Below are 57,671 nucleotides of genomic sequence, written 5' to 3' on the forward strand. Positions count from 1 at the left end.
GGAAGATTTCGATCTCATGACACTGTGTCCTTTTGAAATTTGCGCTGCAATTCTTTCTCAACTTCTTTGGCGCGCCAGATATTATTTAGGGCGTTAACCATCGCTGTGGCAGAAGACTCGATGATATCAGTCGCTAGACCAACGCCATGAAATTTACGGTCGTTGTAGTTCACTACTATATCTACTTGACCTAGCGCATTCTCTCCATGGCCTTTCGCAGTCAACTTGTAGTTGATCAAATCAGCTTCAAAACCTGTGATACGAGTAATAGTTTGATAAAGCGCGTCAACCGGGCCATTGCCAGTAGCAGCGTCTGATTTAATATTACCACCACAGTACAATTGCACCGATGCAGTCGCCGTTACGCTAGAACCGGTATGTACGTTGAACTCGTTCAGCTGGAAATATTCTGGTTCTTCATTTTGTTTATTAATAAAGGCTAGTGCTTCCAAGTCATAATCAAATATTTGGCCTTTCTTATCGGCTAACTTTAGGAAAGCGTCATACAGTAAGTCTAAATTGTAATCACTTTTTTTATAGCCCATTTCTTCCATACGATATTTCACCGCTGCACGGCCAGAACGAGAGGTTAAGTTCAAATGTATTGTGTGCAGGCCGATAGACTCCGGTGTTAGAATTTCGTAGTTTTCGCGGTTTTTCAACACGCCGTCTTGATGGATGCCTGATGAGTGCGTAAAGGCATTGGAACCAACTACGGCTTTATTCGCTGGGATTGGCATATTACAAATCTGGCTTACAATTTGGCTGGTGCGATAGATTACATGATGATTGATATCGGTGTGCACGTTTAAGATCTGTTGACGAGTTTTAATTGCCATAATGACCTCTTCCAGTGCACAGTTGCCGGCGCGCTCGCCCAACCCGTTCATTGTGCCTTCGACCTGACGTGCGCCTGCTTGTATGGCAACTAATGCATTAGCAGTCGCCATGCCTAAATCATTATGGGTATGAACAGATAGGATAGCTTTATCGATATAGGGCACATGATTAATAATCTGACTAATGATGTTAGAGTATTCACCTGGCAAGGTATAACCCACGGTATCAGGAATATTGATGGTAGTAGCGCCCGCGTTAATCGCCGCTTCCACTACGCGGTATAGATCGTCAATCGGTGTGCGTCCTCCATCTTCGCAGGAGAACTCGATATCATTGGTATAATTGCGCGCGTACTTCACCATATATACTATACGCTCGATTACGTCTGGTAGAGTACTACGCAATTTAGTGGCGATATGAATAGGCGACGTTGCGATAAAAATGTGGATACGGTAGTCGTCTGCCACACGAAGAGCTTCATAAGCGGCATGAATATCTTTTTCAACGCAACGTGCCAGCCCGCAGACACGGCTTTTTTTAATGGTACGAGCAATCGTTTGTACAGATTCAAAGTCTCCGGGAGAAGAGATTGGAAAACCGACTTCCATCACATCAACTCCCATGCGCTCCAGTGCAAGTGCAATCTGCAATTTTTCTTTTACGCTTAGACTGGCCTGTAACGCTTGTTCACCATCACGCAGAGTAGTATCGAAAATCATAACTTGCTGGCTCATCTTATTCATCCTTCTTGTGCGTTAACAGCGCTATGTAACGAGCATAAAAAAACCCGCGCCAGACACGGGTTTTTTTTATTTCCAGCAGGTTCAAATCAGTGTTTAATTCTGCCCATGAGCCGATCCACATAAACTAAATAAATTAACAAATAGCAGATCGATCACGTGGAATAAATGCAACATGGATTTGAACCTCTTTAATTTTGCTATGTTCATATTGGTACTGGAATAAAAATGGGATGTCAACCATAATTTAGAAGAATATTTTCCATGACTTTTAAAAAATTCTTTTATTTAAACAACTTTAGAGTAATTTACTATGGAATAAACTAGCTTAGCAACAACTTATTTATTCAGATAATTTTAAGAGTCTTAAGTTTTGAAGATAGGAATATTTTTCTTTATTTATTATAGATCTTTTCTATTGAATTTCTATCTAAGGAATAGAAAGGTGAAAAAGAAATAGATTAATTTTTAATGATTTCTTATAAACCGCTAAAAATTTTTACTTCCTCAATATTTTCTTCTAGTTAAATCAAAGTTTATGAGATCATTTCTCACACGGCTCACTCATTACGTAGAAGCTTCAAAGCCGGATTGAATGATAAACGGCAAATCTAACGTTTGCCTATGTAGTTTTCTACAGTTATGGTAATTAACCAACTCTTAAAAAAATCAACCAATCAGATTTTATATATCTTGATGACGGAAATTATTTCTTTTATCTGCACATAGACATAAATTTTTGATCTTGACTGGTGAAATATGAAGCAGGAGCCAGTGGCACGCTGAAACAGCGATAGTCGTGGATTGAGTTCCTAAGCTTGGAGGCAAAAAATGGAGATGTTATCAGGAGCAGAAATGATCATCCGTTCATTGATCGATCAGGGCGTAAAACAAGTATTCGGTTATCCGGGCGGCGCGGTACTGGATATTTATGATGCGTTGCAAACTGTAGGCGGCATCGATCACGTACTTGTGCGTCACGAGCAGGGCGCCGTGCATATGGCAGATGGCTTAGCGCGTGCAACGGGTGAAGTCGGCGTAGTACTGGTAACATCCGGTCCCGGCGCAACAAATGCGATAACTGGTATCGCCACTGCCTATATGGATTCGATTCCAATAGTAGTCCTGTCGGGTCAGGTACCTTCTTCGTTGATTGGATACGATGCTTTTCAGGAGTGCGATATGGTAGGAATTTCTCGTCCTGTGGTCAAACACAGTTTTTTGGTGAAAAACACCGAAGAAATTCCGATCGTTCTGAAAAAAGCCTTCTGGTTGGCATCTAGTGGTCGTCCTGGGCCAATTGTCATCGATTTGCCAAAAGATATTCTTAGCTTATCCAATAAGTTGCCCTACGTCTATCCGGACGCAGTTAGCATGCGATCCTACAATCCTAAGATTCAAGGGCATAAAGGACAGATTAAACGCGCCTTAAATACTTTGCTTACTGCGCATAAACCGGTGATTTACGCTGGTGGCGGTGCCATTACCTCAGCATGCGAGGCAGAACTGCGGCATCTAGCAGAGACACTTAATATTCCGGTCACTACATCGCTAATGGGGTTAGGTGCGTTTCCAGGTACACATCACCAATCGATGGGTATGCTTGGCATGCATGGTACCTATGAAGCCAATATGGCTATGCATTATGCCGATCTGATTTTCGCCGTGGGAGTACGATTTGACGATCGTACTACCAATAATTTAGATAAATATTGTCCACATGCAACGATACTACATATCGACATAGATCCGACATCAATCTCGAAAACTGTGGTAGCTGATATTCCTATTGTAGGCGATGCAAAACAAACTTTGCAGCAGATGCTTGAGTTGCTGGCGCAGAGCGAAACAAAACAAAAACTCAATGGGTTGCGTGACTGGTGGAAGAGCATTGAAGGTTGGCGAAGTCGTAAATGCCTAGCATTCGATCACACTAGCAAAGCTATTAAACCTCAGGCAGTTATCGAGACAATTTGGCGTCTGACTAATGGTGATGCTTATGTTACCTCGGACGTCGGTCAACATCAGATGTTTGCAGCACTTTACTATCCTTTTGACAAGCCGCGACGCTGGATTAACTCTGGTGGTCTCGGTACTATGGGCTTTGGTTTGCCGGCCGCATTAGGAGTAAAGATGGCGCTTCCTAATGAAACGGTTATCTGCATAACCGGTGATGGCAGTATTCAAATGAATATTCAGGAGCTTTCTACTGCACTACAGTACGATCTTCCGGTGCTGGTGCTGAACCTTAATAACCGGTTCCTCGGAATGGTAAAACAGTGGCAGGATATTATTTATTCAGGTCGTCATTCGCAGTCTTATATGGAGTCATTACCTAATTTTGTGCAATTGGCTGAGGCTTATGGTCATGTCGGTATTGCCATTGAGCATCCCTTTGAGCTAGAAGAGAAGTTGCAGCAGGCGCTCGATACCCTTGCTAAAGGTCATTTGGTCTTCGTCGATGTCACTGTTGATAGTGGCGAGCATGTGTATCCGATGCAGATCCGCGGAGGTTCAATGGATGAAATGTGGCTGAGTAAAACGGAGAGAACTTAATTATGCGTCGTATTTTATCGGTTCTTCTGGAGAACGAATCTGGCGCCTTATCCCGTGTAGTAGGCCTTTTTTCCCAGCGCGGATACAATATCGAAAGCCTGACGGTAGCGCCAACGGATGATCCGACTCTGTCACGTATGACGATTCAGACCGTAGGCGACGAAAAAGTGCTAGAACAGATTGAAAAACAACTGCATAAGCTGGTTGACGTACTACGTGTCAGCGAACTAGGACAGAGCACTTATGTTGAGCGTGAGATTATGCTGGTAAAGCTGCAGGCAATTAGTAGTTATGGGCGTGAAGAAGTGAAGCGTAGCGCTGAGATATTTCGCGGGCAGATTATCGATGTAACTCCGATGCTGTACACGGTTCAATTAGCTGGCACTAGCTACAAGCTCGATGCCTTTCTTAAAACTGTGCGTGAAGTTGCAGAAATTTTAGAGGTAGCGCGCTCTGGCATCGTAGGCGTCTCTCGCGGCGATCGTATCATGCGTTAATTACGGCCACTCATCATTTTTACACTAGGATAATTCTAGTTTTTTAGGTTGTGGTCGAAAATAAATGTAGTAAAAAAGCTACTCAGATCATGTTCTGCTATTGGTTATTACTGTAACAACCTAGGTTATCGTAAAGTATAGAGTTGTGTGAAATAATTATATGAAATCAAGTGCATGGTTGACATATAGAGCATTGCATGCCAGTGGTTGCGTCGTTAATGAAAAGTGCGGCAGTATCGTGTCAATTTGAAAACTAACAGATGATAGCAGTGGAAGTGGGCATAGCTATCGTCTTTTATAGTTCAACGTTACTACTAAGTAGAACAGAACATCTCTTCTAATTATGCTGGTTGAGGTCCGCACCTTGTTGACTTATTTAATTTATTGCAACAGTATTGCAACAGTTTTGAATAGACCGCAGCTAGAAGCTGTTTGAGCCATATCTTAAAGATTAATGTGTAAGCTAGTTCTGGCTTCGTTAGATGAGCAGTAAAACAGCAACTAGGACTAATGAGAATCCCCAACCAGCCCATTCGAATATTAAATAGTCATACTAATATTCATTAAATTTTTCAAGTTGACAAACCACCACACATTACCGAATAAATTTTCGGTATCAGTCATTTTTCTTAACCCCGTTTGTCTAAACATATTCTATTCTTATTTACTTTACACGTGTAACGAATATCTTTCGTTTATATATGTGATCAAATACGGCTCTTGTCTCATAAAAGAAAGTAGAAAATATTAACATTAATTGTTTCAACTATTTTTGATAATTTTTATATATTATCGTTTTTCTTTCATTATTTATCATATCAATTTTTAAAATTAAATTTTTCCATAATTATTAGCGGGTTTTCAGTTAGTAAAACTAGCTACCGTGAATAGTTATATTCCCACCGTCCTTTTGCTTGACAATGATTTCATCGCCTCCATAAACTTATGATGTGGAAACAAAGGTGGGATAATGTATAAAAGTTAGGTAGTTGAGGAAAGAACAACTATCATGTTGAGTGAAGCAAAGTTGATTATCTTCAATATCCTAGCCATATCAAAGAGTTGTCACGTATAATATGCTGATGGAGTGAACATCTCAAGACCAGGATGATATGTACAAGCGTCCTTCATCAGCTGTTTTTTGCACTGTCCATATTAAGTAATCATAAAAAAGGTTATCTTATTCGCTTATTTAGCATGAACTATTTAGAATTTTGCTCAGTATCCTGCTGTGTTATTCCAGTAAGTACCAGAGGGTATGGGTAGTTTACCCTTCTTTAATATTTACCTAATGAAAGAAGTAAAACTCAGCTAATTCAATAAATTCAAACCGTAGCATGAAGAAACTAGTTATTAACAGGTCAAGAATATTAACGCGGAACCATCAACTGATGAGTGTTTCTCTGAACAGATGCGAGGCTTGTCTATCTCTATGCAGAAAAAATTTAAACATAACACAGTGCTACTATATGAAGCAGTTAGCGGTCTCAATATCAGAAAAGATGGCATTTACATCGATGGTACCTTTGGTAGTGGCGGACATTCACGTTTGATTTTGTCTCATCTGGGTACTCATGGAAGGCTGATCGCCATCGATCGCGACCCACAAGCCGTTGCTACTGCCTTTGAAATTAAGGATACCCGTTTTTCCATTGTGCATGATACTTTCTCTTCCTTGTCCGATCATGTTAACGCACTGGAACTAAGTGGAAAGATTGACGGTATCTTGCTAGATCTAGGCGTGTCAAGGCTACAGCTGGACGATGCTAAACGTGGCTTCTCCTTTATGCGCGACGGGCCTCTAGATATGCGTATGGATCCAACGCAAGGGTCTTCCGCCGCTGAATGGCTGATGCATGCAAGAAAAACAGATATAGCTTGCGTGCTAAAAACTTATGGTGAAGAGCGTTTTGCCAAACGTATTGCCCACGCCATTTTTGAGCGTAACTGCAAAAAACCAATGACGCGTACTAAAGAGCTAGCTGAGGTTATTACAGCGGCAATGCCAGTAAAAGATAAATTTAAACATCCGGCAACACGTAGCTTTCAAGCGATTCGTATCTGGATAAACAGTGAGTTAGAAGAGCTTAAAACCGTGCTAAAGAGCACATTAAAGATTTTGGCACCAAATGGACGATTATCCGTTATCAGTTTCCATTCTTTGGAAGATCGATTAGTAAAGCATTTTATGCGCGATAAGAGTCAAGGACCACAGGTACCGGCGGGTTTACCAATAACCGATATGCAAATTTCGGCGCTAGGGGGATGTCAGTTGAAACTACTTAGCAAGATAATGCCGGACGAGGCTGCAGTGGTCAATAATCCGCGCGCGCGCAGCTCAGTCTTGCGCATTGCAGAGAAAACTACCGCATGATTGGTAATAGAATTCATAGCTTGCCATGTTTAATTGGTGGCGATCTGTTGCGATATGGCAAAATTCCAGTAATTTTACTGATTGTGGTTTTGGTTTCGGCCGTCATAGTTGTGACCATAACTCATGAAACACGTCTGTTAACCGCGCAGTATGAAAGACTGATTTTAGAATGTGACGCGCTAGACATTGAATGGCGTAATCTGATACTTGAAGAAAATGCTCTTGGCAATCACAGTTGGGTAGAGCATTTCGCTACCGAGAAGCTACAGCTACAGCCTGTCGATCCCTCACAGGAAAACATTTTAATACAGAAAGAAGAAATACTAAATCGCCATGAGCGGCGTAAGTAAAATGCTAAGGCCAAAATTGAGAAAAAGAAAAAATAAAGCCAGCCTTATAAGCTGGCGTTTTAAATTAATTTGTAGCTGTATCTTAATGTCGTTATGTGGTCTACTATCGCGTATTGCTTGGCTACAAGTTATCAGTCCCGACAACCTGGTTAAAGAAGGCGATCTACGCTCCTTGCGTGTGCAAGCAATTCCCACCGTACGAGGTATGATCAGCGATCGTGCCGGTCGCCCCCTGGCCGTCAGCGTGCCGGTTAATGCTATTTGGGCCGATCCTCAAGAGCTATATGATCTATATAACGCAGGCGGTGTTACTTTCGACAACCGCTGGAAAGCACTTTCTGATGCACTATCTATTTCGTTTGATCAGCTGACAACGCGCGTTAAAGCTAATATTAAATCTAAAGGTACAGGGCGCTTTATTTACCTTGCGCGACAAGTTAGTCCTGAGATCAGTAATTATATTAAAAATTTAAAGCTACCTGGCATACATCTACGTGAAGAGTCGCGCCGCTATTATCCAGCCGCTCAGGCGACTTCTCACTTAATTGGTTTTACTAATATTGATGGACAAGGCATTGAAGGTATCGAAAAAAGTTTTGATAAATGGCTGACTGGTGTACCTGGTGAACGTACAGTCCGGAAAGATCGCTATGGCTGCGTGATTGAAGATGTCTCCGTAGTAGATAGCCGCGCAGCGCATAATCTTACTCTTAGCATAGACGAACACTTACAGACACTTGTCTATCAAAAACTTAGTAACGCCGTTGAGTTCAATAAAGCTGAATCTGGGTCTGCTGTGCTGGTGGATATCAAGACTGGCGAGGTGCTCGCTATGGCAAATAGCCCAGCTTACAACCCCAACAACCTCAGTAATACGCCGAAAGAGACGATGCGTAATCGCGCCATTACAGACGTTTTCGAACCTGGTTCTACCGTGAAGCCGATGGTGGTAATGACAGCACTTCAGCGCGGTATCGTACGGGAAAATAGTGTACTCAATACTGTGCCCTATCGTGTCAATGGATATAGAATCAAGGATGTAGTACGTTATAATAAATTAACACTTACAGAGATTTTACAGAAGTCTAGTAACGTTGGGGTTTCACGTCTAGCATTAGCAATGCCACCTTCAGCTCTATTAGAAACTTATGTGCGTTTTGGTTTGGGTAAGCCAACTAATTTAGGATTGGTTGGTGAAAGTAGTGGTTTATACCCTCAAAAACAACGGTGGTCTGACATAGAGAGGGCTACCTTTTCTTTCGGCTACGGGTTAATGGTAACGCCGTTACAGTTAGTGCGTGTTTATGCGACTATCGGCAGCTACGGTATCTATCGACCGCTGTCGATCACCAAGACTTATCCCTCGGTGGCAGGTGAACATATTTTCCCAGAATCTTTTGTAAAAACTGTGATTCATATGATGGAAAGTGTGGCATTACCAGGCGGCGGAGGCGTTAAAGCAGCGATTAAAGGCTATCGCATTGCAATTAAAACAGGGACAGCAAAAAAAGTCGGACCGAAAGGCCGTTATATCAATAGATATATTGCCTACACCGCAGGCATTGCGCCTGCCAGTCATCCTCGTTTCGCTTTGGTAGTTGTAATCAACGATCCAAAGGCCGGTAAGTATTATGGCGGTACAGTTTCTGCCCCAGTGTTCAGTACTATTATGGGAGGTGTTTTACGTTCGATGAACATTAGCCCGGATGCATTGTTGCCTAGTGATAAAAATAAACTAGCAACTCATAGAAATAAAAACACGAATGTCAGATCGTAATCTACGAGATTTATTGAGCATATGGGTGCCAAACGCACCGGCGCTTCCCTTGAAAAATATGACACTCGACAGTCGCAAATCAGCGACTGGTGACGTATTTATAGCTGTTACAGGACATCGTGCTGACGGAAGGCATTTTATTCCACAAGCGATCGCACGAGGTGTATTTGCCGTGATCGCGGAAGCAGAAGGTGCAGCTATGGATGGAGATATCCGTGAAATAAATGGCGTACCTGTTATTTATCTAGAACAGCTCCAGCAACGTCTTTCAGCATTGGCAGGTCGCTTTTATGGTCAGCCAGGGGAAAATCAAAAAATAGTTGGTGTTACCGGTACTAACGGCAAAACCACTACTACGCAGCTGCTGGCGCAATGGGTTCAAAAACTAGGCGACACCAGCGCGATAATGGGCACCGTTGGCAACGGTTTGCTAGGACAATTGACTGAAACAGAGAATACAACGAGTTCAGCTGTTGAAGTTCAACATGTGTTGCATAGACTATTACAGCAGGGAGCTAAGCTGACTGCAATGGAGGTTTCCTCGCACGGCTTGGTACAACATCGTGTTGTGGCACTACCATTTTCTGCTGCCGTATTTACCAACCTGAGTCGCGATCATCTTGATTATCACGGTGATATGCAGGCTTATGAATCGGCTAAGAAGCTGCTGTTTACCAGGCATCGTGTGGGTGAAATGATCATCAATGCTGATGATGCAGTAGGCCGCCGTTGGGTGATGACCTTACCAAATGTCGTTGCTGTCACCATCAAGAATAATCTCCCATTAGGATATCGCGGTCGCTGGGTAAGTGCCAATAAGATAACTTATCATGACAACGGCGCGTATATTTACTTCAATTCAAGCTGGGGAGCAGGTGAAATTAATAGTCGTCTGATGGGCTCGTTTAACATCAGTAACCTTCTACTAGCTTTTGCTACGTTACGAACACTTGATTATCCGCTCACCAGTCTAGTGCAAACAGCACCACAGCTGCAGCCGATATGCGGGCGTATGGAGGTGTTTAGTGTCCCAGGCAAACCGACAGTTGTAGTGGATTATGCCCATACACCAGATGCACTAGAAAAAGCATTGGGAGCCTTACGTCTACATTGTAAGGGCAAGCTATGGTGTGTATTTGGTTGCGGTGGTGATCGCGATAAAGGCAAACGTCCGTTAATGGGAGCTATCGCCGAGCAGTTCGCAGACATGGTGATTATTACTAATGATAATCCTCGTAACGAAGATCACCAAGCTATTTTTAATGATATTTTAACTGGGCTTCTTGAGCCACATCGTGTGAGCGTTATCGCCAGTCGCATGCAAGCGCTTACTAACGCTATTTTGCAGGCACAGTCAGACGATATTGTGCTAGCGGCGGGTAAAGGTCATGAAGAGTATCAAATCGTAGAAAATTTTAGGCTGAATTATTCAGATCGCGCCACAGTTGCAGCGTTGTTAGGAGTAGCAAAATGATCCCTGTTTCCCTAAAAACCTTAGCTGAAATCAGCGGTGGTGATCTTTACGGCAGTAATCTAACCCTGACTCATGTCACTACCGATACGCGTCAAGTGACGCAGGACAGCCTGTTTATAGCGCTAATTGGCAAGCACTTTGACGCACATACCTTTGCTCTTGACTCTATTGCAAGAGGTGTGAAGGCATTATTAGTTAATAAATATTTACCAGTTTCTGTCCCCCAGGTAGTAGTTGCTGATACGCGCATTGCGTTAGGCAAGCTAGCTGCTTGGGTACGCCAGAACTCAAAAGCTCGCTTTATAGCACTTACCGGTTCGTCTGGTAAAACTTCTGTTAAAGAGATGACTGCCGCTATCCTGCGTCAGTGCGGCGAAACACTCTATACCTCTGGTAACCTAAATAATGATTTTGGAGTGCCAATAACGCTGCTGCGCCTGACAAAGGAGCATCAGTATGCGGTTATTGAACTTGGAGCGAATCACCCAGGAGAAATCTCTTATATCACTGACTTGGTGCGTCCCGAGAGCGCGTTGGTGAATAACTTAGCTGCTGCTCATTTGGAAGGATTTGGTTCATTAGCGGGAGTAGCAAAGGAGAAAGGAGAGATTTTTAAAGGTCTGTTGGCAGATGGTACCGCAATCTTCAATACAGATAGTAACGATCGGCTCAGTTGGCAAAAATACTTGCATAATAAAAGAGTATGGAGTTTCTCACCTCAGGCTGCCGATAGTGATTTTACTGCGCGTGATATTGCTATTAGCACTAATAGTACATACTTTACTATGCATACTCCTTGTGGGGATATCGTGGTTAAGCTGCCGTTACTTGGTATTCATAATGTTGCCAATGCACTCGCAGCGGCTGCATTAGCGTTGTCAGTTGATGCCTCGCTTAGCGATGTGCAGAGTGGCTTACAAAAATTGCAGGCCATGCCTGGCCGCCTTTTTCCAATTCGTCTCTCCAAGCATCAGCTGATACTTGATGATAGCTATAATGCTAATCTTGGGTCGATGATAGTTGCCGCACAGGTGTTAAGTAATATGCCTGGATATCGCGTACTGGTAGTAGGTGACATGGCGGAGCTAGGAGAGGAAACAGAACAATGCCACCGTAAAGTTGGGTTAACAGTAAAAGCCGCAGGCGTTGATCGCGTTCTGAGCGTTGGCACCTGTAGTGCCATTATTAGCGAAAGCAGCGAGGTTGGCGAACATTTCGATAATAAAACCGCTTTGACTAAACGTTTACGGAAGCTATTGTCCGAACATAGGGAATTAACCGTTTTAATTAAAGGTTCACGTAGTGCCGCCATGGAGCATGTTGTACAGAACTTACAGGAGATGGGAATATGTTAGTCTGGCTGGCCGAACATCTGATATCTCTAAATTCTGGTTTCAACATCTTTTTATATCTCACTTTTCGTGCCATTGTTAGCCTACTGACCTCACTCTTTATTTCCCTGTGGATGGGTCCACATTTGATCGCCTGGCTGCAAAAATTACAAATTAGTCAGGTAGTGCGTAACGATGGTCCGGAATCGCATTTCAGTAAACGCGGTACGCCAACCATGGGCGGAATTATGATTCTAACCTCGATTATCATCTCAGTACTGATGTGGGCTTATCCCTTAAACCCATATGTTTGGTGGGTACTTATTGTGTTGGTAGGCTTCGGCATTATCGGCTTCGTTGATGACTATCGAAAGGTAGTGCGTAAGGACACCAAGGGGCTAATCATCTGTTGGAAATATTTCTGGATGTCAGTAATTTCGCTGAGTGTAGCATTCGGCCTTTATCTTACTAGTAAAGACACACCTGCGACTCAGTTGGTAGTGCCTTTTTTCAAAGATATCATGCCTCAACTGGATTGCTTCTATGTGGTAGTAGTTTACTTCGTTATCGTTGGTACTAGCAACGCTGTTAACCTTACCGACGGGCTGGATGGCTTAGCAATTATGCCGATTGTCTTCGTGGCGGCAGGCTTTGCCTTCGTGGCCTGGGCGACCGGTAATGTTAAATTTGCTGAGTATCTGCATATTCCTTATCTGCGTTACGCAGGTGAGCTAGTAATAGTGTGTACCGCTATTGTTGGTGCAGGACTCGGATTTTTATGGTTCAACACTTATCCGGCACAGGTTTTTATGGGCGACGTAGGAGCGTTAGCTCTAGGCGGTACACTCGGTACTCTCGCAGTCCTACTGTGTCAGGAGTTTTTACTAGTAATTATGGGCGGAGTGTTTGTGGTGGAAACACTCTCGGTCATTCTGCAGGTGGGATCGTTCAAATTGCGCGGTCAACGTATTTTTCGTATGGCACCAATCCACCATCACTATGAATTGAAAGGCTGGCCAGAGCCACGGGTTATCGTGCGCTTCTGGATAATTTCGCTGATTCTTGTACTAATTGGCCTAGCTACACTAAAGGTACGTTAATCATGGCTGACTATCGAGATAGAAAAATTATTATTATAGGGATGGGCGTGACTGGACTTTCTTGCGTTGATTTTTTTTTATCTCAAGGTGTGACGCCGCGTGTGATGGATACTCGAATATTGCCTCCGGGACTCGATAAGTTACCTCAGCAGATTGAGCATTATACCGGGGGGCTTAACAAAGCTTGGCTTCGTACGGCAGATCTTATTGTAGCTAGTCCTGGTATCGCGCTAGTTCATCCGGCATTAAATCAAGCTGCACAAGAAGGTATTGAAATAATTGGAGATATTGAGCTTTTTTGCCGTGAAGTACAGGTTCCGATTATAGCAATTACTGGCTCGAATGGTAAAAGTACGGTAACTACGCTACTAGGTGAAATGGCGCGTGATGCTGGCTGGCAAGTTAACGTATGCGGCAATATAGGCCTGCCAGCACTAAGGGTGCTGAAATTGCCTTCACAGCTTTATGTGCTAGAGCTTTCCAGCTTTCAGCTGGAAATTACTTTTAGCCTGAAAGCTGCAGCTGCCACTATTCTCAACGTCACTGCAGATCATATGGATCGTTATCCTCTTGGCATACAACAATATCGTGCTGCGAAACTGCGTATCTATGAAAATGCACAGGTCTGTGTTGTGAATGCTGATGACGCAAGAACTATGCCAGTACAAGGTATGGATACGCGCTGTATTAGTTTTGGCATCAAGTGCGCAGACTATTCTCTCAATAGCGAGCAGGGCACGACCTGTCTATACGTGAATGGTGAAAAAGTTCTGAATACCAAGGATATGAAATTGATCGGCCAGCATAACTATACCAATGCGCTGGCGGCTCTAGCGTTAGCAGATGCCGTCGCTCTACCGCGCGCTTCTAGCTTAGCGGTGCTTTCTAATTTTAATGGATTAGCACATCGCTTCCAGCTAGTTTATGAATCTAACGGCGTGCGCTGGATCAACGATTCGAAAGCTACCAACGTCGGTAGTACTCAAGCGGCACTAAACGCCTTAGAGGTAAAAGGTAACTTGTGGCTACTACTAGGCGGCGATGGGAAATCTGCCGATTTTTCACCTTTGGCACGCTATGTGCAGGATGAAAAGGTTCGCCTTTACTGCTTTGGCCGAGATGGTAACGTGCTGGCTGCATTGCGTACGGATAACCATGCTGTACGAACTGAGACAATGAAGGAGGCAATGGTTCTAATTGCACTGCAGGTTCAGCCTGGAGATATAGTATTACTGTCTTCTGCCTGTGCTAGTCTTGACCAATTCCTTAATTTTGAACAACGTGGTGAATGCTTCGCGCAATTGGCAAAGGAGTTAGGCTAATGTGTATTTCTAAAGTCAGACTTCTTATCAATCTGTTTACTTTTCTTGGCATCCGTCTAAAAGACTGGGTAACAAGAGCCTGTAAAAGTGATGACTCAGTTCTAGTTCTCTATGACCGTACTTTATTATGGTTGACTTTTGGATTGGCGATCATAGGCTTCGTAATGGTGACTTCAGCATCGATGCCAGTAGGACAGCACTGGAATGATGATCCCTTTTACTTTGCCAAGCGTGATGCTTTTTATATCTTGATGGGTCTTGGAATTGCCTCGGTAACACTGCGCGTGCCAATGTATTTTTGGCAGTGCCACAGTAATGCAATGCTAGTAGTTTCGATAGTGATGTTATTTATTGTTCTGGTGGTCGGTAGTTCAATTAACGGTGCATCTCGTTGGATCTCTTGCGGCCCTTTTAGTATTCAGCCTGCTGAACTATCAAAATTATCACTATTCTGTTATCTCGCTAACTATCTAGTGCGTAAAGTAGAAGAAGTGCGCAATAATTTATGGGGTTTTTGTAAACCAATGGGAGTAATGGTAGTAATGGCAGTACTACTGCTGGCACAGCCAGATCTCGGTACTGTAATAGTTCTGTTCGTTACAACTCTAGCAATGCTTTTTTTAGCAGGGGCGAAATTGTGGAAATTTTTAGCTATTATCGGCTCTGGCATTTTTGCGGTAATACTACTGATTATTGCTGAACCTTACCGCATGCGCCGCGTGACCTCCTTCTGGAATCCTTGGGAAGATCCCTTCGGTAGTGGCTATCAGTTGACACAATCACTGATGGCTTTGGGACGTGGTGCGTTCTGGGGTCAGGGGCTTGGAAACTCAGTACAAAAATTAGAATATCTTCCGGAAGCGCATACCGATTTTATTTTCTCTATCATTGGTGAAGAACTAGGGTATATAGGTGTAGTTATATCTTTACTGATGGTATTTTTCATTTCTTTTCGTGCTATGTCGATTGGCCGCCGAGCCCTAGAGATCCATCAGTGTTTTTCTGGTTTTTTGGCTTGTTCAATTGGAGTATGGTTCAGTTTTCAGGCGTTAGTTAACGTCGGTGCGGCAGCTGGTATATTGCCAACGAAAGGACTAACACTGCCGTTAGTCAGTTACGGCGGCTCTAGTCTACTAATTATGTCGACTGCCATTGTATTTTTACTACGTATTGATTATGAGACGCGCTTAACCAAAGCGCAGGCGTTTACACGAGGTACCTGATGAGTGGAAAACGTTTGATGGTGATGGCGGGAGGAACGGGTGGTCATGTGTTCCCCGGTCTAACCGTTGCTCATCATTTAATGGAGCAGGGGTGGCAGGTTCGCTGGCTTGGTACTATTGATAGGATGGAAGCAGATTTAGTACCAAAACATGCTATTGATATAGAATTTATTCACATCAATGGGTTGCGAGATAAAGGCTTAAAAGCACTGTTGTTAGCATCGATGCAAATTTTCAATGCATTGTATCAAGCACGTACCATTGTACGGGCGTGGAAACCTGATGTTGTGCTGGGTATGGGCGGGTATGTTTCAGGACCCGGTTGCTTGGCGGCTTGGAGCTGCGGCGTTCCCGTAGTACTGCATGAACAGAATAGAATTGCCGGGTTTACTAATAAATGCTTAGAGAATATTGCAAGTAAAGTGTTGCAGGCTTTTCCAGGCGCGTTTCCGTACGCAGACGTAGTGGGTAATCCGGTACGCCCTAACGTGCTAAGGCTTTTACCTCCTGATCAGCGCTTCGCGAACCGCAGTGGTCCGATACGTGTGCTAGTGGTAGGAGGAAGCCAAGGCGCACATGTGCTAAATCAGACGCTGCCGCAGGTTGCAGCAGCGCTGCAAGACAGTATTATACTATGGCACCAGACTGGTAACGGTGCTCGACTAGATGTGCTTAAGTCATATCAGAAGGTGGGTCAGCCTCAACATAAGGTAACGGAATTTATTAGTGATATGGCGGCTGCTTACGCTTGGGCCGATATAGTGGTTTGTCGATCTGGTGCGCTAACTGTCAGTGAAATTGCTGCCGCTGGATTACCGGCAATTTTCGTGCCGTTTCAACACAAAGATCGTCAGCAATACTGGAATGCTCTGCCGCTGGAAAAAGCAGGAGCAGCTAAAATTTTTGAGCAATCGCAATTTACCGCTGATGCTATATCGAAAACTTTGTCCCGCTGGGACCGTTCCATCCTATTTAATATGGCTGTAAAAGCCCGTCAGGAGGCTATTCTCGATGCAACCGAACGGGTTGCTCTAGAAGTAGCACGCGTTGCAAAGTGACAAATCACTATACCTTTGTTGGTAAAGGCTAGCAAAGGTATAGCGTAGGATAATAGGTAACTAAGAGTAATGAATACAAAACAACTAACAGCACTTCGTTCAATTGTACCGGAGATGCGTTGCGTTCGTCATATTCATTTCGTCGGCATTGGCGGTGCAGGTATGGGGGGTATCGCGGAGGTGCTAGCAAATGAGGGTTACCATATTAGTGGTTCTGATCTGGTACAGAATGCGGTGACCCAGCATCTGGCGTCTATAGGTGCTACGATCTATTTTAACCATAGCCCGGAAAACGTAACTAATGCCAGCGTGGTAGTAGTTTCCAGTGCGGTAATGCAGGATAACCCCGAGCTGGTTGCAGCGTTTAAACAGCGTATTCCGGTGATTCGTCGCGCAGAGATGCTGGCGGAACTGATGCGTTTTCGTTATGGGATCGCCATTGCTGGAACGCACGGTAAAACTACCACAACTGCCTTGGTATCAAGTATTTACGCTGAAGGAGGCCTAGATCCTACTTTCATCAATGGCGGACTAGTTAAAGCTGCAGGTACGCACGCGCGTCTGGGCAGCAGCCGCTACTTAATTGTAGAAGCGGATGAGAGCGACGCCTCTTTTCTACATTTGCAGCCGATGGTGGCAGTCGTGACTAATATTGAAGCCGACCATATGGATACTTATCAGGGCGATTTCGCAAACCTGAAGGAGACTTTTATTAATTTTTTACATAACCTTCCGTTCTATGGGCGTGCAGTGATGTGTATTGACGATGTAGTGATCCGCAGTCTCATCTCTCATATTGGGCGTCAGATCACAACTTACGGTTTCAGTGAAGACGCTGACGTTCGCATTGAGCACTATAAGCAGAGCGGTGCACTCGGACGCTTTAGGTTGGTACGTCATAACAAGCCACCCCTACAGATAACTTTAAACGCACCGGGCCGTCATAATGCACTAAATGCTACGGCAGCGGTCGCGGTAGCGAGTGAAGAGGGAATTGATGATAGGGCGATACTCCATGCTTTAGAAAACTTCCAGGGCACGGGGCGTCGTTTTGACGTGCTAGGTGAATTTTCGACAGCTTTAATAAATGGCAATGAAGGAAAAGCAATTTTAGTAGATGACTATGGCCATCATCCCACCGAAGTGGATGCTACTATTAAGACAGCACGTGCGGGATGGCCTGATAAAAAGTTGTTAATGATTTTTCAACCACATCGTTATACACGTACTCGCGATCTTTTTGATGATTTTACTAACGTACTAGGACAAGTCGACGTGTTATTAATGCTAGATGTCTATTGCGCGGGTGAGCGACCGATTCCAGGTGCAGATAGCCTAGCACTGTGCCGTTCTATTCGCGAACACGGCCAGGTAGATCCGGTGCTGGTGCCTGAGCATGATGCGCTACCTGAAATATTGATACCTTTACTGTCCGGCAACGATCTAATTTTGGTACAGGGAGCTGGCAACATCAGTAAAGTGGCACGTAAGCTGGTGGAGTGTAAATTGCAGTTTGAGTGTAAAATAGAGGAAAGAGTGTCATGATTGATAAAATCACTGTCTTCAAGAGTAATACATTAGCAAAATGCAATATTTTTGCACTGATGATACTGAAAAAATAGGTTTTTAATGATGCTGCTGCTATCTGTAGGCGATGACGTCAGCTATCATCATAAGGAAGCTACGCAGCGAGCCTATTTGACGAGAGTATGGTTTGCTTTATGGGAATTTTTCCTGGATGTTGATTCAATTATACCAGGTAGATCTAAAGGCGAAAATTTGTGACCCCATGGAGCGTCTCAAATTGCTACTCTACTTTGAGTCTAGCGGTAAATACTCACGCTTTAGTGTTAGTTTTAAGTTCGATTCGCTGCTGAGCAGCGCTGAATATAGCATCCAGTCATATGAAAAACCTTTTCATCGAAGTTTTTCTTTGTTGTGTAGAGTACACAGTTCACAACATAGGAAAGTAGAGTCTAATGTTGATAATTATTTAAATTAATAGCTAGTTATACAACTATGGAGCTATATATATCTGATTATACGGAGTATTTGTTCATAACTGAATTAAACACAGCTCTGGCAGTGAATCTGCAGCTGGTGACGAAAGTATGGCGCGTGCTGAGCGGTAGCATGTGGAGAAGCTTAAGTACGATACCGGGCAGTAGAGGTAATTTTCAGCTACCTGAGGTAGAGGTACCAATCATGACTAGTCATAGCTCTGTGCTAACAGTCGCTATGGAAGATATGATAAGCATCTCCTGTTTAATAAAGTATATTCTGGAGCTGGCTAACTGATATGTCACAAGCGGCACTGAACGTAAGGCACACCGAATCTCAGGAGCAGGAGAGAAAACAACGTAACAATGGAACAAAGCTCTTTGACATCTTTTTTTTACTGATAGTAATCGGGATCATGATTTTTAGTGGACTGCTAATACTAAAGTGGATGAACAACTTATTACGGCTACCTGATTCACGGCTGATAGTGACTTGTGAAACCCATTACACCACTGACAATGATATTCGCCAAGCTATTTTGGCATCAGGTACACCGGGAACATTTATATCACAGGATATAAATGTTATCCAGAAACAGATTAAAAGGCTCCCGTGGATTAAACAGGTTAGCGTGCGCAAACAGTGGCCGGACAAACTGAAGATCCATTTGGTAGAGTATGTGCCGATGGCACGTTGGAATGATTTGCATATGGTAGATTCAGAGGGTATTTCCTTCAGCGTGCCCGTCCGCCATTTCAGTAAAGAGACCATGCCGATGCTATACGGCCCAGAAGGGAGCGAGAAAGAGGTGTTGGTAGGTTACCACAGTATGAACAACTTGCTAAAAGCTAATAAGCTTATCCTAAAGGTAGCATCGATGACAGCGCGGAGGTCATGGCAATTAGTCACCAGTGACGATATACGTATAGAGCTAGGGCGTGACGAGACTATGAAACGTCTGAAACGATTTACTGAAATTTATTCAGTGTTACAGCAGCAGGGGAAGAACGATCACAAACGTCTCAGTTATGTTGATTTGCGATACGCATCTGGAGCAGCCGTGGGCTGGATTCCAGTACCTGTAGAACCTGTGGAGCTGCAGGATAGTAATTAGTAATAGAATTAGGCACAGGCTAATAAATGATCAAGGCAACGGACACAAAACTGATAGTAGGACTTGAAGTGGGCACTGTGAAGGTCGCCGCCTTGGTTGGGGAAGTTCTGCCCGATGGTATGGTCAACATTATTGGGGTGGGCAGTTACCCGTCTCGTGGTATGGACAAAGGTGGTGTTAATGATCTGGAGTCGGTGGTGAAGTGCGTGCAATGTGCTATTAATCAAGCCGAAATTATGGCGAATTGCCGAATTTCATCCGTTTACCTTGCGTTATCAGGCAAACATATCAGCTGTCAGAATGAAATAGGGATAGTACCGATTTGCGAAGAAGAAGTGACTAAAGATGATGTAGAAAATGTTGTACACACTGCGAAGTCAGTACGTGTGCGTGATGAGCACCGCATCCTGCATGTTATTCCTCAAGAATACGCTATCGATGATCAGGAAGGCATTAAGAATCCGGTTGGATTGACTGGCGTTCGTATGAAGGCAAAAGTCCATCTGATTACATGTCATAATGATATGGTAAAAAATATCGTTAAAGCTGTTGAACTTTGTGGAGTAAAAGTCGATCAACTGATTTTTGCCGGCCTAGCGTCTAGCTTCGCTGTACTAACAGAGGATGAACGTGAGATCGGAGTATGTGTTATCGACGTTGGTGGCGGTACAATGGATATTACAGTCTATACAGGTGGTGCACTTCGCCATACTAAAGTTATCCCTTATGCGGGGAATGTGGTGACTAGTGATATCGCTTATGCTTTCGGAACACCACAGACAGATGCAGAAGCTGTTAAAATACGCTATGGCTGTGCGCTAGGTTCGCTAGTTAGCAAAGGTGACACTATCGAAATACCTAGCATAGGCGGACGTCCCATACGCAGTTTGCAACGACAGATGTTGGCCGAAGTGATCGAGCCACGTTACACCGAATTGCTGAACCTAGTCAATGATGAGATTCAGCAGCTACAGGGACAATTATGTCAGCAGAGTGTCAAGCGCTATCTAGCAGCGGGGGTGGTATTAACTGGCGGTGCAGCACAGATTGAAGGACTAGTTGACTGTGCGCAACGTGTATTTTACACACAGGTGCGTATTGGGTACCCGATGAATATTACGGGATTGATCGATGACGCTCAGAAACCTTATTACTCAACTGCAGTTGGGTTGCTACATTATGGCAGGGAGTCTCGTATGCATATGAATAGAAATATAGCAACAGGGAACCGCACATCAGTAGGAAACTGGTTCAAGAGAATCAATAGCTGGTTGAAAAAAGAATTTTAATTTTTGAAAGGAGACTATTCTGACATTATTATTTATGGTCTCCAGTTAATAGGCACATAACGGAGAAAAATCATGGTTGAACCGATGAAATTAACCAATGAGGCGGTGATTAAAGTCATCGGCGTCGGTGGCGGAGGTGGTAACGCTGTAGAGCACATGGTACGTGAACGTATCGAAGGTGTGGAGTTTTTTGCTGTAAACACCGATGCACAGGCTTTACGTAAAACAGCTGTTGGTCAAACTATCCAGATCGGTACTAGTATTACCAAAGGGTTGGGCGCAGGTGCAAATCCGGAAGTAGGTCGTACATCCGCAGAAGAGGATCGCGAAGCACTATGTTCTGCTCTAGAGGGATCAGATATGGTGTTTATTGCTGCTGGTATGGGCGGCGGTACTGGTACCGGCGCTGCGCCAGTAGTAGCAGAAATAGCTAAAGACTTGAGCATTTTAACAGTCGCCGTAGTGACTAAACCATTTGATTTCGAAGGTAAAAAGCGTATGGCGTTTGCTGAACAAGGCATTGCTGAGCTATCGAAGCATGTAGACTCGCTGATTACTATTCCTAACGATAAATTGCTTAAAGTGCTTGGCCGCGGTATCTCTCTGCTTGATGCCTTCGGCGCGGCGAATGATGTATTAAAAGGCGCGGTACAGGGCATAGCTGAGCTTATTACCCGCCCAGGACTGATGAACGTCGACTTTGCTGATGTGCGTGCCGTTATGTCCGAAATGGGATATGCCATGATGGGTTCTGGCGTCGCCTGTGGTGAAGACCGCGCAGAAGAATCAGCAGAAATAGCAATTTCAAGTCCTCTTCTAGAAGATATTGATCTTTCTGGAGCACGTGGCGTACTTGTCAATATTACTGCGGGATTTGATTTGCGTTTAGATGAATTCGAAACCGTAGGTAACACAATACGCACTTTTGCTTCCGACAACGCGACTGTAGTGATCGGTACTTCTCTACATCCAGAGATGAACGACGAACTGCGCGTTACCGTGGTAGCAACCGGTATCGGTATGGATAATAGACCAGAAATGACAATGGTAACTAATAAGCCTTCCTGCCAGTCTGTTGTAGACCACCCCTACCAACAGCATGGTATGCTGCCACTGCCAAAGGAGCAAACTCCATCGCCTAAGGTGGTAAATAATCAGAACGTGCAGTCGAATAAAGAGCCTGCTGATTACCTTGATATTCCAGCATTTTTGCGTAAGCAAGCTGATTAAGAATTACCTGAGGATTAGAATTCTTCGCTCTTTGTGCTAAATTGTCCTCCCGTCGGTAAAGTATACTAGCGGTCGGATGGGTGATATTGCGAGATAATACGATGATCAAACAAAGGACATTAAAACGTATTGTTCAGGCGACCGGTGTAGGGTTACATACCGGTAAAAAAGTTACGCTAACATTACGCCCTGCACAGGCAAATACCGGGGTCATCTATCGTCGTACTGATTTGAATCTACCGGTTGAGTTTCCGGCTGATGCAAAGTATGTGCGCGACACCATGCTGAGTACATGTCTGGTGAATGATGAAGGTGTACGTATTTCAACAGTTGAGCATTTGAATGCCGCTCTAGCTGGCTTAGGAATCGACAACGTTATTGTTGAAGTTAATGCACCCGAAGTTCCTATTATGGACGGCAGCGGTGCACCTTTTATCTATCTTCTAATGGATGCGGGAGTTGAACAACTTAATAGCGTGAAAAAATTTGTGCGCGTTAAGCAAGCAGTTCGTGTAGAAGATGGGGAAAAGTGGGCAGAGATTAAACCATATAACGGCTTTTCTCTTGATTTTATTATTGATTTCGATCATCCGGCGATTGATTCCAGCTCTCAGCGTTATCAGCTGAACTTTTCTGCCGAATCCTTTGTGCGTCAAATTAGTCGTGCCCGTACATTTGGCTTTATGCGTGAAATCGAATACCTGCAATCTCAAGGTTTATGCTTGGGCGGTAGTCTGGATTGTGCTATTGGCCTTGATGATTTCCGCGTGTTGAACGAAGAAGGCTTGCGTTTTGAAGATGAATTTGTTCGTCATAAAATGCTCGACGCGATCGGTGATCTGTTTATGTGCGGACACAATATTATTGGTGCATTTACCGCGTTTAAAGCAGGTCATGCATTAAATAATAAGCTGCTGCAGTCAGTTTTGGCTAAGGATGAAGCTTGGGAATGGGCCACCTTCGAAGACGAAGCTGAGCTGCCACTGACATTCAAGACGCCAAATCTGGTTTTGGCTTAATGGACCTGGAATATTATTAAATGGCTGGGTATGCTGACGATACCTACCCGTTCAGCGGCACTGGCTGTTTCTTATTATATCCTTTTAAAGGATTGAAAATCCACACAATGTATCGTAACAAAAGATACAATGCTGTTGAAATACTAGATAAATGCTCAAATTTTAGCTTAAAGCTGCCTTAGATACATTAAATACACTGATGTGGCAACTCTACATTGATGCTAATATCGTGCAGGCACTTTTAAAAAGATGAGTATCTTATCTCGTGATAGGTGGTAACCCACTAACAAAAATGCGATTGTTGATTCGCAACGGAATATTTGTGATCGGATTTTTTTTACGCTGGCAACAAGTAGGCAGGCGCTGTTTCTGGATTCATCTCCTGGGGGGGATAGTGGGGTCCAGCTTCAGCTTGCCCGTTTGTGCACGAGGCTTACTCAAGCCCAGCACTTCATCTAAATCAACTTCCAGTGGCTTATTTACCGATAATGCTGCACATTTTGATCATCTACTGTGTAGGCAAAAAAAACAATATGCCTTCCTATTTTTACTATTGATTATTGGTATCAGTATGCTTTTTGCACCTTTATCATCCGCCTTTACATTCACGTTATCGTACTTTTATTACTGCTTGATCGGAGTAGTAAAACCCATACAGACCGAGTTGGACCAGGTACGAACTTGTCCGAAATACTTTTTTAAATACCTTTTCCATTATCCCAGTAACCAAGAGGCGGTTGAATTGAGATTTTTTTCATGTTAATCAAGTTATTAACAAAATTATTTGGCAGCAGTAACGATCGTACTTTACGCCGTATGCGTAAAACTGTAGACGTTATTAATAAAATGGAAGTGGATTTTGAGAAACTCTCAGACAAAGATCTGAAGACAAAAAGCCACGAGTTTCGCGAACGGTTACAAAAGGGAGAATCGCTAGAAAGCCTAATTTCGGAAGCTTTTGCTACCGTACGCGAAGCAAGTAAACGCGTTTTTGGTATGCGCCACTTTGATGTACAGTTGATCGGCGGCATGGTGCTCAATGATTGCTGTATTGCAGAAATGCGTACTGGTGAAGGTAAAACTCTGACTGCGACGCTACCGGCCTATCTGAATGCTTTGACTGGCAAAGGAGTGCACGTCGTGACCGTTAATGACTATTTGGCGCAACGTGATGCAGAAAACAACCGCCCGCTATTTGAATTCCTTGGTCTGAGTGTTGGCATTAATCTACAGGGTATGTCATCTGCGGCAAAACGTGCAGCCTACGCATCGGATATTACCTATGGTACTAACAATGAATATGGTTTTGACTATCTACGTGATAACATGGCTTTTAGCCCGGAAGCGCGTGTACAGCGCAAGTTACACTATGCTCTGATAGATGAAGTAGACTCTATATTAATTGATGAAGCACGTACGCCGCTGATTATTTCTGGGCCAGCTGAGGATAGTTCTGAGCTCTATTTGAAGGTCAATGACATTATTCCAAATCTAGCACGTCAAGAGAAAGAAGATTCTGACACATTTCAGGGTAAAGGAGATTTCTGGGTTGATGAAAAAACACGTCAGGTACATATGACCGAGCGTGGTCTAGTTAAATTAGAAGAGTTGCTAGTTAGCAAAGGCATTATGGATCATGATGCATTACTATACTCAACAAATAACATCATTTTAATGCATCACGTTACTGCGGCTTTACGTGCTCATGCGCTCTTTATGCGTGACGTAGACTATATTGTGAAAGATGGCGAGGTGGTCATCGTTGACGAGCACACTGGACGTACTATGCACGGTCGTCGCTGGTCTGATGGTTTACACCAGGCGGTGGAAGCAAAAGAGGGCGTGGAGATTCAGAATGAGAACCAAACGCTAGCTTCTATTACCTTTCAAAACTACTTCCGTCTTTATGAGAAGCTGGCCGGTATGACCGGTACAGCAGATACTGAAGCGTTTGAGTTCAACCTTATCTATAAGCGCGATACTATTGTGGTACCTACCAACCGTCCGATGGTGCGTCAAGATCTGCCCGATCTGGTTTATATGACAGAAAAAGAGAAGATTGACGCGATTATTGAAGATATTCGTAAGCGTATTGCAAAAGGTCAGCCGGTTCTAGTAGGTACTATTTCTATAGAGAAATCGGAAGTAGTCTCTAAAGAGTTAACGCGTGTAGGAATCAAACACAATGTGTTAAACGCTAAGTTCCACGCTCGTGAAGCAGATATTATAGCGCAAGCTGGTCAGCCCGGTACAGTCACCATCGCTACCAATATGGCAGGCCGTGGTACCGATATTGTGCTAGGTGGCAGCTGGCATGCAGAAGTTGCTAAGTTAATAGAACCAACTGAAAAGCAAATTGAAGCGATTAAAAATGCGTGGCAGGTACGTTATAATACGGTATTAAACGCAGGCGGTCTTCATATTATCGGTACCGAACGCCATGAATCTCGTCGGATTGACAACCAGCTACGTGGCCGCGCTGGGCGTCAGGGCGATGCTGGTTCTTCTCGTTTCTATCTGTCAATGGAAGATGCGCTAATGCGTATCTTTACCTCAGACCGCGTCTCTAATATGATGCGTAAATTAGGTATGAAGCCTGGCGAAGCCATCGAGCATCCTTGGGTAACTAAAGCAATCGCTAATGCGCAGCGTAAGGTAGAAAGCCGTAACTTTGATATTCGTAAGCAATTACTGGAGTATGACGACGTCGCGAACGATCAGCGTCGTGTCATTTACAATCAGCGTAACGAACTGCTTAATGTTTCCGACGTGAGCGAAACCATCAATAGCATTCGCGAGGACGTATTCAAAGCAACCATCAATCACTATATTCCACCTCACTCTCTAGAAGAAATATGGGACATAGCAGGTTTGGAAGAGCGTCTACGTAAAGACCTCTATCTTGATTTACCAATCGCTGAGTGGCTGAATAAGGAGCCTTCTCTTTCTGAAGAGACGATATACGATCGCATCATGACACGCGCACGTGAAAAATACGACAGCAAAGAAGAGATTATTGGTGCTGAAATGATGCGCAAATTGGAAAAAGGCGTAATGCTACAGACACTAGATTCATTGTGGAAAGAACATCTGGCAGCTATGGACTACCTACGTCAAGGTATCCAACTACGCGGCTATGCGCAGAAAGATCCGAAACAGGAGTATAAGCGGGAATCATTTTCTATGTTTGCAACTATGCTAGAATATCTAAAGTATGAAGTAGTGAGCACCCTGAATAAAGTTCAAGTACGTGTTCCGCAAGAGATAAAAGCAATGAAGCAGCAGTATATCACCACCGATACTCAGTATCTAGATCTGGCGCAACGGCAACTTAATCACATTAACGATGAAACTCCAGTAGATTTGCTGGTAGTACAAAACGGAGATCATAAAGTAGGACGTAACGAACCTTGTCCGTGTAGCTCTGGCAAAAAATATAAACAGTGTCATGGGAGACTGGGATGACAGATACCTAGGAAAAATAACTTTAAATTCCATGGGTTAAGCAATCCTTAAGAAAGCATGCTTTTTTAGAGATTAGTGTAAGTTACACAACTTGTTGGACATAAAATTTCACGAAGTGTGTTTTCAGGTGGTTGCCATTACCTATAACACCAAATAATAGACCTTCTTGGCTAGCTGAACAACAGGCGGGTTTGTAACTATAGTTAAATACATGAGAAGTTTCCATGTAGAGTATTGAGGTCGGAAATTACCACAAGCGTATATCTTGAAGATCTGTGCGTTGCTGTGCATCTGGCTAAGTTTTTTTAGTGAAAAGTTAAAAAATCAAAGCGTTGGAATGAGAGACAGCACCACACTATCTCTAGTACTGAGTAGCGCAAAACCCCACATCTATCAAATTCACTTTGATAGCAGATTTGATTACAAGTCAGCCTTTAGAGTTAGGTATGTATGAAGCTGGCTGATATTAGTCTCATGCTCTCTACCCTAATCGTCACTGTTAATTTTATCGCATTTGCTGAAAATACGCTTATCTTCTATCACCCATTCGCCCAAATCGATTAGCTGACAGCGTTTGCTACAAAATGGCCGCCATGGAATAAACTCATTCCAAATCACATTTTTATAGCAGCGTGGACACGGAACAGTCAAAAATTCATTTTGCATCACTACCTCTAACAACATGCTAATTCAAAATTAAGTTGCATAGGGACTTGCACTTCGCCACATTCGTTGTAGAGTGGCAGAAAACGGATCGCATAACGACTCTTATGGCCGGAAACTTGAGGATAAAGCGCATCTTCCAGATGTAGTTGTAACCGTAACAAATCTGCGTCCTCTACATTGTCCTGATAAAAACCATTCAAGCTTGTCTGATGGCGAAACGTACCTGACTGACGAATCAGGTCTAGGATTATTGCCAGACTCTGATTTAGCGGTTCTAGTGTTTCTAGCCAAGTCGTAACCTGTCGATCTCGCACTTCCTGGGGCTGATGCAACCAGATATGAAGTCCAGGTAAATCAAAACTACAGCATCCTCCTGGAATATTAAGTCTTTGGCGTACTGAAGAGATAAGTCGATCTTCACGTAGTTGACGACCCATACGTGGTGCTCTATTAAGATGAACGGTCTGTGTTCTTAGCTTTTCGTGTAGTGCATCGACTACTGCGACATTAACACCGGGTACATCAGCCCAGGAGCGCAGTTTTTGTTGCTGGCGTTCTATCTCCTTTATGAGATCAGTACGCATATCACCACGCTCGAAAATATCTAACAGTTCGCTCATGATACGGAAAAAATTCAGTGCGGCGCCTGTATGGGTAATGCGCATGGTTTCGTGTAGCTGTTGGATCAGAAACTCAAAGCGAAGCCAAGTGCGCATTTTTTCATTTAGAGGGTGTTCAAATAAAACGACTGTACTCATGGCGTTAATCCTGTTAAGTCACCCGCCGCCAGTGCCAAATAGCGCTGATGCAGTTCGGCAACCTGTGACAGTGCTTTATTGAGCTCGCCGATGTTATTAATGACATCGTCAGCTACAGCTAGACGCGCATCGCGCGTCGCCTGAGCAGCTAAAATATTTTTAGCCTGCTGAAGATCGATGATATCGCGTTGTATGGTGCGCGTAATCTGTGTAATTTCGTCTACGTCGATTACTAGCACGCGATCAGCTTGGCACTGAAGTTTATTCTCTACCAACAGCGGCACAACCCATAGAACATAGGGTGCTTTTATCAACGCTTTGAGTTGCTGCGTACAAGCGTGAATCAGAGGATGAAGCAAGGTATCCAACCAAGCTTTTTCTTCAGGTTGATTAAAAATCATCTCTCTCATTCGTCCTCGATTCAGGAAACCTTGATCGGTCAGAATGAAGTTGCCATAACGTTTTGTGATCCTTTGCAGTGTTGATGATCCAGGTTTAACTATTTTACGCGCAATAATATCTGCATCGATAAGAGGCACACCCAAAGACTCGAAAGCCTTAGCAATCGTGCTTTTCCCGCTACCGATTCCACCGGTCAACGCCACAGTATAGGGGTATATCACCCTCTTAGTTACACCGGAGGGAGCCGAATTGTGTATGCTCACAATAAAAATTCTCAGACAAATTTATCAGACTTCAGCTTGAATAATTGTAGCTTAAATAAAGCTACATTTGCAGTACTATCGTAAGGTAAATGTTAAGTATCATTATGCAGTGCAATAAAACCGTAAACATTACCTAAATTTTTTTAGGCACAATTAATTAGTGCGCGTTTTTATACGTGATAAAAGAATATTTGAATAGGGTTTAAAGATATTTTTTTCTCCAAAAATATTCTTTAGACATTGAAATCCTTTTTCATGTTGAATGGTGCACTTTTATTATGTTAAGCGTATGCTATACACAAGTTTTCTTCGAGACAGGTTGGTATAAAACTGATTTAGTGCATGCATATACACGCGTAAAAATTGATATTGGTTATCCCCATTGATATACGGTAGTTGAGTGTACTAATAAGTATACAGGATGAATATCTAAATTTTAAATACTGGTTTCTGCACTATATCTACCAAACCCAAAAATCTCAGGAAGAAACTGCACTATTATCTGTGCGGACGGCCCGGGTAAGAATAACGAATACCAGTGCCACGTTATAATCAATTACACCGCCAAGTCCAGCAGGTATTGGATATTATCATCTGCCGTAGCTGTATTAATTTCTTCGCTATCAAGTTGATATAAAATGTTGTTGATAACACTAGATTACTAATCTATACCGTTCTATATATAGATCTTACCTAGTATAATTAGGTAAAAATTGGTATCGCAGGACGCGTAATATTGAGCAATCGATTTAGATTGAGTAATACATTTAAGATCAATGATAACGTTTATTTTTAGTTGATTTAACGCACTAAGGTAGTTGTAAAGTGTAAAGAATATCACACTTTTTGGTGTGAGCAGGTGACTGGAATTAGAGTTTATTAGGTAGCTTTTACCCTAGTAGGATGAATGAGCAGAAGAGGATACAACACATCCAGTATTTTACTGGTGTATTCTACTTCCACCAGCTGAGTGAGGTGAAAAGAAAAAAAACAGCTGTTTTAACTTTTCACTACTGCCTGAATGCAATGCATATACTGCAAAAACGACACTTCTTATGATACTAATATTAGTTTAACTGTAAGTGTGTTTACGCTTTTCTAATATGTCAGCTTAATCATGCTAAGCGCTAATAAAGATAAATCTCACAAGCTGCTTGTATGATTCCTTTTCTTCGTCAGCATGGTACTTTGTTAAATTGATCGCTGTGAGTGAGGATACAGATTATCTCCGCACGAGTTTCAACATACTAATTAATTTTAAAATAAAAATACCTGATATTTTATCTATGATATCATCATGCTCTAACAAAAATGATGAAGTAAAAATATAAGGAAGTAAAACCAATAACAAGTCCATTTATTCTTAATAAGAATATGTAATAACTATTATAGTTTCAGTGAAAGAAAAAATTCATACCAACGTAACTCATAAAACGCTGTATACCACTGTACGGCTATCGAGGATTATAGTTTGGTAATAAAGCGCATTGAGATGTCGAGTGCGCAAATGTTTTTAGTGAGAGCGCCGACAGAAACATAATCAACGCCGGACTGTGCAATTTGCGGCAATGTCACTTCTGTAACGTTGCCAGAGACTTCAAGTTGTGCTCGTCCCTCAGTATATGCTACGGCGGTACGTATCTCGTCGAACGTAAAATTATCCAGCATAATAATGTCGGCACCCACCGCTAGCGCTTGTTCCAGTTCTACCAGCGATTCAACTTCTACTTCAATCGGTACGTTTGGATGTAGCCAGGACGCTTTTTCCACCGCTTGCTTGATAGAACCACTTGCAATAATATGGTTTTCTTTGATTAAAAAGGCGTCGGAGAGATCAAGACGGTGATTTACGCCACCACCGCACAATACGGCATATTTTAAAGCCGTGCGCAGTCCTGGTAGTGTTTTACGAGTATCTAGAAGCTGAGTTTTGCTACCTTTAAGTAGCTTCACATATCGATTTGTCTCTGTTGCTACTCCTGAAAGCATTTGGATGAAATTTAAAACTGTACGTTCCGCGGTAAGCAAGCAACGAGCAGGACCATTCAGAGTGAACAGCAATTGATCAGGTATAATGCTGTCGCAATCTTCCACCTGCCAGCTCAAGATGATGTGAGTGCCAAGTTGGTTAAATACTTCTTCCACCCAGCGTTTACCACAAAAAATACCTGCTTCACGGGTGATGACCTGTGCGTACGCTTGGGTAGCTTCTGAAAGTAACTGTGCGGTGATATCACGATCAACATTAATTTCGCCGCCCCCTAAATCTTCCTGTAATGCGCGTATAACTGTAGCAGGGATATCTTCTTCAATGCGTGCTATCAGCACTTTGAGACGGTTAGCTGCATCGTAATGACGGCTGATCATAGTACTATTACTCCCCATAATCATAAAAACGATGAGGTTGTCAAAATAATTCCAATTTATTCTGTCTCAACAGCAGAAGTTGTATTGTATGTTTAATGTTCTTAATTTTACTGTATTGTATTATCTATACGGTGGCATGAGATAACAAAAGGCGCGACCAAATAATGCCAGCTTTACTTGGTCCTTGTTAAAGGAAAACAGTATATATGTAGAATGATAGTGGTTGACTAATATTAATCAATTAGCAGATCCTTATTTTAATCAAGTTTCCAACAATTAAGCGCCTTTATTAAGGTATGCTATTCAATAGTTTGTAGATGTTGATCAGCTGACTTTGTGCATAGGAGTTAAATCGATTACTTATACTGTTTTGTCTAGAAGACGCTAGTGTGTCAATCTAACGACCCCTGCGGCAACTGGCTTATTTTTACCTATTTTTTCATTCTCTTTATTTTAGACTATTTAGGTAAAGTAATACATGGTGAAGACTATGTAAATAAAACTTTACAGCTAAAAAGTGAGCATCAAAATATAATTTTGCCTGTATTCAGTTAATGTTTTTTCGATATTGATCGAAGATCAATTTTCAAATAATTATTTGTAATTACTGTAAAACAAATGCGTTCGTAAATTGTTGTGAGGCATAATAATAGGCAGGTAGGAGAACCTCGTTATGGAAATACTTTGCTCTGAATTGTCTATTTTTGATTTAATCGTAACGGATTATTTAATCACCGCAGAATGCAAACATCATAGATTGATGTCATAATTTTTTCAAAATCATTCGATTAAAAACTACCATGTGCCTTTAAAGGCTACTGATGGTTACCTTTAATAGGACTTCTTGACTTCTCCATAGCATCCAGAAACAATTAAATAGAATGATGCAAAGATCTCTAACACTTTAAATAATGGAAAACTAAAATGACATTATGCAAGAAATTTTAAGTTATTTAAGAAGATGTAATTAATAATACATTCACTTTAATAAGTCATGTGCTACACAAAAATAGTTAAGTGCCTAACGCTGCATAAGATAATATTTAACAAAATCTGTAGGGTTTAAAAAAAAGCATTTAAGATAGAATTTTTTATAATTAAATTAATAATTTAAAGAATTTTGTTTGGTATCAATTGTTATTGCTGTCATATAGACATAAAGTGAGTATTTTGTTACTTTTAGGACCAATTTTTTAGAATTACTATCACTAATTTACACTGGATAGTATCTTACTAACTGATATTTAAGAAAGGAAAAGTGCTTACCTGAGTAAAATTTGTAAATTTAAGCTTTCCTGCTGTAATTGATTAACATCTTAAATCTTTTTTCATGAAAGGGAAGATGCGTTTCTTTTCAAGAACACCTCTTCTTCCGGAGCATAAATTTGCCGACCAATTTCATGTCTTACATTCTGCACTGTGTGAATGTATAAAATTTTTTAAGCAAGATGTTTACTGCTGAGCAATTAGGACGGGGAGATTTCGTTTAAGTATCATCCTTGTCAAGGTTAGGGCTAGGACTATCCGTTTGTCAGTATAATTATTAAGTTCCAGAATCTCAATTTGATCTGTTATAAGCGCACCATACGCTAGAAGTGATCCTGACTTATATAGATTTTTGCCTTTCTCAATTATAGAAAGGCAAAAATCACAGTTACTACACTAGTATTTTCGAGGCAATTGTGATCATTAATACTGAACAAACGCATGAGACTTTGGCTTCTTATTTAACCTTATGCATCGAAATATTGCCGACAGACATGAGAGTAGATTATTCGTGAATTCCTACTAAGTTACTTATGGCAACGTTAATGAAACGTAACACACAGCACAAAAGAATAACACGCGGATATCTTAGACGATCTTATCTCTTTTGCTTCGATAAGTAAGATAGGGTACAGGGAACAGGTTTCAGAGAATTCCACGATTTAGATAAAAAAATGAGGAATACCCCCCATGCCAGAACGTTTACAAAATGACGTGGACCCGCTCGAAACTCGTGACTGGCTGCAGGCGCTTGAATCGGTCATTCGTGAAGAAGGTGTTGAGCGTGCGCGATATCTGATTGATCAGGTGTTGAGCGCAGCCCGTAAAAGCGGGATCAAGATTTTATCAGGCGGTAACAACGTTGTCAGCAATTATATCAATTCTATTGATGTTGAGGAGGAACCAGAGTATCCAGGTAACATGAAGCTAGAAAGTCGTATCCGTTCCGCAATTCGTTGGAATGCCATCATGTCAGTATTACGCGCTTCAAAAAAAAATTTGGAGCTAGGGGGTCATCTTTCTTCATTTCAGTCCTCTGCGACTATTTATGAAGTATGCTTTAACCATTTTTTCCGGGCACCCAACGATAAAGATGGAGGTGATCTAGTTTACTTCCAAGGTCACATATCACCAGGTATTTATTCACGTGCCTTCCTTGAAGGACGTCTCACTGAAGAACAGATGAACAACTTTCGTCAAGAAGTTCACGGCAATGGTCTTTCGTCCTATCCGCACCCGAAACTAATGCCTGATTTCTGGCAATTTCCGACCGTTTCTATGGGCCTTGGTCCCTTAAACGCCATCTATCAAGCAAAATTTTTAAAATATCTTAAATACCGCGGATTAAAAGATACTTCTGAACAGACCGTTTATGCTTTCCTGGGGGATGGAGAAATGGACGAGCCAGAATCCAAAGGAGCGATCACTATTGCAACCCGTGAAAAACTGGATAACCTAGTGTTCATCATCAACTGTAATTTACAGCGTTTAGATGGACCAGTGACAGGAAATGGCAAGATTATAAATGAATTAGAAGGAATTTTTTCTGGTGCTGGCTGGAATGTAATCAAAGTAATCTGGGGAGGGCGTTGGGACTCACTGCTAAAGAAAGATACCAGTAGTAAGCTGATCCAGCTAATGAACGAAACCGTCGACGGAGACTATCAGACCTTTAAATCTCGTGATGGTGCTTATGTAAGGGAGCATTTTTTCGGTAAATATCGAGAAACAGCAGACTTAGTCAAAGATTGGTCAGATGAAGAAATCTTCGCCCTTAATCGCGGCGGTCACGATCCGAAAAAAATTTATGCTGCACTAAGGAAAGCACAAGACACTAAAGGTCAGCCGACGGTAATTTTGGCTCATACCATTAAAGGTTATGGTATGGGCGACACTGCGGAAGGAAAAAATATTGCGCATCAAGTCAAGAAGATGAATATGGATGGTATTCAATATATCCGGAATCGCTTCAATGTACCAGTTTCCGATGACATACTAGAAAAACTACCTTATGTCATTTTAGAGAAAGGTTCCGAAGAATACAATTACCTGCATACACAGCGAGAAAAGCTCGGTGGTTATCTGCCGACCCGTCAGTCGAAATTCACTGAAAAGCTAGAAATTCCAAAGCTAGAAGACTTTAAATCGCTACTGGCAGAACAGAGTAAAGAAATTTCAACCACAATCGCTTTCGTGCGCGTTTTGAACATAATGCTTAAGAACAAGTCTATCAAAGATCGTCTTGTTCCTATCCTCGCAGATGAAGCTCGTACCTTTGGTATGGAGGGTCTGTTCCGTCAGATTGGCATCTATAGTCCCAACGGCCAGCAGTATACGCCTCAGGACCGTGAGCAAGTTGCTTATTATAAAGAATACGAAAAAGGCCAGATTCTACAGGAAGGAATCAACGAGTTGGGTGCAGGTTCATCTTGGTTAGCTGCAGCAACCTCTTACAGTACTAGTAACCTACCGATGATCCCATTCTACATCTACTACTCTATGTTTGGTTTTCAGCGTATTGGCGACCTAATGTGGTTAGCAGGCGATCAACAAGCACGCGGATTCTTGGTTGGCGGTACTTCTGGTCGCACCACACTGAACGGTGAAGGTTTACAGCACGAAGATGGTCAAAGCCATATTCAGTCGCTGACCATCCCAAACTGTATCTCTTATGATCCGGCGTATGCATACGAAGTAGCGGTTATCATGCATGACGGTCTAGTGCGTATGTACGGAGAAGCACAGGAGAATATTTACTATTACATTACTACACTGAATGAAAACTACCATATGCCGGCAATGCCAGCAGGCTCTGAAGAGGGTATTCGTAAGGGCATTTATAAGCTGGAAACTGTAGAAGGTAGCAAAAGTAATAAGGTACAGCTGCTGGGATCAGGCTCTATCCTACGTCACGTACGTGACGCGGCGCAGATCTTAGCAAAAGATTTCAGTATCGGCTCCGATGTGTATAGTGTTACCTCATTCACTGAGCTAGCGAGAGATGGTCAGGATTGCGAGCGCTGGAATATGTTGCATCCAACAGAAGAAGAGTGCGTGCCTTATATTGCTAAGGTGATGAATGACGCTCCTGCGATAGCATCTACCGACTACATGAAGCTGTTTGCTGAGCAAGTTCGCAGCTATATTCCGGCCAGTGATTACAGAGTATTAGGTACTGACGGTTTTGGCTGTTCTGACAGCCGAGAAAACTTACGTCACCACTTTGAAGTAGATGCCTCCTATGTAGTAGTCGCTGCGCTAGGCGCTCTGGCTAAACTTAATAAGATCGATAAGAAAGTAGTAGCTGATGCAATATCTAAATTCGACATCGATGCCGATAAAGTTAATCCGCGGCGGGCTTAAGGGGTAAGAGAGTAATGGTTACTGAAATTAAGGTACCAGATATCGGGTCTGATAAAGTTGAAGTTACTGAGATATTGGTTAAGGTTGGTGACAAGGTAGAAGCTGAGCAGTCTCTAATTACTGTAGAAGGCGACAAAGCTTCCATGGAGGTGCCCTCGCCACAGGCTGGTGTAGTTAAAGAGATTAAAATTTCGATTGGCGACGAAGTTAAAACTGGCTCATTAATTATGCTATTCAAAGTAGAAGATGCGATAAATCCTACTATCGTTCAGCCAGTACTGAAAGAAGCAATAACTGCCGTAAAGGAGGTTATTACTTCCGTAAAAACAGTCAACTTACCGGATATCGGTGACAGAGAAATGGAAGTTACTGAATTCTTGGTTAAGGTTGGTGACAAAGTTAAACCCGAGCAAGCGCTAATGGTGATAGAAGGCGATAAAGCTTCGATAGAAGTTCCTGCGCCGTTTGCGGGTATAGTAAGAGAGTTAAGAGTCTCTACGGGAGATAAAGTCAGTACTGGTTCTCCGATCATGATCTTCGACGTTGAAAATACAGCTCAATCTAAAGATCCGAGGCAAGAAAAGGAGCCTGTACATACTCTAGTTAAAACTGAAATAAAAAACCGCTTTGTCGAGAATGATGCTTACGTGCATGCAACATCCGTTATCAGACGTCTAGCACGTGAGTTCGGCGTTAACTTAGCGAAAATTAAAGGCACTGGGCGTAAAGGTCGCATCTTAAGAGAAGATGTTCAGAACTATGTAAAAGATGCAATGAAATGCACTGAAGCACCGATTACAACTACTAGTGGCGGAAGCATTCTTACTTTTCCTCTGTGGCCTAAGGTAAATTTTATTCAGTTTGGAGAATTAGAAGAAGTAGAACTAGGCCGCATACAGAAAATCTCTGGTGCTAACCTAAGTCGTAACTGGGCTATGATCCCACATGTTACTCATTTCGATAAAACTGATATTACTGATTTAGAAGCGTTTCGTAAGAAACAAAACACCGAAGCGGAAAATTGTAAACTAGACGTGAAGTATACATTATTAGTATTTATTATGAAAGCCGTCTCTTTTTCACTAGAGAAGATGCCGCGTTTCAATAGCTCTCTATCTGAAGATGGACAAAGATTGACGCTAAAAAAATATATTAATATCGGTGTAGCGGTTGATACAACGAACGGCTTGGTAGTTCCTGTTTTTAAAGATGTAAATAAAAGAAGCATTACTGAGCTTTCTCAAGAGCTGATGGCAACCTTGAAGAAAGCACGTAGTGGCAAGTTGACTACTAGCGATATGCAGGGTGGCAATTTTACCATTTCTAGTCTTGGTGGTTTAGGTACTACGCACTTTACGCCAATCGTCAACGCGCCGGAAGTGGCTATCCTAGGAGTATCTAAGGCAGTAATAGAGCCAGTCTGGAATGGTAAAGAGTTTTTGCCACGTCTAATGATGCCGTTCTCTCTTTCCTTCGACCACCGAGTGATAGATGGCGCTGATGGAGCACGTTTCATTACTCTCATCGGCAACTTGTTATCTGATATTCGCCGTCTCGTGCTTTAATTACTAAGCTAAGCAATGCCGGCAAAACCCGGCGTTGCTATAAATGATTTCTGGTACCTTAGTTTGCAGTTTATCAAGCATTCTGTAAAATTCTGTGGTGAAAATATCCCAGTGGAGTCAAGGATATTATGAGCCTGTTTCGTCAGAGATACCTAGAGCAATCAGTTTTTGATACCCTATCTAATTCTCTACAACTTACTTAAAATAAACCATAAAATAGTGTTATAAAATGAGCTAAGTTTGGTTTACTGATAGATACCAAATCATAATTATGAGGTTATAATGATTAAAAAGATTAAAACTCAAGTCGTGGTACTTGGGGCAGGTCCTGCAGGTTACTCTGCAGCTTTCCGTTGTGCTGATCTAGGTCTGGAAACCGTGCTGGTAGAGCGTTACAGTAATTTGGGTGGCGTCTGTTTGAACGTAGGCTGTATTCCATCAAAAGCATTATTGCACGTCTCAAAAGTAATTAAAGAGGCACAATCCCTTGCAGAACATGGTATTATGGTTGGTCAACAATCTATAGATATCAATCAAATCCGTATTTGGAAAGAGAGAATTATCACTCAATTGACCAACGGTCTTAAGGGAATGGCAACATTACGTAAAGTTAAATTAATTAATGGTTTAGGAAAATTTACCAGTGTAAACACTTTAATCGTAGAAGGGGAAGATTGTCCAATAACAATTGACTTTGACAATGCAATTATCGCAGCTGGTTCTTATCCAATTAAACTACCGTTTATTCCACATAACGATCCTCGTGTATGGGATTCTACAGATGCACTAAAGTTGAAAGAAGTGCCGAAACGTATGTTGGTCATGGGCGGTGGTATCATTGGTTTAGAGATGGGCACTGTTTACCATGCATTAGGTGCACAGATTGATGTTATTGAAATGTTTAATCAGGTCATTCCAGCGGCTGATGAAGATGTGGTAAAAGTCTTCACCAAGAGCATTACGAAGCAGTTCAAATTAATCCTGGAAACCAAAATTATAGCAGTTGAAGCAAAGAACGACGGTATCTACGTTAAGATGGAATGTAAAGAAAAACTGACTGAGCCGCAGCGTTATGACGCTGTTCTAGTGGCTGTTGGGCGTGTACCTAACGGTAAAAATCTAGATGCTGGTAAAGCTGGAGTGGAAGTGGACGAGCGAGGATTTATCCACGTCGATAAACAGATGCGTACTAACGTTTCACATATCTATGCTATAGGAGATATAGTGGGTCAGCCGATGCTAGCGCACAAAGGAGTACATCAAGGCCATGTTGCAGCTGAAGTCATCTCTGGTATGAAGCACTATTTTGATCCAAAAGTAATCCCATCTATCGCCTATACCGAGCCAGAAGTAGCGTGGGTTGGCCTAACCGAAAAAAAAGCGAAAGAGAAAGGCATTAAGTACAGGGTGTCTACCTTTCCGTGGGCAGCTTCCGGTCGTGCTATTGCTTCTGACTGTGCTGACGGTTTGACCAAATTAATTTTTGACCAGGATACTAATCGCCTTATTGGTGGAGCGGTCGTCGGTACCAATGGTGGGGAACTGCTGGGTGAAATCGGCCTAGCAATTGAAATGGGCTGTGATGCGGAAGATATTATGTTGACTATCCACGCACATCCAACTCTGCACGAGTCAATTGGCCTGGCAGCTGAAATTTTTGAAGGTAGCATTACCGATCTACCAAACCCTAAAGCAAAGAAGAGATAAGTTTATTTCTTTGTTTATAAAGAGTTGCCAAGGTGGCATTTTTCCCTGAATTGCAGGACACAACGTTTTTTCAGTTACACTCGGAATAAGTAATTTATTTTATTAATTAACTATTTTTTTATTAAAAATAAACAGAAAATCTTACTTTCTAAGTTTCTTTACTTCATTAATTAACTAAATATATTATTTTCTAATAAAAGGTTCCAATATAATGGCAGCAGAGAATCTAAATATTCTGATTATTTCTCATAATAATAAAGAGCGATTCATCTACAAAGATAGTTTTTAATTTTCTTGCTAAGAAAATTAATTCTTTTTGATTATTAACTAAAATCGAATCATTTTGCATATTGCAAAATGATGAAATGACACTTATGCCTGGTAGCTCTAGGTAACTAATATAATTTAGTGCAAAAATTTTCTCTTTTAGTGTAGTCTGGACGATTGATTTTTATAATTAGGATGGAAAATTACCCTCTAATAGAACTAGCATTGGTAATGCTTTCATTTGGGATAATGTTTAACTGGTTACCAATTTTTCTTACTATGCTTGCTCTTTATATTTAAACAGGACGAGCGTTTTATTTAAAAAAATAAACAGAATGCTAGAGTTATGCCCATAACCTTACATTTTTTTGTCGCTTTCAAGGAAATATTATTCTTTTTCATATCTCGCTTCGCTAAGCGCTTTCATATTTTAGCTGGTATATTTGTTTAAATCTTAAAGTTTTTCCTAGGTAAAAATGCTAATATTTTATGAATTTTCACATTAGGTGGATCCTCGTAACCGCAATTTTTCTTTAAGTAAACTAACATAAGGTGAGACTAGGCAGCTCTTCTACTCTTCAAATGTGTATGGTAAATCTAGTCAAGGAGCAGTATAGTAATTTTGTAACTAGCAGAATCTTAATACCTTTATTTATGAGCATTCTCGATCATAAATAATTCAGTCATGATAGCATAGTGATTTTCAGAATTCCGATCGCTTGAATACTGTTAAGCTAAGTATCTTTTTTTAAAAGAGAATCATTGCATTAAAATTACTTCTTCTATAAGAAGAACAATAAAGTTGTAAGCTGACTGATTCATATAAATAAAATATATTTTTGTAGATCATTTCTTAAATAGAACATATTATTGGTTTTTATTAGACACTTCTTCTTATTGTGCTTTAGTACCAAACGCATGTGCTACTCTAATCGAGATATCTTTTCATAGAATCGCCGTTATTTCTAATCCTACCCTCTTCTGGTACTAGGAAAATCTCTTACATGTAGTAGGCAGTTGAGGCGATTGTGGTAAGAGTGCATTTGATGCTAAAGTCACTCTATGGAAATCTTTCTTGTCCCAAGAAAGAATAGGTATAAAAAAGCTAATTTACTAGCAACACCTTACCTTATAAGGTAAAATTATTAAAACAGTGTGCCTACACTAGTGTAAAACTCAAGAAATCCTAAATATTATGACAATATGTATATATCGAGCGACGTGTGGAAATTAATATAATCAAGAGTATTCACTGCTTATAATAATTTCAGAACTTCCCTTGAGAACTTTTTCTATCCGTAATCAATTCAGGATATGGTAATATTTTTCATAAATATAGTATATAACAGTTAATCTTATAATCTTGTGCCGTGATTTTTTCATAACAAAAAGGTTTTCCTCATTTCTTAATGGTATCTTTGACAAAAGATATCTATATTAAAATTTACTTACAGTATGTATATAGCTTATGAAAATATTATATATATTAAAATTAATACAAGTTAAAAGATTAGGTATACAATTTGCTATCGTTAATATAAACTTTTTACTAAAGTGATTTTTATGAAAGCTTTCATATCTGGGCGAGTGTAATCCCCAATGTTATTTTTATCTATAAAAAAAGAGAAGCTAAGTGAAAGAGAATCAGTACCTCCGGTACTTAATGTCGCTGAATCTAGTCATTATATTCACACGGTTCGTTACTAGCTAACGACGTTAGTAAATTACCCATATTCATCAAATGATGATGAATATCCTTAAGATTAAATAAATTTGCAAATTTTGAAATATAATGTTGAAGTGATGATTTCTGAAGAGGTGATTGCGGCCCGTATTGCCAGATTAGGCAAAGAGATCTCTGCTCGCTATTGCAACAGCGGTAGCGAGATTGTTCTGGTCGGGCTGTTACGCGGCTCTTTTATCTTTATGGCTGATCTCTGCAGATCAGTCGCGGTTCCGCATAAAATTGATTTTATGATTACTTCTAGCTATGGTAGTAGCATGTCTAGCTCCCGTGATGTGAAAATTAGAAAGGATCTTGACGAAGACATCTGTGGCAAAGATGTGTTGATTGTCGAAGATATAATCGACTCAGGCAATACGCTCAGTAAAGTTCAAGAGATCCTGTGCCTGCGTTCACCTCAATCTCTTGCCATCTGTACACTACTCGACAAGCCTTCACGTCGTGAAGTAGACGTAAAAGTGGACTATGTGGGGTTTTCAATTCCTGACGAGTTCGTGGTCGGTTTTGGCATTGATTACACCCAGTGCTATCGTCATCTACCTTATATCGGTAAGGTCGTGCTACTTGATTCCTAAAAATTCACCAAATCCAATCTTCTTAGGCCCACTATCTAGTCATATTTTCTAAAAATTAAAAAGTACGAATGCAAGAGGAATATTTCTACATATAGGATACTTCATTTTAAATAGAAATATCGCAGCAACGACTAAATTACTTTAGCCAAAGAGTAGGTAGCTGTATCAGCAGAATACTCTGATATGAACACAGAATATGGATTGAGACTTATTCTCAACTATTTTGCATAGCTGATTAGAACCAATTTTAATTAGTTATGTAGGTGCTTGCAAGGAATCGATCTAAAAGTCCAAATCCAGTAATTTTGTACACTGTTAAAATAAGTAGTAGGGTAAGTGACCTACATCCTTTAATGCGCTAAATGTCAAAATTTGTAAAAACCATACTCTCTCTATGCACTGTCTGGAAAATTGGGAGACAGATAGAGGAGAGGAGGAGTCGAGAAAATGCTAATTAATTGTGCACAGAAAACTTCATAGTTTGAGTTAGCATATGTTATTTGCATGTAGTGCAGCTGTGTTTTTTAAATACTTTAAGAATTATATCTAGAATCTGTTTTTATTTTTCCCGAAAACAACCTTACTGATTAAGGTTAACCTGTTTATTATCAATAAGACGTGTATTACCCAGCCATGCGGACATTAAAATCACTGCGTTCTGGCTCTCTATCGTCAGAGAATTCAGAGTATTTGCATCACAGATAGCGAGTCGGTCTGGACTCAATCCTTTTATACTAAGTTCAAGTTCAGCAGTATCGATAATCTCTTTAATATGGCGCTCGCCATTGGTAAGGCGGCTCGCCATACTATTCATGACCTGAGATAGAACTGGAGCTAGCATGCGCTCTTTTTTGCTGAGGTAGCCATTACGAGAGCTAAGAGCCAAACCATCTTTGTCACGCACCGTCGGAACGCCGACAATCTCGATATTAAAGTTCATATCCAACACCATTTTGCGCACAATCGCCAATTGCTGAAAATCCTTCTCGCCAAAACAAGAGATATCGGGTTGTACCAAATTAAACAGCTTACTTAAGATGGTGGTCACACCGCGAAAATGACCTGGACGGCTTGCACCTTCCAGTAGCGACGATAGGCCAGGTACTTCGACGAAGGTCTGGTTCTCCATTCCCTGTGGATACAACTCCGTAGACGATGGTGCGAACACTACGTCAACACTACAGTGATAAAGCTTTTCGCAATCTTCCTTCAGAGTACGTGGATAACGCGCTAGATCGTCTGCGCGCTCAAATTGCATTGGATTAACGAAAATGGAAAATACTACAATATCGGCGCGCTTACGCGCTTCTTCTACCAAGCGTAAGTGACCGGCATGTAAGTTTCCCATAGTAGGTATTAGAGCGATGCTTTTCCCTTCCTGATGCCAATAATGCCTTTCACAGTACAGCATCTGTAATGTTTCAATGATTAACATAGTAAAAAAGCTCTAAATTATTGGAAACTATGCTCATTTGCAGGATAGGTTCCCGTTTCTACTTCAGCGATATAGTGACGAATAGCAGAGTTTATATTGCCTGTCTGCTCAAGAAAGTTTTTTGCAAATTTTGGAATATGTCCGCTAGTAATCCCAAAGGCGTCGTACATTACCAGAATCTGACCGTCGGTTACATTGCCTGCACCGATACCGATTACTGGAATTTTCAGTGCCTGAGTGATACGCAGTGCCAGTGACACTGGTACGCACTCTAGTACGATCAGCTGTGCTCCTGAAGCTTCCAGTACCAATGCATCGGCCAGTAGTCTCTCAGTTGCTGCCTCATCGCGTCCCTGTACTTTATAGCCTCCGAAAATATTCACTGACTGTGGCGTTAAGCCAAGGTGACCACATACTGGTACCGCGCGTTCTGTCAGCATACGTATGGTTTCCGCTAACCATTCACCTCCCTCCAATTTTACCATGTTGGCGCCGGCACGCATCAGCTGCGCAGCACTTTCAAATGTCTGCTCCGGGGTAGCGTAACTCATAAAGGGCAGATCGGCCATCAATAGTGCCTGCGGTGCACCGCGGCGTACAGCGGCGGTATGGTAGGCGATATCAGTAACTGTAACCTGCAACGTTGATTTATGACCCTGAATAGTCATGCCTAATGAATCGCCAATTAACATGACACGGATGCCTTCATTGGCAAAGAGACGTGCAAAACTGAAATCATAAGCAGTCAGGGTAGCAAATTTATATCCGCTGGCTTTCCACTGATGTAAATGAGAAATAGTGGTAGATTTCATTGCGTTTTTAACTCGGGTATTTTAGATATTTAAGTAGGCGCAGTGTACTGGATAGTGGTTAAGAGACAAATGTTTCATATATGAAACTATGTGGCATTAATATTTCCCAGCGCTGGATATTATTCACTTCCAGGTTAGTAAGAAAGCTGCGCAACGAACGATTGTCAGGTAGAGTTACATCAGGTGTGATTTCTAGTAATGGTACCAATACAAAGGGACGATTGCAAATATCATAGTGTGGTACAATCAGGCGCGGTGTACTGATGCAAAGCTGGCCGAAAAGCAGTATATCAATATCCAGAGTACGCGGCGCCCAACGCTCTGCCTTGCGTATACGGCCATGATTTAATTCGATACATTGAATATGATTGAGCAATGTTTCAGGTGTAAGTTGCGTATCTAGCGCAACTACTGCGTTTAGGTAATCCGGCTGATCTATTGGTCCATAAGGCCGTGTGCGATAAAACGAAGAAGTAGCGACACGTATTGTATTAGGTAACTCATCTAATGCCATCAGTGCTGTATTGACCTGATACAGCGGATCGGCTAGGTTGCTACCGAGTGCAAGATAGACACGGGTCATGAGGCGCTCTGACTATCTTGGCGCGGCGAGGCTGAACTACGGCGCGTTCTTCGCGTTTTGCGGTGTGACACCGGCACTAAATCTTCGTTTAAAGCATTAATCATAATTTTTTGATGCGTCAGTGCAGAGACCTGGAATTCACACCACCAGTGGCTGAGACGAATTAGTTCTGGGTTATTTTCTACTTCGGCACGTAGTGCTAAAAGATCGTAAGCAGCACGAAATTTTGGATGTTCCATTAGTTTCCATGCTCGTTTACCGTGGCGGCGCGACAGCCGCAACTGTAACTGCCAGATATCGCGAATCAAAGTAGTAATACGTTTTGGAATCGCGAGTGCGCGACAGGCTTCATCCAGCGTATCGTTCATAGTCATCGCAAAAGCATCGTGATAAGTTAGGCCACTCTCCTGAGCTGCCTCGAGCTGTGGATACCAAAACATCGCCGCAAACAGAAAAGCCGGATTAATGCGCATATCATTATAGATACGGTTATCAGTATTCTTCAATACCTGAGCCACCATGCGTTCCATAGGGCTATCGCTATTTTTGGTAAAGTTGCGCGTAATAGTGGGGAATAGCGGCTGGAACAGCTGAAGCTCTCGCAACTTAAGGTAGGTATTGTAACCGTAACCTGCTTGCAGCAGCTTTAGAGCTTCTTCAAAGAGGCGTGCCGGCGGAATATCGCGTAACAATATAGCAAGGTGTGGAATCGGCTTGGCTGTCTCTGCTGCTATTGACATCTGCAATTTTGAGGCAAAGCGTACCACACGCAGCATACGCACCGGGTCTTCACGGTAGCGCGTTTCTGGGTCTCCAATTAAGCGAATAATGCCTTGTTGTAAATCCTTAAGACCTCCTACATAGTCACGCACCGTAAAATCAGCCACATTGAAATACAGGCTGTTGATAGTGAGGTCTCGGCGTTGTGCATCATCTTCTATCGTGCCGAAGATGTTATCGCGCAGCAGCATGCCATTTTGAGCGCGTTGTGACAGATTGTGATCTTCCACGTTATCTTCGTCGACTTGATGATGTCCGCGGAAAGTAGCTACTTCGATTACTTCTGGACCAAATATTACATGTGCCAAGCGAAAGCGACGCCCGACAAGACGACAATTGCGGAATAATTTGCGCATCTGCTCCGGTGTTGCATTAGTGGTGACATCGAAGTCCTTAGGCTTTTTACCTAGTAATAAGTCACGCACACCACCTCCCACTAAATAAGCTTCATAGCCTGCTCTATTCAGGTGATGGAGTACTTTAAGAGCATTTTTATTAATGTCTTTGCGTGAGATATTATGGCTCTCACGAGGAATAATAGTCATTTTGTGACGCCTAGCTTCAAGCTCAATGGAAGCCTCTTCATCACGCGTGAGGATTTTCCGGCAAAAATTAGTAACTCGGGTAAAAATAGGACACCTCGACAGCGACGTAAAGTAGGGTAAATCAAATTAGCGGCTAATCATAGCCTGTTGAGAACAATTTAGGAATGGTGTTATCTGATCTGCCGTGTTTAGAGGATTTTAACGCAGAATTAAAGTAATATTTCACTGTGATACTGTGTGTTGTACAGTAGGTTCTCCCGTATTTCATTGTCCAGCACCTCACTTGCTAAAATTTCGCAAGGACTGGCTAATGAAGTACAAAAGTTTCTGCAAAAGAAGGTACGTGTATCTTACGGGCAATAAATGCATATCATTCTAATTCGATTCGCCAGCGGCACAATACGAAGTAATAATCAGGCACCGACTAAGTAGAACTAGCTAGTAGCACGTAACCCTACCGTACTGTAGCACACCGTTGTTATTATCCTGATAATTAGTAGTTTACTACTACTAAGTTCTACAGATAAATAGTCTTATTGGCGACATATATATTATGTATTTCCTTACGCTACGTATGTCTCTACCAGTTAATATACGACATGCCTCGTACGTAGCCGGGATTGTGAAAATATAAGGCTGGTTCTTTGTGTACTCGTGTAAATGTAGCTCTACATTCTCCGGATTCAGAGGAAGAGCACGGTAATATCCTTAGTAGAAGCTAAGGAAATCTGCCAGATGCTGCGGTGTGTACAGGAGTAGTTTATCTGGGTGCTCTTCCCCAAGAGCCATGCGTGTCACAACGCTTACAACTTCTACTCGTAAAGATCGTTTTGTTCGCAGATTCTAAGAAAGTGACAAAAATTTGCCACCAGTAATCTAATAAAATTCAACGGCAAAAAAAGAGTTAACACCCTGGTTGCAGGGTAAGTGTAGACCTATACTGTTATAAGTCACCACACAGCGGAATAATAGTATTATCCGCTGTGTGATGACTGCAAGGAAGAATCACATCAGCCAGACATTTGTTTCTCGCGAATTTCAGCTAATGTCTTGCAGTCAATACAGAGATCAGCGGTCGGACGCGCTTCCAGACGACGGATACCAATCTCCACACCGCAGGACTCACAATACCCAAAGTCGTCCTCTTCAACTTTTTTCAACGTCTTTTCAATTTTCTTAATGAGCTTACGTTCGCGATCACGATTACGTAGTTCGAGGCTGAACTCTTCCTCTTGTGTGGCGCGATCAACTGGATCCGGGAAGTTTGCTGCTTCATCTTGCATGTACGAGACAGTACGATCGACTTCATCACACAGCTGGTTGTGCCAAGCGTCTAAAATCTTACGAAAATGTTGTAGCTGGTCTGCGTTCATATATTCTTCACTTGGTTTTTCCTGATATGGCTCTACTCCAGCGATGGCGAGAATACTCAAGGACGATGTTTTACGGTTTTGCCCTTCTTGCATGTTGTTTCTCCTGGATAACACGCAGCATAATTTTATGTTTCAGCAACGGCGTTTATAATTTTAGGCGTTTGGGGGCAGCCATAATGCTATATTTTTTACTTGGGAAGATTTGCTGCATCGCCCATGATTTATTACATCGATCCCCCTTCGAGGGGAAATAGGCCGCTATAAATAGCAGAAGCAGTCAAGGTTAGCAATTATTCGTGATCACACCTTGGCAAATCTATAAAAAACAGCTTCTTTAACACTTCAATTAACGCACTTTTATCACATTTTTTTGTGAAAGATATTGAAAGGTTGTAGCAATTGGATTTCTTTTTATAGACACCCCCCCTCGGGAAGAAGTCTACGTGATACGTTAAAATCTTATGTTATTCTGCTAGACCTGGAAAAGATAGTATATGCAAAGTGCGTTGATGTAACTAACCTAATAGAGAAATCCTCATTTTACCGAGTACAAAATTGTAAATAAAAATAGCTTAATTGCACTACAGACGTCACGAGAGCTTAATTTGCATAGATACATCTAGTTTCAGATTGTTACATTATCCGCAAATAGTTTTTCCCTTGATAAACAAGGAGAACGGACTTGGATTTAATCTTTAATATGGTAGGGACGGGACTCTGGATGCTTAAATTAGAAAGCTAATTCAACTCTATTAGTATGATATTTACACGTCAGCTCAACAAGCTAAGTAGCTAGATGGCTCATAATGCTCCTCTCTTTATAAAACAGATAAGACAGCAGAATATTCACGAAGCACTAGTAGCTATCTGGGTTTAGATTAGTTCCCTTTGATGTAAGTAGTTGCTTATACTCTTAAAGTTGAACTGTAAGACAGTATTGCTTTTTATGCGATCCTGTCATAATTCTAGTATTGGCGCAATGTATGGTCAGTTTTCCTTGCAGGTATGTATGGGATTATTGAAGATCAAAAAATAAGTTAGATGGGTTTCAAAGCGCTAAAAACACATAGTGCCTCTTAACTGTAATGAGATTAGGCGCCAAATTTCTGATCATGGATATAATTCTCTATGAAAATAGGAAAATAATCGATACACGAATGGTTTAACTATTTTAGGAATTTTCTAAATGCCTTAGTTGTTTAGCTCGATCTTAAAGAAAGCTGTTAAGTGTATCATTGGTTAATGTTCTGCATGGCTTGATTTTGCACCTTGACGAACAAAGTAAGTGGTAGGAGCTAACTATGGTCCCCATGAATAGAGTAATTGAGGAACCCGCAAAGGTTACGGTCCCAAGGCGGCAATCTCAGGTAATTAACTACGGATATTTGTAAGCTGTAAATATGGCGACCCACTTATGCAGTACGGCATTGAACAGTGAATTTACGGTCTTGATGAGTATCCCAAAACACGATTAGCATACCGTGTGCATGGAAAACTACGTTATCCTAATAACACGGCTGTAATCATGGTGGCCAAACACAAATATTTAATATTTGATAAATTTTTCCAATGTATCCTACAGGCTTATCTAGTACTTCTGCTTAACGTACTGATTGATCATTTTGCAGACGTAGCTTCTCAATGATGCTACTACACCACTTTGTTCCAGTGCACCCAAACTACGATTTAAGAAGGATGGGGCATGTACGATATGGTTGCTGACTTCGCACACTTAACTATTTGATCTCTGATATTTTCCTATATCATATTAGATAAAAAGTAGAAGATTAGTACCCACTAGGGACATTAAGGTTGCTCTGGATCTAGCTACTATCTGCAACGAAAAATCTGCTTGTAAAGAGTACAGTTTTTTACTCAGCTGAGTACACTGGCAGTGCGTATTACAGAAGATGTTCGGAAATATAAAGCACATTCCTTTATTAAAGTAGGGTGTGCACTGTTGGGTGTTGGTGCTGTGTTGTCTCTCTTATAAAGGCTATTTCAATATTATAAGTTTGTTTATCATTTCTTAGCACGACGGCTCTAGGTGCAGGAGAAGCTACATGGACGCTACACTTAATATTTAGAGTATCGGATAGTTAAGTGAAGTAATGTCTGGAGAATAAAAGTATGTCTGGGAATGATCGTGAACCCATCGGGCGTAGAAAACAGCCTAAGTCAACAAATAACGCCAAACGCCAGAGTCGCTACAAGGATAAAGACGATTACAATAACGATATTTTTTTAAAAGATATTAATGAGATGGCTTCTGTGCCACATAAAAGTAAAATAAAATGGCTACCGCGCGGTAAGAACCATTGGTTAGGCTGGTTTATTAAGTTTTTTTTCGTGTTTATTGTAGTAACGGCTACTTGGGGTGTCTACCTTGACTCTGAGATCCGCACTCGTATTGACGGAAAAGTGTGGCAGTTACCTGCTGCTGTATATGGGCGTATAGTTAGCTTAGAGCCAGGTATGCCATATAGCAAAAAAGAGATGATAGCTCTGCTAAAAGGGACGCAATATCGTCAAGTTTCGCGCATTGCAGGTCCTGGTGAATTTTCAATTAAAGGCAAAACAATCTCTCTTTTACGACGTCCATTTTTTTTCCCAGATGGTAGGGAAAGCCAGGTACATGTGCAGATGGTTTTTAATGGCAATGAACTGAGCAAGATTAAAAACCTCGATTCAGGTCGCGATTTTGGCTTTTTTATCCTCGATCCGCGCCTGATTACCATGCTTCAGTCACCTAATGGTGAACAGCGTTTATTCGTACCACGCTCTGAGTTCCCTGATCTGCTAATCGACACTCTGATCGCTACCGAAGATCGCCATTTTTACGAGCATGACGGTATCAGCCCTTATTCAATCGGCCGTGCCTTACTCGCCAATATAACTGCAGGTAAAGCAGTACAAGGTGGCAGTACACTAACACAACAGCTAGTGAAAAACCTCTTCTTGACCAATGAACGCTCGTTATGGCGTAAAGTACGCGAAGTTTTTATGGCGGTTATTATGGATATGCGCTACAGCAAGGATCGTATCCTAGAGCTTTATCTAAATGAAGTCTATTTCGGTCAGGCAGGAAATGACCAAATTCGTGGGTTCCCTTTAGCGAGTCTCTATTACTTTGGACGTCCGGTCGAAGAGCCGAGCCTCGATCAGCAGGCAATGCTGGTCGGTATGGTGAAGGGTGCATCACTGTATAATCCATGGCATCACCCTAAGCTAGCGCTTACAAGGCGTAATCTAGTATTGAAATTGTTACAGCAGCAAAAAGTTATTGACCAAGAGCTCTATAACGTACTTTCTGTACGGCCACTTGGCGTGCAGCCAAAAGATGGCGTTATCACTCCACAACCTGCTTTTATGCAGATGGTGCGTAGCGAGCTGCAGACAAAACTGGGCAATAAGGTAAAAAATCTCTCCGGTGTAAGGATATTCACCACGCTCGATCCGATATCGCAGGATGCAGCGGAAAAAGCGGTAATTAATGGCATTGTAACTTTAAAAAGGCAACGTGGTCTCAAAGATCTTGAAACTGCGATGGTAGTAGTCGACCGCTTTAGCGGTGAAGTGCGCGCTATAGTAGGTGGCGCTGATCCACAATTTGCTGGTTATAACCGCGCCTTACAGGCCCGTCGCTCTATTGGCTCGCTAGCGAAACCGGCAACTTACCTGACTGCACTCAGTCAACCGAATAATTATCGCCTCAATAGCTGGATTGCCGATGAGCCCATTATGCTGAAACAGCCGAATGGCACCATCTGGAAACCAATGAACGATGATCGTCATTTTAGCGGTAAGGTTATGCTGGTAGATGCATTTACTAACTCCCTGAATGTACCTACTGTGAATCTTGGCATGATCCTAGGATTAGACTCAGTAGTAGATACCTGGACGAAGTTAGGTGTACCGAAAGAGCAGCTTAATCCAGTACCTTCGATGCTGCTTGGCGCACTTAACTTGACTCCAATTGAAGTAGCACAAACGTTTCAGTCTATCGCTAATGGCGGTAACCGTGCTCCACTCTCGGTGGTGCGTTCAGTTATCGGTGAAGATGGTACTTTGATCTACCAAAGCTATCCGCAAGCGCAGCGTGTAGCATCGGCGCAAGCTTCTTACCTGACGCTTTATACCATGCAACAAGTAGCCGATCACGGTACGGCATACACGCTGGGCAAGCGTTATCCGAAAGCGCATCTAGCAGGTAAAACTGGAACTACCAATAATCTAGTCGATAGCTGGTTTGCCGGTATTGACGGTAAAGAGGTCGCCATAACATGGGTGGGTCGAGATAATAACCAGCCTAGTGAACTTTACGGTGTAAGCGGCGCAATGCAGATCTATCGCCGCTACCTAGATAATCAGGCACCGACACCGCTGGTACTGACACCACCGGAAGATGTGACTATGATGAACATTAATTCTGCTGGTAATTTTGTTTGTGGTAATGGTAGTGGTATAAGTAGTGAAACCTGGCGCTCTCTGCCGGTTTGGTCACTTGACCCTAACTCACTCTGCCAGCAGTAGAAAAATCGCGGCAATGTCGTAAGATGGATTAAGGATATGTTTGGCGATAGAAAAAATGATTACAAATGTATGCTCGCCCTCTACAGGCTGTTAAATCATAATCGTCTTTTTTGCTTGTTAGGTTAATACTTTGAACATACTATAATGAAAGATTGTTTAACGCGGATCTGTTCCTGCTGGTAGATTGCAGCAAAACTGAGAATAAAAAAGTCTTTCCACAGAAGACTGCTAAATATGATAGCCCACTTATCTAAAATCGTGTCATGTCGCTCGTTGGAAAATTTTTATTAAAAATACAATTGACATGTTATTTTTCTTTCAGCTTTGCAAAGCAACGGCGCGCAGCATCTACGGTATGCTCAATATCTTCTTCGCTGTGCGCCACAGACATAAAGTTCGTTTCAAAGGCCGATGGTGCAAGATATATACCTTCTTGTAGCATCAAGTGAAAAAAAATTTTAAAGCGGTTTACATTGCACTTCATTACGTCGGTGTAGCAGGTCACTCTATTTTCTTTAGTAAATAAAATACCAAACATACCGCTCACATAATTTACCAACAGCGGAATATTTTCCATTGCCGCCATCATCATCAATCCCTGCGCTAGTTGTGCGGTACTCTTAGTAAGCTTCTCATATATATCAGAGTGTGCCATTTGAGTTAAACAGGAAACGCCTGCTGCCATGGTAATCGGGTTGCCTGAAAGAGTACCCGCCTGATAGACAGAACCAATGGGTACTAGTTCTTCCATGATTTCTCTACGACCACCAAAAGCACCCACCGGCATGCCGCCACCGATAATCTTACCGAGGCAGGTCAGATCTGGTGTTATATTATAATATTCCTGCGCACCACCTAGTGCTACTCGAAATCCAGTCATTACCTCATCGAAAATCAGTAGCACGCCGAACTCATCGCACAGGGAACGCAAGCCAGCCAGGAACCCTGGCTGAGGTAGAATACAATTCATATTACCTGCAATTGGCTCGACTATAATACACGAAATAGAATCAGGGTACTGCTCTAGCGAAGTGCGCACAGAATCGAGATCGTTATATACGCAGATTAGAGTATGTTTAGCGAAAGCGGCCGGTACACCAAGGGAGTTTGGCTGACCCAACGTTAGAACGCTAGACCCTGCTTTTACTAATAGGCAGTCAGCGTGACCGTGATAGCAGCCTTCGAATTTAATGATTTTATCACGGCGGTTATAACCGCGTGCTAGGCGAATAGCACTCATCGTCGCTTCAGTACCGGAGTTAACTACACGAACCATATCTATGCTAGGCACTAAATCACATAATAGCTGCGCCATTTTCACTTCTATCTCAGTGGGTGCACCAAAGCTCAAGCCGTACGCAGTAGCTTCAACCACTGCATTGCGAATCTCGGTGTTATTATGGCCCAGCACCATGGGTCCCCATGAACCGACATAATCAATATAGGTTTCGCCATCGGCATCATATAAATACGCACCATCGGCCCGTTCAATAAACAGAGGTATCCCGCCTACACCGGTAAAAGCACGCACCGGTGAGTTAATACCACCGGGAATTAGACGTTGTGCTTCAGCGAACAGGGTTTCTGACTTACTCATTTATCGTCTCCAGCAGTTTGGGAAAAATTTTCTATATTCTACGGGAAGATAACAGCATGATGAAATCTTAAAAACAGATTCGCTATATTTAGCTTAGCTGCATGTAGGGGGGCAAGCAGTACGAATGGCGAAACTTGATTATGCTATTTTGCTGGCAGATAATAAGTCAATAAAAATTATCTTTTAGTTTGGATTTTTATGGAGTATTAAGATGAGCGAGAATATTACAACATTTCCGTTACAATTTACAGATGCAGCGGCCCATAAAGCTAAGAATCTTCTTGCTAGAGAAGAAAAACGTAATCTGAAACTGCGCGTCTATATCACAGGCGGTGGTTGTAGTGGTTTCCAGTATGGGTTTACCTTTGATGACAAAATAAATGACGGAGATATGACTATTGAAAAGCAAGGCGTGACACTAGTGGTTGATCCAATTAGTTTACAGTACTTAATAGGCGGTTCAGTAGACTATACAGAAGGTTTGGAAGGAGCACGTTTTATCGTCATTAATCCGAATGCAAAAACAACTTGCGGCTGTGGCTCATCCTTCAGTATTTGACAAAGATTGTCACTAATATTTTCCTTCCTAATCTCATCCCTTTTTAACATACTTTGAGTCAAGCACGTCTGCACACCAAAGTATAGAACAGACAAAGTTCATGTAATATACTGATAATACTGATAGTTCCTGTAGTCCATTTAGTTGTAAAGAGCACCTTAGGCGGAGTAATCAGAAAGTATGTGGTTATATTTCATTCTGGTATAGTCAAAAATAGTGTGAAGCACATAAAACAACTCTGGATTTTGTTGATCGTAGGGATATAGTCTTTTATGCTGCTGTGCTGCTACAGCGAACACGTTAAGTCTCATTAGCTAGAAATATTTAGCCATGTTCTAATCGTTCAAGTAGTTTCTCCACTATCAGAGATGACTGCTGTGCTGTTATACCCAGGAACTCTCCAAAACTTAGATGTGACTTTTTATCTGCAACGTCAGAAATAGTACGTATCACCAAAAAAGGTACCTTAAACTTATAGCAAACGTGACCGATAGCAGCTGCTTCCATCTCTACGGCAATGGCTTGCGGAAAAATAGCGTGGATTCGTACCAGTCGCTCTGCACCATTGACAAATGTGTCACCACTTACCACTAGGCCACGTATCGCGTTTAGATTCAATTCACTGATGCAGGCTTCAGCAGCCTTTATCATCCGAGCATCAGCAGTAAATGCCACCGGGCATCCCGCCATCTATCCTGGCTTATAGCCAAAAGCAGTTACATCAGCATCGTGATAACTTACTTTGTCAGAAATCACGATGTCTCCAACAGACATCAGCGGTGTTAACCCCCCTGCCGACCCGACGTTGATAACTAAGTCAGGTTTATAGAGCTGTAGCAGCAGTGTTGTACCCAACGCTGCTGAAATTTTACCAATACCTGATTTTAGCAGGTAGACTTCAATTCCGTTAAGAGTACCGTTGTAAATCTCGCAGCCTGCTAGTGTTAAAGTTTGACGATTCTCTATTTTGTCCCGCAGCAGGATAATCTCCTGCTCCATCGCGCCAATAATACCTGCTTTCATAAAAGAATCTCACTAATATCTGGAATTAAACGTAAAAAATAAGAGATAATCTTACATGACAGGCAAAGGATTAATACAAGAAATAATAATAATTAGTTAGGGATGACGACGATTAATTGCATGGAAAAATAAATTGTATCTGTCCCTATAATACACACAAAAATCTGGAGGGATCATACATATTATGATCTCTTTCTAAAGAAAGATCTTGTGCATTATCAATTCGGCATCAATAGTTCGCAAGATATAAAAAACACAGGTTTCCCACTGGGACATAATGCTGTAGTGTACTTTCGTCTGAACCATTTGCTAGAAAGATAATAAACAGGACGCTCTTTTGTTAAAGAGATCCTGCAAACTTTAAAAAATAAGGGTAGCCTAGAGTAAGTAATCTACGTCTAAATGAAGCAAAATGTTCTTCTAAAACCTTAGTAGAGATAGCATGTCATGCTTCATGCAGTTGGCAATATGCTTTTTGTTCATTTAGGTAAAGCTGCAGTTACTGATTGGGTTCAAGTGCATCTTCTGTTGGATACTCATGAATCCCCTAGTCACAGAGATTAATAAGGATTAATAGTACACTGATTTTAATCAGCTTAACAATATGATCGACAATAATCTTTTATTCTAAAGGAAATACCAAAGCAGTCCGTATAGTGCATACACTGTTACACTCTAATCTCAGATATTCTCAAGTCACTTATATTTTAAAAGACATTGTACCTGCCTGGTGTGGTGCGATATGAAAAGCCCAACTAATTCAGTTCACTGATGAAAAAACCGTATTTTATCTCTTCGAGCAGGAATATATTGCTGAATTGTACGCATCCATTAATATGGCAAAGCATACCTGTTTCTACAGACCTATATTGTGTGAAAACCGCGGATGATGTTTTTACTGTATCTCCGATCTTATGATGCCATTAAAAAAATATTTAACATTGATTTTTTCTGTAACTATTTACGTAAAAGTACAGAGTAATAAAAAAGAATAATACTTTTAGTCGTACGGTACGATCGGCAATGTTTGGGGGAAGTTTTTTTCAAAAGAAGAAGCAGAAGTCATCGTTCTTTATGTTATTGCAAATAAACTTTTAGAGCGTACTGGGCAGATACACTAATTTGATTAATAAGGATTGAACGTGGTATTTTCCCATCGAAACCCGCTTATTTCATAAGTTCTCAAGAAAGCATCGTAGATGCCTATCACAAAAAAATATGTTCTTTAGTAGAAGAGAATAGATATCAGTGTTTGTTATGGGAGCTTTATTATCGTTTTTGCCTGATTCAGTATCATATCAGCAGGATGACGTATCTCGATGAGTGGGATGAATACTGCAGTCTTATCTTACTGAAATAACGCGACTTGTTTTAAAAAACATGTAAATGTTATTTTTAAAGCAAAATTTTCTAGAACTTCAGATTAAACCATTAATCTTACATCTCACTACAGAAAGGCGCCTGATGTTAATTTTTAAATGAGGCTAATATAAATGAAAAAAAACACCTTAATTTTTAGTACAATGGCGCTCAGTATTAGCTTAGTACTGGGTTCTACCGCCGGTTTCGCAGCTGAATCCGCTTCTTCCGCAAACCAGCAGCTACCTGGTTTGTCGATGATGATTGAGAAAGTTATACCCTCAGTTGTCAGTATCAGTATTGAAGGCAGCATAACAATAAAAACGCCGCGCCTATCGCAACAATTTCAGCAATTCTTTGGTCACCATTCACCTTTCTGTCAGGAAAATTCGCCTTTCCGGAACTCACCGATATGTCAGGGCAGTGCAGGTGGCGGTGGCTACGGAGGAAACACCAACACCCGGCAAGAAAAATTTCGCGCGCTCGGTTCTGGTGTAGTAATTAATGCCGAGAAAGGCTATGTAGTGACTAATAACCATGTTATTGACCACGCGACCAAAATTCAAGTTCAGCTGAGTGATGGGCATCACTACGAAGGTAAAGTCATTGGTAATGATCCGCATTACGATATTGCATTAATCCAACTCATCAAAGCGAAAAATCTGACTGCGATTAAAATAGCTGATTCCGACAATCTGCGAGTCGGTGATTATACCGTTGCTATCGGTAACCCTTATGGCCTTGGAGAAACCGTAACCTCTGGTATTGTATCAGGACTTGGAAGAAGTGGTTTAAATATTGAAAAATATGAAAATTTTATTCAGACTGATGCTGCTATTAACCACGGTAATTCTGGTGGTGCTCTGGTCAATCTTAACGGTGAGCTGATTGGTATTAATACCGCAATCCTTGCTACAGATGGCGGTAATATCGGTATCGGCTTTGCGATTCCTAGCAATATAGTGAAAAATCTTACTGGGCAGATAATAGAATTTGGTCAGGTGAAACACGGCGAATTGGGTATCCTCGGTACCGAGCTCACTTCAGAAGTGGCGAAGGTGATGCAGTTGGATGCGCACCGTGGCGCCTTTGTTAGCCAAGTGCTACAGAATTCTGCTGCGGCAAAAGCTGGAATTAAAGCAGGTGATGTAGTAGTCTCTATGAACAACAAGCCTCTAATCAGCTTAGTTTCCTTGCGAGCTGAAATTAGTTCGCTTCCGATTGGCACCAAGATACAGCTTGGTCTCCTGCGAGACGGAAAGCATATCAGCGTGACTGTTGAGTTGCAGCAAAGTGAGGATAAAGCGCGAATACCTACTGCTGTAGGCGTAGTAGGTACCGTAAGTACTATGGATAGTATAGATACTGC

General features: G+C 41.9%; 37 protein-coding genes and 1 pseudogene (2 of these 38 cut by a window edge). 25 read left to right on the plus strand and 13 right to left on the minus strand.

Going from position 1 to position 57,671, the window contains the following annotated elements; all coding sequences use genetic code 11:
• Both leuB and leuA read right to left on the minus strand, forming a co-directional pair.
• Positions 1 to 18, minus strand: partial view of a 3-isopropylmalate dehydrogenase gene (gene leuB / locus FD729_RS03635; protein ID WP_159931928.1) — the start only. 1,077 nt of this gene lie to the left of the window's left edge; the window shows 18 of its 1,095 coding nt (coding positions 1-18); the start codon lies at positions 16 to 18; its stop codon lies beyond the left edge, outside the window.
• A complete protein-coding gene (gene leuA, locus FD729_RS03640) occupies positions 15 to 1,574 on the minus strand; it encodes a 2-isopropylmalate synthase (protein ID WP_159931929.1) in 1,560 nt (519 codons plus the stop codon). The genes leuB and leuA overlap by 4 nt, the downstream gene beginning before the upstream one ends.
• An 837-nt stretch (positions 1,575 to 2,411) precedes the next feature.
• Between leuA and ilvI the strand changes: the two genes are divergently transcribed.
• From ilvI to secA, 18 genes are all read left to right on the plus strand, one after another.
• Entirely contained in the window at positions 2,412 to 4,136 is a 1,725-nt protein-coding gene (gene ilvI, locus FD729_RS03645) for an acetolactate synthase 3 large subunit (protein WP_159931930.1), read from the plus strand.
• A 2-nt stretch (positions 4,137 to 4,138) separates the two neighbouring features.
• Positions 4,139 to 4,633, plus strand: a complete 495-nt coding sequence (gene ilvN / locus FD729_RS03650) for an acetolactate synthase small subunit (protein WP_159931931.1) — start codon at positions 4,139 to 4,141, stop codon at positions 4,631 to 4,633.
• Between the two features lie 1,432 nt (positions 4,634 to 6,065).
• Entirely contained in the window at positions 6,066 to 7,007 is a 942-nt protein-coding gene (gene rsmH / locus FD729_RS03655; protein WP_159931932.1) for a 16S rRNA (cytosine(1402)-N(4))-methyltransferase RsmH, read from the plus strand.
• Positions 7,004 to 7,357 carry a cell division protein FtsL gene (ftsL, locus tag FD729_RS03660; RefSeq protein WP_159931933.1) on the plus strand — a complete coding sequence of 118 codons (354 nt, stop codon included), beginning with the start codon at positions 7,004 to 7,006 and terminating at the stop codon, positions 7,355 to 7,357. Before rsmH ends, ftsL begins: the two co-directional genes overlap by 4 nt.
• Positions 7,341 to 9,134, plus strand: coding sequence for a peptidoglycan glycosyltransferase FtsI (ftsI, locus tag FD729_RS03665; RefSeq protein ID WP_159931934.1), 1,794 nt, complete (start codon positions 7,341 to 7,343; stop codon positions 9,132 to 9,134). Before ftsL ends, ftsI begins: the two co-directional genes overlap by 17 nt.
• Complete coding sequence (murE, locus tag FD729_RS03670) at positions 9,121 to 10,608, plus strand: UDP-N-acetylmuramoyl-L-alanyl-D-glutamate--2,6-diaminopimelate ligase (RefSeq protein WP_159931935.1); 1,488 nt, start codon at positions 9,121 to 9,123, stop codon at positions 10,606 to 10,608. The genes ftsI and murE overlap by 14 nt, the downstream gene beginning before the upstream one ends.
• Positions 10,605 to 11,963 carry a UDP-N-acetylmuramoyl-tripeptide--D-alanyl-D-alanine ligase gene (gene murF / locus FD729_RS03675; RefSeq protein WP_159931936.1) on the plus strand — a complete coding sequence of 453 codons (1,359 nt, stop codon included), beginning with the start codon at positions 10,605 to 10,607 and terminating at the stop codon, positions 11,961 to 11,963. Before murE ends, murF begins: the two co-directional genes overlap by 4 nt.
• Entirely contained in the window at positions 11,957 to 13,039 is a 1,083-nt protein-coding gene (gene mraY, locus FD729_RS03680; RefSeq protein ID WP_159931937.1) for a phospho-N-acetylmuramoyl-pentapeptide-transferase, read from the plus strand. The genes murF and mraY overlap by 7 nt, the downstream gene beginning before the upstream one ends.
• Positions 13,040 to 13,041: 2 nt before the next feature.
• Positions 13,042 to 14,361, plus strand: a complete 1,320-nt coding sequence (gene murD, locus FD729_RS03685) for a UDP-N-acetylmuramoyl-L-alanine--D-glutamate ligase (protein WP_159931938.1) — start codon at positions 13,042 to 13,044, stop codon at positions 14,359 to 14,361.
• Complete coding sequence (gene ftsW, locus FD729_RS03690; RefSeq protein ID WP_159931939.1) at positions 14,361 to 15,584, plus strand: cell division protein FtsW; 1,224 nt, start codon at positions 14,361 to 14,363, stop codon at positions 15,582 to 15,584. The genes murD and ftsW overlap by 1 nt, the downstream gene beginning before the upstream one ends.
• Positions 15,584 to 16,642: an undecaprenyldiphospho-muramoylpentapeptide beta-N-acetylglucosaminyltransferase gene (gene murG, locus FD729_RS03695; RefSeq protein WP_159931940.1), complete on the plus strand. Its 1,059-nt coding sequence runs from the start codon at positions 15,584 to 15,586 to the stop codon at positions 16,640 to 16,642. The genes ftsW and murG overlap by 1 nt, the downstream gene beginning before the upstream one ends.
• Before the next feature lie 69 nt (positions 16,643 to 16,711).
• The gene (gene murC, locus FD729_RS03700; RefSeq protein WP_159931941.1) at positions 16,712 to 18,187 is read left to right on the plus strand and encodes a UDP-N-acetylmuramate--L-alanine ligase; all 1,476 of its coding nucleotides are present in this window, start codon (positions 16,712 to 16,714) and stop codon (positions 18,185 to 18,187) included.
• Between the two features lie 507 nt (positions 18,188 to 18,694).
• Positions 18,695 to 18,940, plus strand: a complete 246-nt coding sequence (locus tag FD729_RS03705) for a hypothetical protein (protein WP_159931942.1) — start codon at positions 18,695 to 18,697, stop codon at positions 18,938 to 18,940.
• 1 nt (position 18,941) lies between these two features.
• A complete protein-coding gene (gene ftsQ, locus FD729_RS03710) occupies positions 18,942 to 19,757 on the plus strand; it encodes a cell division protein FtsQ (protein WP_159931943.1) in 816 nt (271 codons plus the stop codon).
• Positions 19,758 to 19,783: 26 nt separating this feature from the next.
• The gene (gene ftsA / locus FD729_RS03715; protein WP_159931944.1) at positions 19,784 to 21,046 is read left to right on the plus strand and encodes a cell division protein FtsA; all 1,263 of its coding nucleotides are present in this window, start codon (positions 19,784 to 19,786) and stop codon (positions 21,044 to 21,046) included.
• 72 nt (positions 21,047 to 21,118) lie between these two features.
• On the plus strand, positions 21,119 to 22,276 hold the full coding sequence (gene ftsZ / locus FD729_RS03720) for a cell division protein FtsZ (RefSeq protein WP_159931945.1): 1,158 nt from the start codon (positions 21,119 to 21,121) through the stop codon (positions 22,274 to 22,276).
• Between the two features lie 101 nt (positions 22,277 to 22,377).
• Positions 22,378 to 23,295 (plus strand): UDP-3-O-acyl-N-acetylglucosamine deacetylase, encoded by a 918-nt coding sequence (gene lpxC / locus FD729_RS03725; RefSeq protein ID WP_159931946.1) that lies wholly within the window; start codon positions 22,378 to 22,380, stop codon positions 23,293 to 23,295.
• A 756-nt stretch (positions 23,296 to 24,051) separates the two neighbouring features.
• Positions 24,052 to 26,760 (plus strand): preprotein translocase subunit SecA, encoded by a 2,709-nt coding sequence (gene secA, locus FD729_RS03730; RefSeq protein WP_159931947.1) that lies wholly within the window; start codon positions 24,052 to 24,054, stop codon positions 26,758 to 26,760.
• Between the two features lie 486 nt (positions 26,761 to 27,246).
• Here the strand turns inward: secA and yacG are convergent, their stop codons facing one another.
• From yacG to nadC, 4 genes are all read right to left on the minus strand, one after another.
• Positions 27,247 to 27,426 (minus strand): DNA gyrase inhibitor YacG, encoded by a 180-nt coding sequence (gene yacG / locus FD729_RS03735; protein WP_159931948.1) that lies wholly within the window; start codon positions 27,424 to 27,426, stop codon positions 27,247 to 27,249.
• 8 nt (positions 27,427 to 27,434) lie between these two features.
• Positions 27,435 to 28,184 carry a cell division protein ZapD gene (gene zapD / locus FD729_RS03740; RefSeq protein ID WP_159931949.1) on the minus strand — a complete coding sequence of 250 codons (750 nt, stop codon included), beginning with the start codon at positions 28,182 to 28,184 and terminating at the stop codon, positions 27,435 to 27,437.
• Complete coding sequence (gene coaE / locus FD729_RS03745) at positions 28,181 to 28,849, minus strand: dephospho-CoA kinase (RefSeq protein ID WP_236421736.1); 669 nt, start codon at positions 28,847 to 28,849, stop codon at positions 28,181 to 28,183. Before coaE ends, zapD begins: the two co-directional genes overlap by 4 nt.
• 1,464 nt (positions 28,850 to 30,313) lie before the next feature.
• Positions 30,314 to 31,216: a carboxylating nicotinate-nucleotide diphosphorylase gene (nadC, locus tag FD729_RS03750; RefSeq protein WP_159931950.1), complete on the minus strand. Its 903-nt coding sequence runs from the start codon at positions 31,214 to 31,216 to the stop codon at positions 30,314 to 30,316.
• A 1,956-nt stretch (positions 31,217 to 33,172) separates the two neighbouring features.
• Here nadC and aceE point away from each other — a divergent pair.
• The 4 genes from aceE (at position 33,173) to hpt (ending at position 41,703) form a co-directional block, all read left to right on the plus strand.
• Positions 33,173 to 35,845, plus strand: coding sequence for a pyruvate dehydrogenase (acetyl-transferring), homodimeric type (aceE, locus tag FD729_RS03755; RefSeq protein WP_159931951.1), 2,673 nt, complete (start codon positions 33,173 to 33,175; stop codon positions 35,843 to 35,845).
• Positions 35,846 to 35,859: 14 nt separating this feature from the next.
• A complete protein-coding gene (gene aceF, locus FD729_RS03760; protein ID WP_159931952.1) occupies positions 35,860 to 37,410 on the plus strand; it encodes a pyruvate dehydrogenase complex dihydrolipoyllysine-residue acetyltransferase in 1,551 nt (516 codons plus the stop codon).
• Between the two features lie 282 nt (positions 37,411 to 37,692).
• Positions 37,693 to 39,117 (plus strand): dihydrolipoyl dehydrogenase, encoded by a 1,425-nt coding sequence (gene lpdA, locus FD729_RS03765; protein ID WP_159931953.1) that lies wholly within the window; start codon positions 37,693 to 37,695, stop codon positions 39,115 to 39,117.
• A gap of 2,049 nt (positions 39,118 to 41,166) precedes the next feature.
• Positions 41,167 to 41,703, plus strand: a complete 537-nt coding sequence (gene hpt, locus FD729_RS03770; RefSeq protein ID WP_159931987.1) for a hypoxanthine phosphoribosyltransferase — start codon at positions 41,167 to 41,169, stop codon at positions 41,701 to 41,703.
• A gap of 580 nt (positions 41,704 to 42,283) precedes the next feature.
• Here hpt and panC read toward each other — a convergent pair.
• From panC to dksA, 5 genes are all read right to left on the minus strand, one after another.
• Entirely contained in the window at positions 42,284 to 43,138 is an 855-nt protein-coding gene (gene panC, locus FD729_RS03775) for a pantoate--beta-alanine ligase (RefSeq protein WP_159931954.1), read from the minus strand.
• Positions 43,139 to 43,155: 17 nt separating this feature from the next.
• On the minus strand, positions 43,156 to 43,950 hold the full coding sequence (panB, locus tag FD729_RS03780; RefSeq protein WP_159931955.1) for a 3-methyl-2-oxobutanoate hydroxymethyltransferase: 795 nt from the start codon (positions 43,948 to 43,950) through the stop codon (positions 43,156 to 43,158).
• A gap of 58 nt (positions 43,951 to 44,008) precedes the next feature.
• A complete protein-coding gene (gene folK, locus FD729_RS03785; protein WP_159931956.1) occupies positions 44,009 to 44,533 on the minus strand; it encodes a 2-amino-4-hydroxy-6-hydroxymethyldihydropteridine diphosphokinase in 525 nt (174 codons plus the stop codon).
• A complete protein-coding gene (gene pcnB, locus FD729_RS03790) occupies positions 44,530 to 45,945 on the minus strand; it encodes a polynucleotide adenylyltransferase PcnB (RefSeq protein WP_236421737.1) in 1,416 nt (471 codons plus the stop codon). The genes folK and pcnB overlap by 4 nt, the downstream gene beginning before the upstream one ends.
• A 923-nt stretch (positions 45,946 to 46,868) precedes the next feature.
• Positions 46,869 to 47,324 carry an RNA polymerase-binding protein DksA gene (dksA, locus tag FD729_RS03795; RefSeq protein ID WP_159931957.1) on the minus strand — a complete coding sequence of 152 codons (456 nt, stop codon included), beginning with the start codon at positions 47,322 to 47,324 and terminating at the stop codon, positions 46,869 to 46,871.
• 2,037 nt (positions 47,325 to 49,361) lie between these two features.
• Between dksA and mrcB the strand changes: the two genes are divergently transcribed.
• On the plus strand, positions 49,362 to 51,764 hold the full coding sequence (gene mrcB / locus FD729_RS03800) for a bifunctional glycosyl transferase/transpeptidase (protein WP_159931958.1): 2,403 nt from the start codon (positions 49,362 to 49,364) through the stop codon (positions 51,762 to 51,764).
• Between the two features lie 307 nt (positions 51,765 to 52,071).
• Here mrcB and hemL read toward each other — a convergent pair whose 3' ends face one another.
• On the minus strand, positions 52,072 to 53,361 hold the full coding sequence (gene hemL, locus FD729_RS03805) for a glutamate-1-semialdehyde 2,1-aminomutase (protein ID WP_159931959.1): 1,290 nt from the start codon (positions 53,359 to 53,361) through the stop codon (positions 52,072 to 52,074).
• A 211-nt stretch (positions 53,362 to 53,572) separates the two neighbouring features.
• Here hemL and erpA point away from each other — a divergent pair, with 211 nt between their 5' ends.
• Positions 53,573 to 53,920, plus strand: coding sequence for an iron-sulfur cluster insertion protein ErpA (gene erpA, locus FD729_RS03810; RefSeq protein ID WP_159931960.1), 348 nt, complete (start codon positions 53,573 to 53,575; stop codon positions 53,918 to 53,920).
• A 324-nt stretch (positions 53,921 to 54,244) separates the two neighbouring features.
• Here the strand turns inward: erpA and mtnN are convergent.
• Positions 54,245 to 54,943: pseudogene (gene mtnN / locus FD729_RS03815) on the minus strand (5'-methylthioadenosine/S-adenosylhomocysteine nucleosidase).
• A 1,493-nt stretch (positions 54,944 to 56,436) separates the two neighbouring features.
• Here mtnN and FD729_RS03820 point away from each other — a divergent pair.
• On the plus strand, positions 56,437 to 57,671 hold the 5' portion of the coding sequence (locus FD729_RS03820; protein ID WP_159931961.1) for a Do family serine endopeptidase. Its footprint extends 28 nt past the window's final position; the window shows 1,235 of its 1,263 coding nt (coding positions 1-1,235); it begins with the start codon at positions 56,437 to 56,439; its stop codon lies off the right edge, out of view.

The organism is Pantoea sp. Nvir (assembly GCF_009829915.1).
In the GTDB taxonomy this organism is placed as follows: domain Bacteria; phylum Pseudomonadota; class Gammaproteobacteria; order Enterobacterales; family Enterobacteriaceae; genus Pantoea.

What these genes read in the sequence shown, in the direction of transcription:
- folK (WP_159931956.1), bottom strand. Translation starts at nt 44,533, where the DNA reads ATGACCCGTGTCTATCTTGCACTCGGTAGCAACCTAGCCGATCCGCTG.
- aceE (WP_159931951.1), top strand. Translation starts at nt 33,173, where the DNA reads ATGCCAGAACGTTTACAAAATGACGTGGACCCGCTCGAAACTCGTGAC.
- ftsZ (WP_159931945.1), top strand. Translation starts at nt 21,119, where the DNA reads ATGGTTGAACCGATGAAATTAACCAATGAGGCGGTGATTAAAGTCATC.
- ftsQ (WP_159931943.1), top strand. Translation starts at nt 18,942, where the DNA reads ATGTCACAAGCGGCACTGAACGTAAGGCACACCGAATCTCAGGAGCAG.
- murC (WP_159931941.1), top strand. Translation starts at nt 16,712, where the DNA reads ATGAATACAAAACAACTAACAGCACTTCGTTCAATTGTACCGGAGATG.
- ftsW (WP_159931939.1), top strand. Translation starts at nt 14,361, where the DNA reads ATGTGTATTTCTAAAGTCAGACTTCTTATCAATCTGTTTACTTTTCTT.
- murF (WP_159931936.1), top strand. Translation starts at nt 10,605, where the DNA reads ATGATCCCTGTTTCCCTAAAAACCTTAGCTGAAATCAGCGGTGGTGAT.
- leuA (WP_159931929.1), bottom strand. Translation starts at nt 1,574, where the DNA reads ATGAGCCAGCAAGTTATGATTTTCGATACTACTCTGCGTGATGGTGAA.
- murG (WP_159931940.1), top strand. Translation starts at nt 15,584, where the DNA reads ATGAGTGGAAAACGTTTGATGGTGATGGCGGGAGGAACGGGTGGTCAT.
- ilvI (WP_159931930.1), top strand. Translation starts at nt 2,412, where the DNA reads ATGGAGATGTTATCAGGAGCAGAAATGATCATCCGTTCATTGATCGAT.
- mraY (WP_159931937.1), top strand. Translation starts at nt 11,957, where the DNA reads ATGTTAGTCTGGCTGGCCGAACATCTGATATCTCTAAATTCTGGTTTC.
- ilvN (WP_159931931.1), top strand. Translation starts at nt 4,139, where the DNA reads ATGCGTCGTATTTTATCGGTTCTTCTGGAGAACGAATCTGGCGCCTTA.
- murD (WP_159931938.1), top strand. Translation starts at nt 13,042, where the DNA reads ATGGCTGACTATCGAGATAGAAAAATTATTATTATAGGGATGGGCGTG.
- nadC (WP_159931950.1), bottom strand. Translation starts at nt 31,216, where the DNA reads ATGATCAGCCGTCATTACGATGCAGCTAACCGTCTCAAAGTGCTGATA.
- hemL (WP_159931959.1), bottom strand. Translation starts at nt 53,361, where the DNA reads ATGAGTAAGTCAGAAACCCTGTTCGCTGAAGCACAACGTCTAATTCCC.
- panC (WP_159931954.1), bottom strand. Translation starts at nt 43,138, where the DNA reads ATGTTAATCATTGAAACATTACAGATGCTGTACTGTGAAAGGCATTAT.
- panB (WP_159931955.1), bottom strand. Translation starts at nt 43,950, where the DNA reads ATGAAATCTACCACTATTTCTCATTTACATCAGTGGAAAGCCAGCGGA.
- ftsL (WP_159931933.1), top strand. Translation starts at nt 7,004, where the DNA reads ATGATTGGTAATAGAATTCATAGCTTGCCATGTTTAATTGGTGGCGAT.
- aceF (WP_159931952.1), top strand. Translation starts at nt 35,860, where the DNA reads ATGGTTACTGAAATTAAGGTACCAGATATCGGGTCTGATAAAGTTGAA.
- zapD (WP_159931949.1), bottom strand. Translation starts at nt 28,184, where the DNA reads ATGAGTACAGTCGTTTTATTTGAACACCCTCTAAATGAAAAAATGCGC.
- murE (WP_159931935.1), top strand. Translation starts at nt 9,121, where the DNA reads ATGTCAGATCGTAATCTACGAGATTTATTGAGCATATGGGTGCCAAAC.
- secA (WP_159931947.1), top strand. Translation starts at nt 24,052, where the DNA reads ATGTTAATCAAGTTATTAACAAAATTATTTGGCAGCAGTAACGATCGT.
- yacG (WP_159931948.1), bottom strand. Translation starts at nt 27,426, where the DNA reads ATGCAAAATGAATTTTTGACTGTTCCGTGTCCACGCTGCTATAAAAAT.
- lpdA (WP_159931953.1), top strand. Translation starts at nt 37,693, where the DNA reads ATGATTAAAAAGATTAAAACTCAAGTCGTGGTACTTGGGGCAGGTCCT.
- ftsI (WP_159931934.1), top strand. Translation starts at nt 7,341, where the DNA reads ATGAGCGGCGTAAGTAAAATGCTAAGGCCAAAATTGAGAAAAAGAAAA.
- ftsA (WP_159931944.1), top strand. Translation starts at nt 19,784, where the DNA reads ATGATCAAGGCAACGGACACAAAACTGATAGTAGGACTTGAAGTGGGC.
- lpxC (WP_159931946.1), top strand. Translation starts at nt 22,378, where the DNA reads ATGATCAAACAAAGGACATTAAAACGTATTGTTCAGGCGACCGGTGTA.
- erpA (WP_159931960.1), top strand. Translation starts at nt 53,573, where the DNA reads ATGAGCGAGAATATTACAACATTTCCGTTACAATTTACAGATGCAGCG.
- dksA (WP_159931957.1), bottom strand. Translation starts at nt 47,324, where the DNA reads ATGCAAGAAGGGCAAAACCGTAAAACATCGTCCTTGAGTATTCTCGCC.
- mrcB (WP_159931958.1), top strand. Translation starts at nt 49,362, where the DNA reads ATGTCTGGGAATGATCGTGAACCCATCGGGCGTAGAAAACAGCCTAAG.
- rsmH (WP_159931932.1), top strand. Translation starts at nt 6,066, where the DNA reads ATGCAGAAAAAATTTAAACATAACACAGTGCTACTATATGAAGCAGTT.